Genomic DNA, 51,295 nt, shown 5'->3' on the forward strand with positions numbered 1-51,295 from the left:
AGCCGGTTTCCTCTTTCCACTGGTCTACCGCGTCGCGCAGGCGCTGAACGATGGCGATGCCTTTCTCACGCAGGGCTTCGCTGTCGTACATGTGCGTGTCGCCAAACAGGGCGTTGATGGTCTCGTGAATGCCGATGTAGCCCAGCGAAATCGACGCGCGGCCGTTTTTGAAGATCTCGGATACGTCATCGTCCGCCTTCAGGCGCACGCCGCAGGCCCCTTCCATATAGAGGATCGGCGCGACGCGGGCTTTGACTCCTTCCAGACGGGCGATACGGGTCATCAGCGCTTTCCGCGCCAGCTGCAGACGTTCATCCAGCAGTGTCCAGAATTCAGCTTCATTACCTTTTGCCTCCAGCGCGATGCGCGGCAGGTTGAGGCTGATCACGCCCAGGTTGTTACGCCCGTCGTGGATCTGCTCGCCGTTTTCATCCTCGTAGACGCCGAGGAAGCTGCGGCAGCCCATTGGCGTTTTAAACGAACCGGTCACTTTGACGACCTGATCGTAGTTCAGGATGTCCGGGTACATGCGCTTGCTCGCGCACTCCAGCGCCAGCTGTTTGATGTCGTAGTTCGGGTCACCAAACTTGTGGTTCAGGCCGTCGCGAATCGCGAACACCAGTTTCGGGAACACGGCGGTTTTACGGTTTTTGCCGAGGCCGGAAATACGGTTGCGCAGGATCGACTGCTGGATCAGGCGTGATTCCCAGCTGGTGCCCAGGCCAAAGCCGAAGGTTACAAACGGCGTCTGGCCGTTGGCGGTGTGCAGCGTGTTCACCTCATATTCCAGCGACTGGAAGGCGTCGTAGCACTCTTTCTCGGTACGGGAATGCGCATAGCCGTCCGCGTCCGGAATCTGCCACTCTTCGGCGGTTTTACGGTGCTTGTTGAAGCTCGCCGTCACGAACGGGGCCAGCACTTCGTCAATGCGGTTAATGGTGGTGCCGCCGTAAATATGGCTGGCGACCTGGGCGATAATCTGCGCCGTGACCGCGGTAGCCGTGGAGATCGACTTAGGCGGTTCAATCTCCGCGTTACCCATTTTAAAGCCGTGGGTCAGCATACCTTTCAGATCGATCAACATGCAGTTGAACATCGGGAAGAACGGCGAATAGTCGAGATCGTGATAGTGGATCTCGCCGCGCTCGTGCGCAGACACCACGTCGCGCGGCAGCAGATGCTGACGGGCATAGTGTTTGGCGACGATACCGGCCAGCAGGTCGCGCTGGGTCGGTATCACTTTACTGTCTTTGTTGGCGTTTTCGTTGAGCAGGGCAGAGTTGGTCTGCTCCACCAGGCCACGGATCTCCTGGTTCAGGCGACCGCGCTTCTCGCGCTGCACGTCACGATCGTGGCGGTACTCAATGTAGGCGCGCGCCAGTTGCTTGTAAGGCCCCGCCATGAGCTGGTTCTCAACCGCGGTCTGGATCTCGTTGATATCGACCTGGCTGCGTTCATTCATCTGGCTGCTAACGACTTCTGCGACGGTGGCGCAGTAATCTGCGTCATCGACTCCCGCTGCTTTAGCTGCACGCAGAATGGCTTCCTGGATGCGCTCTGATTTAAACGGCACTTTACAGCCATCACGTTTCATCACATGCGGTGTCATGATCACTCCATTTTTAAAAACAGGTTATCCACAGAGGTGGAGAAGTATTCACCGGACGCATTTCCCGCCAGGCCAAAGACTTCCCGCGTTCCCAGCTCGTGTTATCCACAATTCCGGCCAGCGTAAGCGCCGTCTTGTTGTTGGAATAGTAGACGATAAATACAAGATGTTGGGTCGGCGTGCATTTTAAGTGCTACATATAGTGATTTGCATCAAACATGTTTGCGATTTATTTGATGCAGAACAAAGTAAAAAGACGAGAGTACAAACGACGGGCGCTTCAGCGATTGTAAAGGCGGGCGAGAAAAATCTGATTGATTATTCAACAAAAACAAGCGCTCAGCACGGTGTGTGCTAAGCGCTGTTCATTTAACTCCCCCCGCAGACCCAGCTCAGTCCCGCCTGCAAAAAGGCTGCGGTTGCGATACTGCCCAGCACCACCGGGATGAGAAAGGAGCGTTCAGGAGCATCGTCCTGTTTTTGTGGTTCTTCAGCACTCAGCGCGGACATCGCCTCTTCCCGGGTGCGCGCCGCCAGCAGTCGCTCACGCACCCGATCTTCCGTCAATAAACAGGTCAGCGTCGTCAGCAGCTGCATATGGGTACTCCCTGCTTCCGCGGGCGGAATGGCGAGCAGGAAAACCATTCTCACCTCTTCGTCACCATCCAGCCCGGGCCAGCGTATCGGGTCGTCAAAGAGCGCCAGACAAAATGCCGCCTGCTGCACCGCCTCGGTTTTACCGTGCGGGACGGCGAGCGCCTCACCCAGCGCGGTAGGACCTTCACTTTCGCGTTGTAACACGCTCTGGATGAACGTTTCTTCATCACTGATGATTTTTTGCCTGGCGAGCGGTTCGGCGAGCCAGCGTATTAGCGCTTCAGGCGAACGGTGCGGCGGGTTGATAAAAACCAGATCGGGATGCGTCAATGCAAGCAGGTTCATATTAAGCCTCCATTAAAAAATCGCAGGTCGCGAAAGGGGGAATAGCCGTTACCGGCTGCACCGGCTCTTCCAGATAGTTGATCTGACGAAACCCCTCCAGGCTTGCCGGGACGGGAACGGGCTCCGTGCCGGCGTTAAACACGCGAACGACCGTACCCTGCGACTGCTGCGCATGGGGCAAGGCAGAGAGGATGAGCGGCTCCGGCAGGTTCAATAATGAGAATTCTGCCGGAAGCCTGCGGTCGGGCAGACGCAACGAAAAGCGCTCAAGACGGTGATCGAGCGTGTGCAGCGTTTGCCGTTGATAGGTGAAGGGCTGTCCCGCTGTCTGATTTTCCAGCTGGCGAAGCGTGAGATGATCGGCGCTATCGGCCAGCGCGACGGTGAAGGAGAAGCGCAACGGTTTCAGCAACTGGGCATCGGGGGTCTCGACCACCGTATTATTGATGCCGGATGCCCGGCCCGGTCGCCAGTCGAGATCGCTGCGTCCCAGCACGCCCGTTGATTTAAACAGCGTCAGGGCAACCGTAGCCGGTGCGTCGCCGATTATCTGAAACTCCTTCATGCCGCGGCTATTCACCACCAGCGCTTTGCCCGCTTGTGCGACAGCGATGATTCCCTCGCTGGTTTCGATATCCACGGGCATTTCGCGATAGTGTTCCTGCCACTCTTCAGCGTGACACCCCGTTTCGCGCTCGATTATCGCGAAGGGCTGCGAGGCGATTGCGTGGCGGGTGTGAATATCGCTGTTAATCAGCAAACGTAGCCGGTGATCGCAGTGGCTGTTTTCCAGCGAGCTGTCCACATACAGGTTCGGATCGTGATCGCGTAATTCACACGCCAGACGAAGGGATAACGGCGTTCGGGCATTTTCTTGACGGTCTGCGAGATCCGGCGGAAGAAGCAGGGTGGCTTCCACGATCAGCTTTTCGACAAGCGGCGTTTTCAGGCAGTCGACGAGCGTGAACTGGTCGCACCGCGTCGGCGTGTCGCCCGCAAGCGGTGAGAAATCGTAGCTGTCGCCCGCATCCGCGCAGTCTTCGAGAGTAAAGAAAGAGGGAATGCATCTGCCGCTGCGTTTGTCGTGCAGGGTGAGCTTTCCGGCATCCAGCGTTAATCGATAATGCGCATTCTCTATCTCGCTGCCCTTTGTCTGTTCCTGCTGCTGGAAAGGCGCCGGGTCATCCTTAACGTTAACGCTGAGATAGCCGACCGGCGGCAGAACCGGTGTCTTCACAGCAACGTGCCAGCGATAATAGGGAGGAAGGGGCGTTTCACATTCTCCTTCAGCGCTAAGGGAGATCGCCGTTCCGCCGGGCAGAATGTCTCTTTTCAGGACGTCGAAAGGGATGGGCTGCCCCTGATACGTCAGGGCGATATTATCAGCATGGCTATACAGGGTGGTTATCACTACGCGCTGCGTTGGGGTGCCCAGCGGGTTGAAAATCAGCAGGCCATTTTCCTGAGCGCAGGCGGCGGCCAGGGTTTTTACCACCAGGTTCCACAGGCTGTGGCACAGCTGTTCGGTTTGCTCCAGCCGATGCAGTATGTCGCGGTTGGTGGTATCGCTATTACAGCCGCCGATAGAGTCGTGGGCATGGCTTCGCAACAGCTTCTTCCAGAGCGTATCGACCACAGAGAGGTTGACCGTAATCCCCTGATGGCGAGCCATAGCGATTGTCGGCTCCAGCTGCCGCAGGATGAACTGCTCCACCTCATCATTTTTCTTTTTTATGTCGTAGCGCACGGAGCCGATCGTTTTATGGATGCGGGTGTAGCGCGGCGATTTCAGCTCCCCTTCCCAGCCTTCAAACTGTTCACGCTGCGCGCGCAGAATGTCGATGTAGCGCTCCAGCGAACTGATAACGTATCGATCCCCATCGGGAGAGTGTGCGCTGGCGACCTGCAGAATTTTCGGCAGCGCCGGGTCGATGCAGACCTGATCGCCGCCGCAGGGCAGGAGCAGGTCGTTTATACCGGCCCGTGAACGCAGGAGATTGACCATCGGGAAGATTTTACCCTGCAGATGGCTCGCGTCTGAACGCATGTTTTTAGCTGCGCCATAACCGAATGCCATCGCGCAGGCGATAACGGTCGCCCCAGACGGCGCGCGCCAGAGGAACTGGCTGCTTTTCGCTTGTCTGTCGTGATCGATACCGCGCCAGAAGACGATATTGTCGATATTGCAGCCCTGCAAAATGGTGGGCATCTGAGCATTGTGGCCAAAGGTGTCCGGAAGGTACCCGACCTGCATAGCATGCCCCAGCGCGCGGGCGGCGAAAATGCCGTACTTGAGATTGCGAATAATGGATTCGCCATGCACGTTGTAGGTGTCCGTCTGGGTATACCATGGCCCCACAAAGATTCTTTTCTCTTTGACGAGGGTTTCCAGCCTGGCGCGATAATCGGGATTGATGGCGAGAAAGTCCTCCACTACCGCCATCTGTCCGTCAAGGTGATAGCAGCTGTAAGCGGGGTCCAGCTCCAGCGTGTCGATGACATCCGCAAAGTTATAGGATGCCAGCACCATGCTGTCCTGACGGGTGAAATACCACTCCTGATCCCAGTGCGTATGGGCAATGACGTGGATCTGATTCATGACGTTCCCCTTACCTGGCGTTCTTTGGGCTGACATAGAGCACGCCCAGGGCGCAAATCAGTGCGCCAATAAAGACGCTCGCCAGGTAGCCCACCACATTGGTTGCCAGCGGCCAGCCCCAGATGGCAGGCAGAGGCAGCGTCTGCTTCACGCCAAGTGCAATGGCGATTAGCGCGCCGGCAACGGCACCGGTCATGAACACCGGGATCAGACGTGGGTTTTTCAGGATGAACGGGATCGCGCCTTCGGAGATCCCAATCACGCCCAGCAGCAACGAGGTACTCCCGACGGTTTTCTCTTCCCGGCTGAAGACATCCGGTAGTCCAAAGCGGCCGTTGAGAAACGCCGCAAAGCCGACGCCAATAGAGGGGATCACGATGGAGAGTTCGCGGGCGGTGAGATCAAACGTTTCGCTCATGCCATTCAGGCCGAGCGCGACCGAGCCTGCCGCCTTGTTGACCGGACCGCCCAGGTCGAACGCGGTGCCCGCGGCGATCATCGCGGAATAGAATCCGCGCCCGGTGTCACCTGCCGAGGTAAAAAAGACCACCATCAGCTGGTTAAGCGAGCCAAAAATCGGGTTGATCAGGTATTCCATGACCATCACCAGCGTAATGCCGGTGATCAGCGGGACGATCAGCATGGTCTTAATGGTGGTGAGCTGCTGGCGGACGTGAATGGAATCATTCAGCCAGCGCACCAGATAGCCTACAAAGAAGCCGATGCCAATCGCGCCAAAGAAGCCGGACGGCATAAAGCCTTCGATATCGAAGAAGCGCTTGTAGACCTCGTCTGACATGATGCCGCCGATAAGCCCGGGGATCAGCGCCGGTTTACCCGCAACGGAAAATGCCAGATACATGGCGAAAACAGGATACATGAACTTAATGGTCATAAAGCCCACTTTATCCAGCACGCTGAACGGCGAGTGGTCGATGTTAATAAACTGGCCGGTGATTTTGGCCGTTGCCATCATCAGCCCGCCCATGACCACCACTGGCAGCATATAGCTGATGGCCGCCATGATATGGCCGATAAAAGTCTGGTAAGCCGAACGCGGAAGATCGTCTTCGTCTTCGACGGTAGTGGAGGTGACGTTTTTTTCCATGGCCAGCGCCTGACGCAGATAGCGATCGGTATGCTTAATCAGCTCTTGCGTGCGGGTCTGAAGGTGGGGAACGTTTTCAAAGCGCTCGGCATCCTGAATGGGAACGTCGGTTGCCAGTATAATGGCTGTGGCGGAGGCGATATCCTGTTTCGTTAAGCGGTTTTTAACGCCGTCGCTGCCCTGCGTTTCGACCTTTACCTCGATATTGTGCGCTTTAGCCCATGTAGTAATTTTATTCGCCGCCATAAAGGTGTGCGCAATGCCTGTCGGGCAGGCCGTCACCGCGACAACTTTTTGTTTCGTCATTGTCATAATTCCCTGGATGTGAAAACAGGGAAAGTATAAAGAGAACCTAAACCGGTTTTTAATGTTTGCTAATACTAATTACGTATCGTGATACGCGTAAATGCAATGTGTGAAGCGTCTTCCAGAGACTATTTTCCCGTTGTGTTAGTATCATGCCGGGATTAAATAGGGCGTAATTTATGAATTCATTCCAGGGAAGTGAACGTTTGATATTTGAATACATTCAGCATCACGCATGTAATATTTCTAATATATCGGCAAAAGAGATTGCCCGTGATACCTTTACGACGACAACTTCCGTTAATCGTGTGTGTAAAAAAATGGGCTATAAAAGTTATACCGAGCTTCGGTATCGTTTTTTGCGCGATCATTTTACACCCGCACCCGTAGAGCCTGACGTAGGGCCGCAGGCGGACGATATTGTGGCGGAGGTGTCCAGGTTGCTTACCCATTCCAGCCATATCTATCTGTACGCACGGGGAGCCTCGCTCACCAGCCTCAATTACCTGTCGCGCTTTTTATCGCTGGCGAGCCTGCCGCACCTTATTTTGAATGATATGCACCAGCTGACACGGGTATCGAAGGGGACGCTGGTGCTGATCAGTAAATCCGGGGAGACGCAGTCGCTGATTGAAATGGCGCGTAACGCGTTGCGCAAAGGGTTAAAGATTATTGCGATTACTCGCGAGGGATCGACACTGGCGGCGATCTCATCGCTATGCTGGCCGTTACCGATCGACATTAACGCGGTATCGCTGTATCAGCGGGAAGGGCAGCTTGAACTATTAAGCGCCGTGGACCGTATCGGCTGCAGGCTGCTGCAGCACGATACGGTGTAGTCAGACCGTCAGAGTTGCTTCACTATCCCCAGACGTACGGCATAATCATTTTCATGACTGCCATCGGCAGTGATGTAGGTTTTATCCAGTGAAACCAGCTCGACGTAAGGCGTCCAGCCATCGTCGAGCTTGTAGTTGAACGCAACGGTATGCTCCCAGTAGGTGTCATCCCCGGTTCCCTGATCGACATCATCCTGCCAGCGGAAGCGCGGGTTGTAGGACATACCGAATTTGCCAATGTTATACGCGAACCAAATGTCGAACTGGTGTGACTGGCGGCGGGTGTAGCCGCTGCCGTCTACTTCTTTGTCGCTGTGTGCGTCATTGACGGTGTTATAACGGTAACGGGCGGAGAGGTTCAGACCGTTATCGAACGCTTTCCAGCCCTGAATGAAGGGGCGGTAATGGGTATTGCTGGCGGTGAAAACCGTCACCATGCCAGGCGCAACGGCGAAGCCATTACCCAGATCGAAGCGCCAGCGCGTTTCAATCTCCTGTGCTGCTTCCGTTAACCCTTTGTCATCGGGATTATATCGGTCGGTATCACCAAAAAAGGTATCGTTGTGGTTTTGTGCGGCTTCAACGGAGAAGTAAAAACCGTTATTTGCCTGATGCATGACCTTAATACGTGAATCATTTACGTCTGAGCGCGTATTATGACCAAATCGAAGGTCGACGGATGTATTTCCGCACCATCCCTGCGTGCTTAATAATAATGCGCTAATACACGTTGCTTTAATAATTGTCTTTTTCATCATATCCTGCCGAGGTTATTTAATTGGCAGGGCTATTTTTATTTTTGGCACAGCGTGATGTAAAAGTTATCGTCGTACATTTAGCGTATCGCTAAACATAAAAAAGGAGATACAGCATGCTGTATCTCCTGGTATTTATTCCTGCACCCACCAGATGGCTTCAAACGGGCGCAATAGCCGCGCATTGGGGCGGGAGGGAACGTCATCATAGTTGCCGAGAGCGACCCGCCACGCGCCCTGTACCGGGTCCGGCTGCCACTGCTGGCGTTCCCGGCTCAGGTTCGCCACCACCATCAGCGTCTGCCCCTGCCACTGGCGGCGATAGCACCACAGGGAAGGGTGTTCCGGCAGGAGATCCTCATAATCTCCCCACGTCAGCACCGGGAGGGTTTTGCGCAGGCGAATCAGCGACTGATAGGTGTAGAACACCGAATCCGCATCGTCCAGCGCCGCGCGGGCGTTCACGGTTTCGTAGTTATCGCAGACCCCAATCCACGGCTCGCCCTCGGTAAAGCCCGCATTGTGCGACGCGTCCCACTGCATTGGGGTTCGCCCGTTGTCGCGGGACTTGCTCGCCAGAATCGCCAGTAATTCATCCGGCTCGCGGCCGCTGGCGCGCAATTCGGCGAACATGTTCAGACTTTCCACGTCGCGGTAATCGGTGATGCGGCTGAAGTGCGGGTTGGTCATGCCAAGCTCTTCACCCTGATAGATATACGGCGTGCCCTGCATCCCGTGCAGCACCATGCCGAGCATTTTCGCGGCGTGAATCCGGTATTCTCCTTCGTCACCGAAGCGCGACACGATGCGCGGCTGGTCGTGGTTACACCAGAACAGCGCATTCCAGGCTTTGTTGTGCATCCCCTGCTGCCAGTGGCGGAAGAGGGTTTTCAGCGCCACGAAGTCCGGCTTCGCCTTCGTCCACTTTTCGCCGCCGGGGTAATCCACCTTCAGATGATGGAAGTTAAAGGTCATCGACAGCTCGCGGCCATCGAGAGACGCATACTGCTGGCAGTTCTCCAGCGAGGTCGAGGACATCTCGCCTACCGTCATCAGGTTGCGCGGGGTAAAGACGTCGCGGCTCATCTCCTGGAGATATTCATGAATGCGCGGCCCGTCGGTATAGAAGCGGCGACCGTCGCCGATGTTGTCGTCAGGGAAATCCTGATCTTTTGAAATCAGGTTAATGACGTCCAGACGCAGGCCGTCGACGCCGCGATCGGCCCAGAACTCGCACACCTTTTTCAGCTCGGCGCGCACGGCCGGATTCTCCCAGTTGAGATCCGCCTGCTCCGGGGCGAACAGGTGCAGGTAATACTGCTCGCTCTCGGCGTGCCAGCGCCAGGCGTTGCCGCCAAACTTGGAGCGCCAGTTGTTGGGAAGCTGCTCCGGCGTGCCGTCTCGCCAGATGTAGAACTGGCGGTACGGGCTCGCTTTGTTCAGCGACTCGCGGAACCAGGCGTGCTGCGTGGAGGTGTGGTTAAACACCATGTCCAGCACGATGCGAATGCCGCGCGCGTGCGCCTCAGCGACCAGCTCGTCGAAATCATCCAGCGTGCCGTAGGCCGGATCGATGGCGGTGTAGTTCGCCACGTCGTAGCCGTTGTCCACCTGCGGAGAGATATAAAACGGCGTCAGCCAGATGGCGTCAATGCCGAGGGTTTTCAGATAGTCCAGACGCTGCGTCACGCCGCGTAAATCGCCGGTGCCGCTGCCGGTGGTGTCCTGGAAACTCTTTGGGTAAATCTGGTAGATGACGCCGTTCTGCCACCAGTGAGGAAGGGTATTCATAATGCGTTCCTGCAAATGCGAAGGGGCGCAACTGCGCCCCGAAAGATGAAGTTAAACAATCTGCAGCGAGCCCTGACGGAACTTACGCTGGTAAACCACGGTGGTCAGCGCCATTGGGACGATGATGGCGATGGCCATTGCCAGGGCAAACACCTGCCAGTAAGCGGGCTGGATGGAGAGGATGCCCGGCAGGCCGCCGACGCCAATCCCGTTCGCCATCACGCCGTTCAGTCCACACACCAGGCCTGCCAGACCGGAACCGATCATCGCGCAGAGCATCGGGAAGCGGTATTTCAGGTTGATACCGTACATTGCCGGTTCGGTGACGCCGAGGTAGGCGGAGATGGCCGCCGGAACGGAGATCTCGCGTTCGTTGTGCTTGCGGCTGACGATAATGATGCCGGTCACCGCGGACGCCTGGGCAATGTTCGACAGGGCGATAATCGGCCAGACCGGCGTGCCGCCGAGGCTCTGGATCATCTGCATATCAATCGCCAGCGTGGTCTGGTGCACGCCGGTGATCACCAGCGGGGCGTACAGGAAGCCAAACAGCGCGGCGCCAATCGGGGCGAAGCTGCCGGTCATCAGGTGACGCACCGCGAAGGCCACGCCGTCGCCAATCATGCGGCCAAACGGACCGATAAAGGCATGCGCCAGGAAGACCGCCAGAATCAGCGAGCACACCGGCACCACCACCAGATAAAGGTAATCCGGCACGATGCGTTTCAGTCGGGTTTCAATAAAGCCCAGCGCCAGGCCCGCCAGCAGGGCCGGAATGACCTGCGCCTGATAGCCCACTTTGGCGATGGTAAACAGGCCAAAGTTCCACACCTCCGGCACCTGTTGACCAAGTAAGTAAGCGTTCATTAACTGCGGAGAGACCAGCGTGACGCCGAGTACAATACCGAGGATCGGCGTACCGCCCATCTTGCGCACCGCGGACCAGCAAATCCCGACCGGCAGATAGAAGAAGATCGCTTCGCCAATCAGCCACAGGAAGTCGTACACGGTTTTCAGCGCCGGATACATCTGCGCCAGGGTTTTGCCGTCGCTCATCGGCACGTCGCCGATGACGTTACGGAAGCCTAAGATCAAGCCTCCGCTGATCAGCGCTGGCAGCAGCGGGAAGAAGATCTCCGCAAAATGGGAAATCAGCTGCTCGTGCCACTTCATATTCTGGCGCGCAGCCTTCTTGGCCTGCTCTTTATCCGCCGCGCTGTGTCCGGTGGTCGCCAGCAGAGCCTTATAGTAATCGCCCACTTCGGTACCAATCACCACCTGGAACTGACCGGCGTTGGTGAAGCAGCCTTTTACCATGGAAAGCTCTTCAATCGCCTTCGGGTTCGCTTTGGCCGGATCGTTCAGCACGAAGCGCAGGCGGGTAATGCAATGGCTGACGGTTGCGATGTTTTCGCGGCCGCCGACCAGGACGATCAGCTGATCGATATCTGCTTGTTTGACTTTACTCATCATGAAACCTCATGACAGATGGTGAGGGGGTGTAATGACCTGAGCGCAAGCCTACTCCTTCAGCGTGACGGCGAAAATGGGAACGTTCCCGAAATCGGGCGAAGATCACAATAAACCGATTGGTGGGGGTTATGAAAGGTGGGCAGGAATAACGATCTGACGCGGCTCTGCGCGCCCGTTGATCTGCTCGATCAGCTGCGCGGCGGCCTGTCTGCCGGACTCAGCGTAGCCCGGATCGACGGTGATGATCTCCGGGTGCAAAAACTTCATCAGCGGCGTGCTGCCGACGCTCGCCACCTGCAGACTGTCGATACGCTGCTCCTGCAGATATTTACTCGCGCCCAGCGCCAGCGTATCCGTGGCGCACACCAGCGCGGTGGTCTGCGGCGTCAGGACGCTGGCGACCTGCTCGTAGCCCTGCTTCATGCCCAGCCCCGGCAGGGAGGCCACGGCGGAGAGGTTGTGCTTTTTGCAAAACGCCAGATAGGCCTCATGGCGTCGCTTGCCGGTGGTAACGTCCGCGTGCGGTACGCCGAGGAAGCTGATGTGGCGATGGCCTTCGTCAAACAGGCGCTGCATCAGGGTGATAATCGCGCCCTCGTCGTCATAGCAGACGGAGGCAAAACCGTGGGCATCGCGCGCCAGCAGCACCAGCGACGGTTGCCAGGGTTTTAGCATCTCGTCTTTGATGCCGGTAAAACCGAACAGCACCACGCCGTCAATGTTGCGCCGCTGGAGCATCCCCAGATGCTCTTCTACCAGCTGGGGCGAGAACTGGCTCTCCATCATGATTGGGTCATATCCCTGTTCGTAGAAGGCAGGCAGCATGGTCTGCACGGCGAGGTTTTCAGACAGAGAGTCCAGACGCGAGACAATGATGGCGACCACTTTGTCACTCTGCCCGCGCATGGCGCGCGCGGATCGGGAAGGGGAAAAACCGTGCTGATTCATGACCGCCTCAACGCGCTCGCGGGTGCGTTCGCTGACGCCGCTTTCGTTGTTCAGCACGCGTGAGACGGTCGATTTCCCCACGCCGCTTAAACGCGCGATGTCTTTAATCGTAAGGCGGTTCTGCATGCTGTATTCCCTGTAACAACGACAATGTAATGAATTGAGCCTAATGCTATAGCGCGATTTCGCTATGGGCTAAATCTGGTTTACGTTCGGTTTATTTGCAGGGGGGTATAATACCGCCCGAATCATCAAAAAGGGTACGCTTAAATCCTTATACTGCGCGGCGACACCCTACTTTTTACTTACCGGAGGCTTCATGGATCCCGATCCCACACCTCTCCTGAACGGGAGAATGCGTTCTTTCCGGTAAGCCAGCCTGCTGCTGACTCACCGGTGATGTGAGGCAGCAGCGTTCCAAACGTTCCTGCTTGAAAAATTGAGTGCCTCTCAGGTACGGCTTTGCCACGCCTGAAGGAAATGCTGCGTCCGCCTTTGCGGATGCGGAGGAATGACGATGTTTAAAAATATCACCCGGCAGCTGCAGGCCCTGCTGAGCCGCCACCTGCCACACCGTCTTGTTCAGCGCGACCCGCTGCCAAACGCCAAAAACATGGCGGGGGCGGCGATCCCCGCGTCCCTGACCGAACGCTGCCTGAACGTGGCGGCGATGGATGAAAACGAAGTCTGGCGCGCCTTTGGCGGACACCCGGAAGGGCTGAACGCGGCAGAAGTGGAAAAAATCCGCGCCGTGCATGGCGATAACCTCATTCCGGCGCAAAAGCCGTCTCCGTGGTGGGTGCATCTGTGGCTCTGCTACCGCAACCCGTTCAACCTGCTGCTGACCGTGCTTGGCCTCATCTCCTACGCGACGGAAGATCTGTTTGCCGCAGGGGTGATTGCCCTGATGGTGGGCATCTCCACGCTGCTGAACTTTATTCAGGAGGCCCGCTCCACCAAAGCGGCGGACGCCCTGAAGGCGATGGTCAGCAACACCGCGACCGTCTCGCGCGTGATCAACGATCTCGGCGAAAACGCCTGGGTGGAATTGCCTATCGACCAGCTGGTGCCGGGCGATCTGGTGAAGCTGGCCGCGGGGGACATGATCCCGGCGGATTTACGCATCATTCAGGCGCGCGATCTGTTTGTGGCGCAGGCTTCCCTGACCGGCGAATCCCTGCCCGTTGAAAAGGTGGCGCGCAGCCGCGACCCGCAGCAGATGAACCCGCTCGAGTGCGACACCCTGTGCTTTATGGGCACCACGGTGGTCAGCGGCACCGCGCAGGCGATTGTCACCGCCACCGGGGGCAACACCTGGTTTGGTCAGCTTGCCGGGCGCGTCAGCGAGCAGGAGAGCGAGCCGAATGCCTTCCAGAAAGGGATTGGCCGCGTCAGCATGCTGCTGATCCGCTTTATGATGGTGATGACGCCAATCGTGCTGCTGATCAACGGCTACACCAAAGGCGACTGGTGGGAAGCGGCGCTGTTTGCGCTCTCCGTGGCGGTCGGCTTAACGCCGGAAATGCTGCCGATGATTGTGACCTCTACGCTGGCGCGCGGGGCGGTGAAGCTCTCTAAACAGAAGGTGATCGTCAAACACCTCGACGCCATTCAAAACTTTGGCGCGATGGACATTCTCTGCACCGATAAAACCGGCACCCTGACGCAGGACAAAATCGTGCTGGAGAACCACACCGATATCTCCGGCAAAACCAGCGAGCGCGTGCTGCACAGCGCGTGGCTGAATAGCCATTACCAGACCGGGCTGAAAAACCTGCTCGACGTCGCCGTGCTGGAAGGCGTGGACGAGGAGGCCGCCCGCACGCTCTCCGGCCGCTGGCAGAAGGTGGATGAGATCCCGTTCGACTTCGAGCGCCGCCGTATGTCGGTGGTGGTGAGCGAGCAGCCGAACGTGCATCAGCTGATCTGCAAAGGGGCGCTGCAGGAGATCCTCAACGTGTCGACGCAGGTACGCTATAACGGCGACATCGTGCCGCTGGACGACACCATGCTGCGCCGCATCAAGCGCGTCACCGACAACCTCAACCGTCAGGGGCTGCGCGTGGTGGCGGTGGCGAGCAAGTTCCTGCCCGCGCGTGAGGGGGACTATCAGCGTATCGACGAATCCGATCTGATCCTCGAGGGCTACATCGCCTTCCTCGATCCGCCGAAAGAGACCACCGCACCGGCGCTCAAAGCGCTGAAGGCGAGCGGTATTACCGTGAAAATCCTCACCGGCGACAGCGAGCTGGTGGCGGCGAAAGTGTGCCACGAGGTGGGGCTGGACGCGGGCGACGTGGTGGTCGGGAGCGATATTGAACGTCTCTCTGATGACGAACTGGCGAAGCTTGCCCAGCGCACCACGCTGTTTGCCCGCCTGACGCCGATGCACAAAGAGCGCATCGTCACCCTGCTTAAGAGCGAAGGACACGTGGTGGGCTTTATGGGCGACGGCATCAACGATGCGCCCGCCCTGCGTGCGGCGGATATCGGTATCTCCGTAGACGGGGCGGTGGATATTGCCCGTGAAGCGGCGGATATCATTCTGCTGGAAAAAAGCCTGATGGTGCTGGAGGAGGGCGTCATCGAAGGGCGCCGTACCTTTGCCAATATGCTCAAGTACATCAAGATGACCGCCAGCTCCAACTTCGGTAACGTCTTCAGCGTGCTGGTGGCGAGCGCGTTTCTGCCGTTCCTGCCGATGCTGCCGCTGCACCTGCTGATCCAGAACCTGATGTACGACGTGTCTCAGGTGGCGATCCCGTTTGATAACGTCGACGACGAGCAGATCCAGAAGCCGCAGCACTGGAACCCGGCAGATCTTGGGCGCTTTATGCTGTTCTTTGGCCCGATCAGCTCCATCTTCGACATCCTGACCTTCTGCCTGATGTGGTTTGTGTTCCACGCCAACACCCCGGAACACCAGACGCTGTTCCAGTCCGGCTGGTTCGTGGTGGGGCTGCTGTCGCAGACGCTGATTGTGCACATGATCCGCACCCGCCGCATTCCGTTCATCCAGAGCCGCGCCGCGTGGCCGCTGATTGTGATGACGGGGATTGTGATGGCGCTCGGCATCGCGCTGCCGTTCTCACCGCTGGCGAGCTACCTGCAGCTGCAGGCGCTGCCGCTGAGCTACTTCCCGTGGCTGGTGGCGATCCTCGCCGGTTATATGGTGCTGACCCAGATGGTGAAAGGGTTCTATGCGCGTCGGTATGGGTGGCAGTAAGTTATGTTTGCCGGGTGGCGGCTTCGCCTTACCCGGCCTACTCCCGAAACGTAGGCCCGGTAAGCGCAGCGCCACCGGGCAATAGCTTTCCTCCCAAATTCAACAACCTGTGATCTCCGTCGGCGCATTCGCTTGACGACAAAATGAGCGCATGTTAACAGAATGTTTTGCCTTTATTTGGCCCGTCAGATAAGGAACATTCATGTTACGGTACAGTCTCTTAACCGCCGGGCTGATGCTCGGCGCCTCTGCCTTTGCCGCCCCGGCAGGGGATCTCCCCTTAATGCCCTGGCCTGCGAAGGTCGAACGCCCGACGACCCAGGGCGCACTGGTGCTTAGCAACAACGTTTCTGTAAGCGTCAGCGGGGACGATCTCGGTGACGCCGTCAACCGACTGCGCCAGCGCATCGCCCTGCAAACCGGCTGGACGCTGCAGCCTCAGGCTGAAAAGCCAGACAAACCAACTATCCGCATCGCCATCGCTAAAAAGGTGAAGCCGCAGCCGCTGCCGGACAGCGATGAAAGCTATAAGCTCACGGTGGACGCCAACGGCGTGAACATCTCCGCCAACACCCGCTTCGGTGCCTTGCGCGCCATGGAAACCCTGCTCCAACTGGTGCAGAACGGGGCGGAAAACACCTCGATCCCGTGGGTGACCATTGAAGATTCACCGCGCTTCCCGTGGCGCGGGCTGCTGCTCGATTCGGCACGCCACTTTCTCCCGCTGCCGGATATCAAACGCCAGATCGACGGCATGGCCGCGGCGAAGCTCAACGTGCTGCACTGGCATTTGACCGACGACCAGGGCTGGCGCTTCAGCTCGAAGCGTTATCCAAAATTAACCCAGCTTGCCAGCGACGGGCTGTTCTACACGCCTGAGCAGATGCGCGAGGTGGTGCGTTACGCCGCCGAGCGCGGCATTCGCGTGGTGCCGGAGATCGACATGCCGGGCCACGCCTCGGCGATTGCCGTGGCCTACCCGGAGCTGATGAGCGCCCCGGGGCCGTACGCCATGGAACGCCACTGGGGCGTGCTGAAGCCGGTGCTGGATCCCACAAAAGACGCAACTTACGCCTTTGCCGACGCGATGGTCAGCGAACTGGCGGCGATCTTCCCCGATCCGTATCTGCACATCGGCGGCGACGAAGTGGACGACAGCCAGTGGAAAGCGAACCCGGCTATCCAGCAGTTTATGCGCGACAACAGGCTGGCGGACAGCCACGCGCTGCAGGCGTACTTCAACCGCAGGCTGGAAACGATCCTCGAGAAGCATCACCGCCAGATGGTCGGCTGGGATGAGATCTACCATCCCGATCTGCCGAAAAGCATTCTGATCCAGTCCTGGCAGGGCCAGGACGCGCTGGGGCAGGTGGCGCAGAACGGCTACAAGGGCATTCTGTCGACCGGCTTTTATCTCGACCAGCCCCAGTCCACCGCCTATCACTACCGCAACGAGATCGTCCCGCAGGGGTTAAACGGCGTGGACGTGATAGCGGACACCGACAGCGCCCAGAGCTGGGCCTTCTCCATGCCGCGCCTGAAGGGCAAGCCGGTGGAGGGGAGCTTCACGCTGGTGAAAGGGGATGCCGGCTGGCGCGGGTTTATTGATTTTGCCGGGAAATCCCGCCGCGCGGTGCAGGATATTGAATGGCGGGATGACAATCAGGTGACCTTCACCGTCGATACCTGGATGGGCGAAACGCGCCCGGTTGTCACCGTTGATAACGACAAACTCTCCGGTTATTTCCTCGTCGGGAATACGCGCTACCCGATTAGCGGCACGCGTCTGGACGACGTGCCGAAAGGCGTTCCGCCCGTCGTGCCGGACGTGGCGAACCAGTCCAACCTGCTCGGCGGCGAAGCGGCGCTGTGGGCGGAAAACGTGGTGGCGCCGGTGCTGGATATTCGTCTGTGGCCGCGTACGTTTGCGGTGGCGGAGCGGCTCTGGTCCGCGCAGGACGTCAACGACGTCGACAACATGTACACCCGCCTGCAGGCGATGGACAGCTGGTCGACGGTGTCGGTCGGGCTGCAGCAGCATACCCAGCAGCAGGTGCAGTTCACGCGCCTCGCCGGTAATGCCGACACCCTGCCGCTGCAGGTCCTCGCGCAGGCGATTGAACCGGCTCAGTATTACACCCGCCAGCACCTGAAGTTCCAGGCCGGAAACTACCATCAGTTCGAGCCCCTCAACCGCTTTGCGGATGCGCTGAACGCCGAAAGCACCACCGTGCGCCATATGCACAAGTGGGCGGACCGTCTGGTGAGCGATGCGGAAGACACGGAAAGCGCCGACGCCCTGCGCCACGTCTTTAACCGCTGGCAGAGCAACACCAGCGACGCGCTGGCCTTAAGCGAAAACAGCTATCAGCTGAAGGCGATGAAGCCGGTGATCCAGGAGGTGGATAAGCTGGCGTCGATTGGCCTGCGGCTCACCGACCTGGTGGCGCGTCAGGGCACGCTGGATGACAAAGAGATCGCCTCGATTCAGAGCGAGCTGGATAACGCGGCGAAGGTGCAGGACGAAGTGGTGATTGCGGCGGTGTACCCGCTGGAGACGCTGCTGCGCGCCACGCGGAATCAGTAGCAAGCAACAAAAAAGGCAGCCTGGGCTGCCTTTTTTCATCGCCAAAGCGAATTAGCGACGAACGGCAATCGCTTCGATTTCAATTTTCACGTCTTTTGGCAGACGCGCCACTTCCACGCAGGAGCGCGCCGGGAAGGTGGCGTTATGCTCGGTGAAGAACGCTTCGTAGGTGACGTTAACGGTCGCGAAATCGTTCAGATCCTTCACGAACACGGTGGTTTTCACGATATCACCCACTTTCAGACCGGCAGATTCCACGATAGCCTGCACGTTTTCCAGCGACTGACGCGCCTGCGCCGCGACATCTTCCGGCACCGCGCCGGTTTTTGGGTTTACGGGGATCTGACCTGAAGTGATGATCATGCTGCCCAGATCAACGCCCTGAACGTAAGGGCCGATAGCGGCTGGTGCATTTTCCGTCGCGAGTACTTTGCTCATGTTTTCTCCAGAATTACAGCGTTAAGAATGTTCCCGGCCATTATAACAGCCGGGATTTCATTACCAACCTCAATTAGTTGGCCAGCACCACATAATGAGAAAACTCTTTTTCGCAGTATTTGCATTTGAGCGCGATGTCATTCGCGCGCTTTTTCACTGCGAAACTGGAGGAAACCGGCTCAGCATGACTGATGCAGTTGCTGTTCGGGCAGACCAGCACGCTTTCGATACGTTCTGGCAGGCTCGGGCGGGATTTGCCGACCACTTCGTACTCGTCGATGCGGTTGACGGTGGCGTCCGGCGCGTACAGCGACAGCTGGTTAACCTGCTCGTCGGTCAGGAAGGTGTTCTCGATTTTGATCAGGTCTTTGCGGCCCATCTCGCCCGACGGCAGGTTCAGGCCGATGGTGATGCGCTGGTCAGTTTCGGTCAGTTTGAACAGCGTCAGCAGCTTAAAGCCCACCTGCGCAGGGATATGGTCAATCACGGTGCCACGCTTGATGGCTTCAACCTGGAGTTTGTTATCGTGTGTCATGGTCGTCTCCCCTTACAGAGCTAATTCGCGATTCAGAACCAGTGCCAGTAACGCCTGGCGAGCGAAGATGCCGTTCCCGGCCTGCTGGAAGTACCAGGCGTGCGGCGTTTTATCCACGTCTGTGGTGATCTCATCGATGCGCGGCAGCGGATGCAGCACCTTCATGTTGTCGCGCGCGCCTTCCAGGTCGCTGGCGCGCAGCACGAACTGCGCCTTCACGTTGGCGTATTCGGACGGGTCCAGACGCTCTTTCTGCACGCGGGTCATGTACAGAATATCCACGTGGCTCATCACCTCTTCGATGCTGGCATGCAGGCTCCACGCAATGCCTTTCTCGTCCAGCATGTCGAGAATGTACTGCGGCATCGCCAGCGCCTCCGGGGCGATGAAGTAGAAGCGGTTGCCGTTAAATTTCGCCAGCGCCTGGGTCAGGGAGTGGACGGTGCGGCCATACTTCAGGTCGCCAACCATGGCGATGTTCAGGTTCTCGAGCTTGCCCTGGGTCTCCTGAATGGTGAACAGATCCAGCAGCGTCTGCGTTGGGTGCTGGTTGGCACCGTCACCGGCGTTCAGCACCGGAATGCCGCCGGAAAACTCGGTTGCCAGGCGCGCCGCGCCCTCCTGCGGGTGACGCATCACAATCGCGTCGACGTAGGTGCTGATCACTGAAATGGTATCCGCCAGGGTCTCGCCTTTTTTACCCAGCGACGTGTTGCTGCTGTCAGAGAAGCCCACCACGCTCGCGCCCAGGCGGTGCATGGAGGTCTCAAAGGAGAGGCGGGTGCGGGTCGAGGCTTCAAAGAAGCAGCTCGCAATCACCTTGTGCTTCAGCAGCTCCGGTTGCGGATTGGCCTTCAGTTTTGCCGCGGTTTCCAGAACCAGTTCCAGCTCTTCGCGGCTGAGGTCGTTTATGGAAATGATGTGTTTTTGATAAAGCGGATTCATGTTTATCTCCTGACGCCGGGCAAAAAAAAGCCCCTCAAATGAGGGGCTCTGGGAATAGGTTTAGCAACGGGAAGAAAAACGGCAGGCCAGCGTCTGATTTCAGACGCGGTAAGACGTTATGTCGTACACGCTTGACCATGCTTCCTCCCGGCAAATTGTCGGGCATTATACGCAGCTCGCTTTTCGGATCAAGCGATTTAATGCACGCTTTACTCAATGCAAACGGTTCTTTGTGAATATTAATGCGTTCTGAGTAAATAATTAATTTGTTTATGCACCAGCGCGGTGCGCTTCACCACCCGGGGGGCGACCCAGACAATACTGCTGCCGGCCACCACGCCTAAAATTTCCGGAAGCTGGTGATAATCCAGAATACGCGCCACCGCGCGGCCATATCCGGCGACGGTATGGACAAGGATAAACTCGCTATTATGCTCAACGCTGACCACCATTTCCGAAACGGTACGCGCGGCGTCGGGGGCAGGGCGCAGCTGAGGATTCAACGAATAAATCTTTAGCCCTTTGGCATTTCGAATTTTTATGACTCCGAGCAACTTCAGCAATCGCGAAACGGTCGACTGGCTGATGCTGTCAAACCCTCTCTCCTGCAGGTCGCGGCGAATCTCTTCCTGCGAAAGGTAACTCTTTTCGGCGATCAAACGCTGGCACACCGTGAGCTGCAGCTGTTCTTTGGGAGAGTACTCTTCGTAATCCATCATGTTTCCCATATCAGTTCCCGAAATAACCGGTGACACCGCACCGATCCGTAGGCCGGATAAGCGCAGCGCCATCCGGCAAATTACAACAACGCCCCCAGACTTAACGCCACCATAATCACCACCGTCAGGATCGCCAGCAGCGGCGCCACCCATTTCAGGTAGCGCACGTAAGGTACCCGGGCGATAGCCAGCCCGCCCATGACCACCGCAGAGGTCGGCGTGACGAGGTTAACGATGCCGGAGGCCGACTGGTAAGCCGTAACCACCAGGTCGCGGTTGACGTTAGCGAAATCAGCAAGCGGCGCCATGATCGGCATCGTCAGAACGGCCAGGCCGGATGAAGAAGGCACAAGAAACGACAGCACGACTTCCAGCCAGTACATCACGTTGATAAACGCTACCGTGGACAACCCGCTGACCAGCCCTTCCGCGCTGTGCAAAATGGTGTGGGTAATCATGCCCTTATCCATGATGACTACGATACCGCGCGCGATGCCGATAATCAGCGCGACGCCCAGCAAATCTCGCGCGCCGTTGATAAACGTCGACGTCAGCTCCTCTTCGCTCATGCGGGCAATCAGGCCGACGATGATCGCGCTGGCGAGAAACACCGCTGAAATCTCCGCCATCCACCAGCCCAGCACCGCCACGCCGTAAATCATCACCGCGAAGGCCAGAGCGAAAATCACCAGGATGATTTTGCGCACCGGGGTGAATTCCAGGGACTGTTCGCCCTTGTTGCCGAGGAAATGGGCGAGGTTCTCCTCCTGCTTGTCTGCAACGATGGACTGCGAGGGATCCTTACGCACCTTGCGGGCGTAGCGCATCACCCACGCCACGCAGATGATCCAGCCGATGACCAGCAGCGCCACGCGCAGGGCGATGCCGTTGGTGAAGGGGATCCCGGCGGCGTTGGCGGCGATCACCGTGGCAAACGGGTTAATGGTGGAGCCGAGGGTGCCGATCCCCGCCCCGAGCAGCACGGTAGAGGCAGCGACAACCGGATCGAACCGCGCGGCCAGCATCACCGGCACCAGTAAGGTATAGAAGGGCAGCGACTCTTCGGCCATACCGTAAATCGTGCCGCCTGCGGCAAACAGCGCCATCAGGATCGGGATCATCCACTCCTCGCGTCCGCGCAGTCGGGTGGTCACACGCTCGATCCCGGCGTCAATCGCCCCGGTTTTGGTGACGATCCCGAGGAATCCCCCGATGATCAGAATAAACAGCGCCACGTCGATCGCCCCGGCCTGGCCGGATTCCGGATCGTACAGCCCGGCAATCGGCGCCATCAGCACCGAAACCAGCCCCTGCGGATGCGCCGCGACGTGCGCGTAGGTGCCTGCAACGGGGACGTCTTTGCCGAGCGCCTCGTTCATTGCCATATGGTACTGCCCGGCCGGGACAATCCACGTCAGCACGGCCACGACGGCAATCAGAAAAAAGAGAATGGTGTAAGCGGAGGGAAACTTGAACTTGCCCATGATGTTCTCCTGAAACCCGGCGCACCCCGCGGCGCGCCGGGCGGTGATTAGTCGCCGAGTGTCGCCACCATGACCGCTTTAATGGTGTGCATGCGGTTCTCTGCTTCGTCGAAGACGATGGAGTTCGGTGATTCGAAGACCTCTTCCGTTACTTCCAGCCCCTTCAGCCCGTACGCCATCTCGATCTCGCGGCCCACCTTAGTGTGCTCGTTGTGGAATGCCGGTAGGCAGTGCATGAATTTGACGTTCGGGTTGCCGGTGGCCTTCATCACCTGCGCGTTAATCTGATACGGCTTCATCAGGCTGACGCGCTCGGCCCAGGCTTCCTTCGGCTCGCCCATGGAGACCCACACGTCGGTGTAGAGGAAATCGGTCCCCTGCACGCCTTCTTCCACGTCGTCGGTGAGGGTGATGCGCGCGCCCGTCTCTTTCGCAATGGCGCGGCACTGCTCAACCAGTCCCGCTTCCGGCCAGAAGGATTTCGGCGCCACGAGGCGGATATCCATCCCCATCTTGGCCGCGCCGACCATCAGGGAGTTGCCCATGTTGTTGCGCGCGTCGCCGAGATAGGCAAAGCTCAGCTCCGGCAGGGTTTTGCCCGGGGAGTGCTCCAGCATGGTCATCAGATCGGCGAGAATTTGGGTCGGGTGGAACTCGTCGGTCAGGCCGTTCCATACCGGCACGCCCGCGTACTCGCCCAGCTCTTCGACGATGGCCTGGCCGTAGCCGCGGTATTCGATGCCGTCGTACATGCGGCCCAGCACGCGGGCGGTGTCTTTCATCGACTCTTTATGGCCAATCTGCGATCCGCTTGGGCCGAGATAGGTGACCTGCGCGCCCTGGTCGAACGCGCCCACTTCGAAGGCGCAGCGGGTGCGGGTGGAGGTTTTTTCAAAGATCAGGGCGATGTTTTTCCCGACCAGGGTTTGCTTCTCGCGCCCGGCTTTTTTGGCGGCCTTGAGCTCGATGGCGAGGTCGATCAGGTACTGGATCTCCGCCGGGGTGTAGTCCAGCAGTTTGAGGAAGTTGCGGTTTTTCAGGTTGATGGTCATGGCTAAATCCTTTTTAAAATGAGTGTTCAGTTACGAATCAACGTGCCTTTCTCGCCCGCGAGGATCTCCGCGCCGTCGGCCAGCGCGCCGATCCCGGCTATCCCATTGCAGGCTTCAACGAACTCGCGGCAGGCGGCCACCTTCGGCCCCATCGAGCCGGCGTCGAACTGCATGCCCCTGAGCAGTTCCGGCGTCACCTGCGCCAGCGGACGCTGGGTTGGTTTGCCCCAGTCGAGGTACACCGCGTCGGCATCGGTGAGGATCAGCAGGGCATCGGCCTCAATCTGCCTCGCCAGCAGGGCGGCGGAGAGGTCTTTGTCGATCACCGCCTCAATGCCGCGATAGCCGTTGGCGTGTTCCACCACTGGTACGCCGCCGCCGCCGTTGCAGATCACCAGATGGTCGCGCTGGATCAGCGCCGTGATGGCGTCGCTCTCGACGATGCGCTTCGGCTGCGGAGACGGCACCACGCGGCGGACGTAGCTGCCGTCGGCCTTAAACACCCAGCCTTTCTCCGCGGCCAGCGTTTTTGCCTGGGCTTCGCTGTACACCGGGCCGATGTATTTGGTCGGGTTGCTGAAGGCCGGGTCGGCGGCGTCCACTTCTACCTGGGTGAGCAGAACGCTCACCTCCCGCTGCGGCAGGCTGTTTTTCAGCGCCTGCTGGAGCATGTAGCCGATCATTCCCTGGCTTTCGGCGCCGAGAACGTCCAGCGGGTAGGGCGTGACTTTGTCGTAGGCGCTGTTCTGCAGCGCCAGCAGCCCGACCTGCGGGCCGTTGCCGTGCACCAGCACCACGCGCCACTGCGCCGTTAAGCCGGCGATGGTGCGAGCGGCCTGCTCGATGTTCTGGCGCTGGATCTCCGCTTCCAGCGGCTCGCCGCGCTTGAGCAGCGCGTTGCCGCCCAGGGCCACAACCAGAGTGGGTTTTCGTTCCATGATGGCTCCTTTAAATTCCGTCGCGTTCCAGCGGGCAGCTCATGCAGCGCGCGCCGCCGCGGCCGCGTCCGAGTTCGTCGCCCGGGATGGGCAGTACGGTGATACCCGCTTTGTCGTACTTCTCGTTGGTCCAGACGTTGCGCTCGTAGCCGATCACCACGCCGGGGCGGATGGTCAGCACGTTGTTGGCGTCGTTCCACTGCTCGCGTTCGGCCTCAAAGGCGTCGCCGCCGGTGGTGATCAGGCGTACCTGGTTAATGCCGAGCGCTTTCTCGATGGCGTGCAGCAGGTCGGTTTCCTGCGTGCGCAGCAGGCCGCCGCGTCCGTCCGGGGTGAGCGTCCAGCACTGGGCGTCTTTGCGCACCACTTCCGGGTAGACGGAGAAGGTATCCACGTCGATGTGGGTCATGACGGTGTCGAGGTGCATGCAGGAGCGGTGTTTTGGCAGCTCAACGGCAATCACGCGCTCGGCCTGACGGTGTTTGAACAGGCTGTTGGCGAGGAACTCCACGCCCTGCGGGGTGGTGCGTTCAGACATGCCGATCAATACCGCACCGCGGCCAATGACTAATACGTCGCCGCCTTCTAAAGTGGCGTGGTCGTAATTAATATTCTCGTCGCCGAAATACTTAATAAAATCGCCGTCGGCGAACGCCGGGTGCCAGCGATATATTGCCCGCAGGTTATTGGTTTCACGCTGACGCGCCGGTTTGGCCATTGGGTTAATAGAGACGCCGTTATAGATCCAGCAGGAGGTATCGCGGGTAAATAAATGGTTCGGCAGTGGCTTCATAATAAAATCATTCGCCGTGTGGGTATCCACCACCATATTTTTAATGGCTGCCGGAATTTCACCGTAGGTTAATCCGCCGCTTAATCTGCGCGCCAGTTCCCGGTGCGGCATATCCGCCAGCCAGCCGCGTACGTCGCCAGCAAAGGTTGGGCCGAGGCGGTAATCAGAGATTTGCGTCTCCAGCAGCCAGGCTTTCGCCTCAGCGATATCAAGGGTTTGTGTCAGCAGGTCGGTCAGCAGCAGGACTTCCACCCCCTGCTCACGCAGCGTGTTGGCGAAGATGTCATGCTCCTCACCCGCCCGCTCAACCGAGAGCACGTCATCGAAAAGCAGCTCCTGACAGTTTGATGGCGTTAAGCGTTTCAGACTTAAATTTGGGCGGTGCAGCATAACGCTACGCAATTGACCAATTTCAGAACCGACGTAATGCTTTTCCATAATTATTCCTTTAACTGTTTTTCAGAATAAAAAGGGCATGCGCCATGTCATGTATTTAATTGCATGGCGGCTAAGCTCAATTGATTTCGTGGTTCATACTAGGCAGTTAAATAATCCGTATTGTGATGTTGCTCACGCGAAAATGGATATTAAGCGGTTTGTTTTCATTTGCATGATTCGCATCAGATAATGATTAATTGGCTATTCTGGCGAGGTGAATAGCTAAGCACTATCCGTTGTCATTATTTGCAGTTGTTAGTGTTTTGTAGAATTTCATGCTTTGAAATATTTTGTTAAGCCATTGATTTTAATTGTTTTTAAAGGCGGAAGGGAATGGCTATGCAATATTGCTAATTAACTATTTTTGGCTTAAGGAAAATCAATAAATATTTATTGAATTTAATAGCAAATTATCAAAGTGATAAAATGTGAAGCGGTAGCGAGTTTTGTTGTTAAGGCCTGACGATCAATGAGTTAGCGCAAGGGCGGGATAACGAAGAGCTGAAGATATGCATAATGACTGCATAAATGCCTGCGAGGGCTTAACAGCAAATTAACACCATTCCCGATAAACATGCGTTCGCGCAAAACCCGTCTAAAAAGCGCTGGTATGGCAGCCAGGATTCTCGTATAAAAGATAAAAATGAAACGTTGTTTTATATCGAGGGTTTTCTGATGATTATCGGCAACATCCACCATCTGCACTCCTGGCTGCCTGACGAACTGCGACAGGCCATTGAGCACGTTAAATCTCACGTCACCGACGCGACGCCGCTCGGCAAGCACGACATCAACGGCAACAGCCTGTTTTATCTGGTCTCCGAAGATACAACCCAGCCGTTCGCCGAGCGTCGCGCCGAGTACCACGCGCGCTATCTGGATATTCAGATCGTGATGAAGGGTCAGGAAGGGATGACCTTCAGCACCCTGCCGCCCGGCACGCCGGACACCGACTGGCTGGCGGATAAAGACATCGCCTTCCTGCCGGAAGGCGGGCAGGAGAAAACCGTGGTGCTGAGCGAAGGGGATTTTGTGGTGTTCTGGCCGGGTGAGGTGCATAAGCCGCTGTGCGCGGTGGGGGCACCTGCTAAGGTCAGGAAAGTGGTGGTGAAGATGCTTGTAGAGTAACCCTTACCCCTCACCCTAACCCTCTCCCCACAGGGGAGAGGGGACTGCTCCGAGCCGTCTTTTCCCCCTCGCCCCATTGGGGAGAGGGCCGGGGTGAGGGGGACAATATGTGATCCAGCTTAAATTTCCCGCACTCCCTCTCCATCTCTCATTTACCTGCGCTTTTCCTGCGTCATAGTATGATCGTTAATTTATCGAACGATGTTCTATAATGTAGAACAAAATGATTCAGCAAGGAGATCTCATGCCGCAGTCCGCGTTGTTTACGGGAATCATTCCCCCTGTCTCCACCATTTTTACCGCCGACGGCCAGCTCGATAAGCCGGGCACCGCCGCGCTGATCGACGATCTCATCAAAGCAGGCGTTGACGGCCTGTTCTTCCTGGGCAGCGGCGGCGAGTTTTCCCAGCTCGGCGCCGAAGAGCGTAAAACCATTGCCCAATTTGCGATCGATCATGTCGATCGTCGCGTGCCGGTCCTGATCGGCACCGGCGGCACCAACGCCCGTGAAACCATTGCGCTCAGCCAGCACGCGCAGCAGGCGGGGGCGGACGGCATCGTGGTGATCAACCCTTACTACTGGAAAGTGTCGGAAGCGAACCTGATCCGCTATTTCGAGCAGGTGGCGGACAGCGTCACGCTGCCGGTGATGCTCTATAACTTCCCGGCGCTGACCGGGCAGGATCTGACCCCGCCGCTGGTCAAAACCCTGGCCGACTCGCGCAGCAACATCGTCGGCATCAAAGACACCATCGATTCCGTGGCCCACCTGCGCAGCATGATCCACACCGTCAAAGCCGCCCATCCGCACTTCACGGTGCTGTGCGGCTACGACGATCATCTCTTTAATACCCTGCTGCTCGGCGGCGACGGGGCGATCTCGGCCAGCGGCAACTTTGCCCCACAGGTGTCGGTGAATCTTCTGAAAGCCTGGCGGGATAAAGACGTGGCGAAAGCGGCTGAGTATCATCAGACCCTGCTGCAAATTCCGCAGATGTATCAGCTGGATACGCCGTTTGTGAACGTCATTAAAGAGGCGATTGTGCTCTGTGGCCGCCCGATTTCCACGCACGTGCTGCCGCCTGCCTCTGCGCTGGACGAGCCGCGCAAGGCGCAGCTGAAAACCCTGCTGCAACAGCTCAAGCTCTGCTGAGCCGGACGATAACGATGACCATCGAGAAGATTTTCACCCCGCAGGACGATGCGTTTTATGCGGTGATCACCCACGCGGCGGGGCCGCAGGGCGCGCTGCCGCTGACCCCGCAGATGCTGATGGAATCCCCCAGCGGCAACCTGTTCGGCATGACGCAGAACGCCGGGATGGGCTGGGATGCCAACAAGCTGACCGGCAAAGAGGTGCTAATTATCGGCACTCAGGGCGGCATTCGCGCCGGGGACGGACGCCCGGTTGCGCTGGGCTACCACACCGGCCACTGGGAGATCGGCATGCAGATGCAGGCGGCGGCGAAGGAGATCACCCGCAACGGCGGGATTCCGTTTGCGGCCTTCGTCAGCGATCCGTGCGACGGGCGCTCTCAGGGCACGCACGGCATGTTCGACTCCCTGCCGTACCGTAACGACGCGGCGATCGTGTTTCGCCGCCTGATCCGTTCCCTCCCGACGCGCCGGGCGGTGATCGGCGTCGCGACCTGCGATAAAGGGCTGCCCGCCACCATGATTGCCCTGGCCTCGATGCACGACCTGCCGACCATTCTGGTGCCGGGCGGGGCGACGCTGCCGCCGACCGTGGGGGAAGACGCGGGCAAGGTGCAGACCATCGGCGCGCGCTTTGCCAACCACGAACTCTCATTGCAAGAGGCCGCCGAGCTTGGCTGTCGCGCCTGCGCCTCGCCGGGCGGCGGGTGTCAGTTCCTCGGCACGGCGGGCACCTCGCAGGTGGTGGCCGAAGCGCTGGGCCTGGCGCTGCCGCACTCCGCGCTGGCCCCGTCCGGGCAGGCGGTGTGGCTGGAGATCGCCCGCCAGTCGGCGCGGGCGGTGAGCGAGCTGGATAACCGCGGCATCACCACGCGCGATATCCTCACCGACAAAGCCATCGAAAACGCCATGGTGATCCACGCGGCGTTCGGCGGCTCCACCAATTTACTGCTGCACATCCCGGCCATCGCCCACGCGGCGGGCTGCACGATCCCAGACGTAGAGCACTGGACGCGCGTCAACCGCAGGGTGCCGCGCCTGGTCAGCGTGCTGCCCAACGGCCCGGACTATCACCCGACCGTGCGCGCCTTCCTCGCGGGCGGCGTGCCGGAGGTGATGCTCCACCTGCGCGATCTCGGTCTGCTGCACCTGGACGCCATGACCGTCACCGGCCAGACGGTGGGCGAGAACCTCGACTGGTGGCAGGCCTCCGAGCGCCGTGAGCGCTTCCGCCAGTGCCTGCGCGAGCAGGATGGCGTGGATCCGGATGACGTGATCCTGCCGCCGGAGAAGGCAAAAGCGAAAGGGCTGACCTCAACGGTTTGCTTCCCGACGGGCAACATCGCGCCGGAAGGCTCGGTGATCAAGGCCACGGCGATCGACCCGTCGGTCGTCGGTGAAGATGGCGTTTACCGCCACACCGGCCGGGCGCGGGTGTTTGTCTCGGAAGCGCAGGCGATCAAGGCCATCAAGCGGGAAGAGATCAAGCAGGGCGATATCATGGTGGTGATCGGCGGCGGGCCGTCCGGCACCGGCATGGAAGAGACCTACCAGCTCACCTCCGCGCTCAAACATATCTCGTGGGGCAAGACGGTGTCGCTCATCACCGATGCGCGCTTCTCCGGCGTGTCGACGGGCGCCTGCTTCGGCCACGTGTCGCCGGAGGCGCTGGCGGGCGGGCCGATTGGCAAGCTGCGCGATAACGACATCATCGAGATAGCCGTCGACCGGCTGACGTTAACGGGCAGCGTGAACTTTATCGGCACCGCGGACAACCCGCTGACGCCGGAGGAGGGGGCACGCGAGCTGGCAATGCGGCAGACGCACCCGGACCTGCACGCCCACGACTTTTTGCCGGACGATACCCGCCTGTGGGCAGCATTACAGTCGGTCAGCGGCGGCACCTGGAAAGGCTGTATTTATGACACCGATAAAATTATCGAGGTAATTAACGCCGGTAAAAAAGCGCTCGGCATTTAATTATTTCATTAGATAAAACCGTCTGCGGGAAATATTCCGCGGGCGGTTTTTGCGTGTCTTTATTTTATCAATTTAAACAATAAGTTGTGATATATCGTTGGCGTCACAAAAGCAAAATAACGTAATTCAGAAATAAGATATGACCATTGCTGGTTAATTGAACAGCTCATTACACTCCATTAACACGATGTTGTAATTCAGCACACTACATAAGGGTGTAATTCTGATGACGCAATTAACCATGAAAGACAAAATTGGCTACGGGCTGGGTGACACCGCCTGCGGCTTCGTCTGGCAGGCTACCATGTTCCTGCTGGCCTATTTTTACACCGACGTCTTCGGCCTGTCGGCGGGCATTATGGGGACGCTGTTTTTAATCTCCCGCGTGCTCGACGCCGTGACCGACCCGCTGATGGGGCTGCTGGTCGACCGCACCCGCACGCGGCACGGCCAGTTCCGCCCGTTCCTGCTGTGGGGCGCCATCCCGTTTGGCATCGTCTGCGTGCTGACCTTCTACACGCCGGACTTCTCCGCGCAGGGCAAAATCATCTACGCCTGCGTGACCTACATTCTCCTGACCCTGGTCTACACCTTCGTTAACGTGCCGTACTGTGCCATGCCGGGCGTCATTACCGCCGACCCGAAAGAGCGTCACGCCCTGCAGTCGTGGCGTTTCTTCCTGGCGGCGGCGGGCTCGCTTGCCATTAGCGGCATCGCGCTGCCGCTGGTGAGCATCATCGGCAAAGGGGACGAGCAGGTGGGCTATTTCGGCGCCATGTGCGTGCTGGGGCTGACCGGCGTGGTGCTGCTCTACGTCTGCTTCTTTACCACCAAAGAGCGCTACACCTTTGAGGTGCAGCCGGGCTCGTCGGTGGCGAAAGATCTCAAGCTGCTGCTCGGCAACGGCCAGTGGCGGATCATGTGCGCGTTCAAGATGATGGCGACCTGTTCCAACGTGGTGCGCGGCGGGGCGACGCTCTACTTCGTCAAATACGTGATGGATCACCCGGAGATGGCGACCCAGTTTTTACTCTACGGCAGCCTCGCCACCATGTTTGGCTCGCTCTGCTCCTCCCGTCTGCTGGGCCGCTTCGATCGCGTCACCGCCTTCAAGTGGATCATCGTCGCCTACTCGCTGATCAGCCTGCTGATTTTCGTCACCCCGGCGGAGCATATCGCCCTGATTTTCGCCCTCAACATCCTGTTCCTGTTCGTCTTTAACACCACCACGCCGCTGCAGTGGCTGATGGCCTCTGACGTGGTGGACTACGAGGAGAGCCGCAGCGGGCGCCGCCTCGACGGCCTGGTGTTCTCCACCTACCTGTTCAGCCTGAAGATTGGCCTGGCGATTGGCGGGGCGGTGGTGGGCTGGATCCTGGCGTACGTGAACTACTCCGCCAGCAGCAGCGTGCAGCCGGTGGAGGTGCTGACCACCATCAAAATTCTGTTCTGCGTGGTGCCGGTGGTGCTCTACGCAGGCATGTTCATCATGCTGTCGTTCTACAAGCTCACCGACGCTCGAGTGGAGGCCATCAGCCAGCAGCTGATCAAGCACCGCGCGGCGCAGGGCGAGGCCGTTCCCGACGCCGCGACAGCCGCATCCCATTAACCGGAGGCAATATGGAAATCACCAACCCAATACTCACCGGCTTCAACCCGGACCCGTCTTTGTGCCGCCAGGGCGAGGACTACTACATCGCCACCTCGACCTTCGAGTGGTTCCCGGGCGTGCGCATCTACCACTCCCGCGACCTGAAAAACTGGTCGCTGGTCAGCACGCCGCTGGACCGCGTGTCGATGCTGGACATGAAGGGCAACCCGGACTCCGGCGGCATCTGGGCGCCGTGCCTGAGCTACGCCGACGGCAGGTTCTGGCTGCTCTACACCGACGTGAAGATTGTCGACTCGCCGTGGAAAAACGGCCGCAACTTCCTGGTTACCGCGCCGTCCATCGAGGGACCGTGGAGCGAGCCGATCCCGATGGGCAACGGCGGGTTTGACCCGTCCCTGTTCCACGACGACGATGGCCGCAAATATTACCTGTATCGCCCGTGGGGGCCGCGCCACCACAGCAACCCGCACAACACCATCGTGTTGCAGGCGTTTGACCCGCAGACCGGCACGCTCTCGCCGGAGCGCAAAACCCTGTTTACCGGCACGCCGCTCTGCTACACCGAAGGCGCGCACCTGTATCGCCACGCGGGATGGTACTACCTGATGGTCGCCGAAGGGGGCACCAGCTACGAGCATGCCGTCGTGGTGCTGCGTTCCAAAAACATCGACGGACCGTACGAGCTGCACCCGGAGGTGACGATGATGACCAGCTGGCACCTGCCGGAGAACCCGCTGCAGAAGAGCGGCCACGGCTCGCTGCTGCAGACCCACACCGGGGAGTGGTACATGGCCTACCTCACCAGCCGCCCGCTGCGTCTGCCCGGCGTGCCGCTGCTGGCCTTCGGCGGGCGCGGCTACTGCCCGCTGGGGCGCGAGACCGGCATCGCCCGCATTGAGTGGCGCGACGGCTGGCCGTACGTGGAAGGCGGCAAGCACGCGCAGCTGACCGTGAAAGGCCCACAGGTGGCGGAACAGCCTGCAGCCGTTCATAACGGCTGGCGGGACGATTTCGACGCCAGTTCGCTCGACCCGGAACTGCAGACCCTGCGCATTCCGTTCGACGACACCCTCGGCTCGCTCACCGCGCGCCCCGGCTATTTACGGCTCTACGGCAACGACTCGCTCAACTCGACCTTCACCCAGTCGACCGTGGCGCGCCGCTGGCAGCACTTCGCTTTCCGGGCCGAGACGCGGATGCAGTTCTCGCCGGTCCACTTCCAGCAGAGCGCGGGGCTGACCTGCTACTACAACAGCAAAAACTGGAGCTACTGCTTTGTGGACTACGAGGAGGGGCAGGGGAGAACGATTAAGGTGATCCAGCTCGACCACAACGTGCCGTCATGGCCGCTGCACGAGCAGCCCATTCCGGTGCCGGAACAGGCGGAGAGCGTCTGGCTGCGCGTGGACGTGGATACGCTGGTCTACCGCTACAGCTACTCGTTCGACGGCGAAACGTGGCACACCGTGCCGGTGACGTATGAGGCGTGGAAGCTGTCGGACGACTACATTGGCGGGCGCGGCTTCTTTACTGGCGCGTTTGTGGGGCTGCACTGCGAGGACATCAGCGGCGACGGCTGCCACGCGGACTTCGACTACTTCACCTACGAGCCGGCCTAACGGCTCAGGCCGGGTAGCCCAGCGCGCGTGAAAGCTGAAGCCCGGCCTGCTGAAGCTGCTCGCGGAAGTTAGCCAGCTCAGCGTCGTCCACGCGCGAGGCCAGGGTCGACAGGCTCAGGGCGGCAATCACGCGGGACTCGTGGTTCCACACCGGCACCGCCACGCAGCGCACGCCCTGCTCGTTCTCTTCGCTATCCAGGGCATAGCCCTGCTCGCGGGTCTGCGCCAGGGCGCTTATTAGGGCTTCGCGAGAGGAGAGAGTGGCGGGAGTAAAGGTGGTGTACTGATAGCCCTCCAGCAGGGCGTTCAGCTCGGTCTCGCCCAGCCAGGCAATCAACACCTTGCCGATGGCGGTGGCGTGAACCGGCAGGCGGCGGCCAATGCGCGAATAGGCGATGGCGGCCAGCTTGCCTTCAATCTTCTCGATATAAACCCCTTCACGCCCGTCCAGGATCCCCAGATGGGTGGTCTGCCCGGTACGCTGGGACAGCTCCGTCAGCCAGCCTTTCGCCTTCTGCCGAATATCCATCGAGCCCACGACAAAATGGCCGCGCTCGACCAGCTTCATGCCGAGGCGATATTTGCCGTTCTCCGGGTTCTGATCGATATAGCCATGAAGCTGCAGGGTTTTCAGCAGCGAGTGGAGAGTACTTTTGCTCAGCCCCATCAGTTTGCTGATGTCGGTGATCTTAAGCTCGGTGGCCTGCTCGTTGAACAGGTCGAGGATCTGCAACGCACGTTCAACAGACTGAATAATCGGCATAATGCTGGTATGTCCACGCTGGAATTAAGGCGAAAACGTACCTTTTTCGGGGTGAAAAATCAATGAAATGGAGCTGGCCTGATCCGCCCGGCGGCGCTACGCTTGCACGGGCCTACGGGTTGTGTAGGCCGGGTAAGCGCAGCGCCACCCGGCAAGAAGAGCGCACCGAATCAATAAAGTGGGAGAAAGGATCACTCCCCAAGCGTCGCCACCATCACCGCCTTAATCGTATGCATCCGGTTTTCCGCCTGGTCGAACACGATGCTCGCCGCCGACTCAAACACCTCGTCCGTCACTTCCATCCCGCCGTGCAGGTCGAACTCTTTCGCCATCTGCTTGCCGAGCGTGGTCTGGTCGTCATGGAACGCCGGCAGACAGTGCAGGAACTTCACGTCCGGGTTGCCGGTCAGCGCCATCATCTGCGCGTTCACCTGATACCCGCGCAGCAGCGCAATCCGCTCCGCCCACTTCTCTTTGGCTTCGCCCATCGACACCCACACGTCTGTATAGATAAAGTCCGCGCCCTTCACGCCCGCCGCCACGTCTTCCGTCAGGGTGATTTTACCGCCGTGCTTCTCCGCCAGCGCGCTGCACTCCGCCACCAGGCTCTCTTCCGGCCAGCAGGCCTTCGGGGCCACCAGGCGCAGATCCAGCCCGGTCAGCGCCGCCGCTTCCAGCATCGAGTTGCCCATGTTGTTGCGCGCGTCGCCCGCGTAAACCAGCGTCATCTCGTTAAACGCCTTGCCCGGCAGGTGCTCCTGCATGGTCAGCAGGTCCGCCAGCAGCTGCGTCGGGTGGAACTCGTTGGTCAGCCCGTTCCACACCGGCACGCCCGCATACTGCGCCAGCGTTTCGACCACTTCCTGGCCGTGGCCGCGATACTGAATGCCGTCGTACATCCGCCCGAGCACGCGCGCGGTGTCCTTAATTGACTCTTTATGCCCAATCTGGCTGCCGCTCGGCCCTAAATAGGTAACGCGCGCGCCCTGGTCAAATGCGGCAACTTCGAAAGAGCAACGTGTACGGGTCGAGTCTTTTTCGAAGATGAGCGCGATGTTTTTACCGGTAAGCTTTTGTACTTCCTTGCCCTTTTTCTTATCGGCTTTGAGCTGTGCGGCAAGGGTCAGCAGAGAAGTGAACTGTGCAGGGGTAAAGTCGAGCAATTTCAGAAAGTGTTTCTTGTACAAATCAGACATTTTATCCTCACATGGCGAACGCCACTTATTGAATTAAAATTCACTTTATATGTGTAATTATTCATTTGCAACCCCGTTTCACAAATCTTTCCAACAAAGGTGGAGGCAAACCCGTCCGTGTGTGAAAATAGAAGTATCTGCCGCACTTTAAAGAGGATTGAGCCATGGCAAACCCGGAATTACTGGAAGAGCAACGCGAAGAGACGCGTCTGATTATTGAAGAGCTGCTGGAAGACGGTAGCGATCCGGACGCGCTGTACACCATCGAGCACCATTTCTCTGCGGATGATTTCGACGCGCTGGAAAAAATGGCCGTGGAAGCCTTTAAGCTGGGTTACGAAGTGACCGAGCCGGAAGAGCTGGAAGTGGAAGAGGGCGACACCGTCATCTGCTGCGACATCCTGAGCGAAGGCGCGCTGAAGGCGGAGCTAATCGACGCGCAGGTAGAACAGCTGATGAACCTGGCCGAGAAGTTTGATGTGGAATACGACGGCTGGGGAACCTACTTCGAAGATCCGAACGGTGAAGACGGCGAAGAAGGCGACGACGAAGATTACGTCGACGAAGACGACGACGGCGTGCGTCACTAAGTGATTCAGGCGGTGGCCCGCGCCACCGCTTTTTCAAGGCAGAACCATGGATTACCCGCAGATACTCGCCCCCATACTTAACTTCCTCCAGTGCCCGACCCCGCAAGCATGGATTGATAAAGCCCGCGACCCGGCGAACCTGCCGCTGCTGCTCACCGACCACATGGTGTGCGAGCTCAAGGCCGCCCAGACCGCGCTGCTGCTGGTGCGTAAATACGTCGCCGACGAAAGCGGTGCCGACGCGCTGCTCGACTGGCTCAAACCCTACGAACAGTTCACCTTCCGCGACGGCCCGGAGCCGGACTTCATCGCCCTGCATAAGCAGATCGGCAAAAGCGTGATGCCCAAAACCGACGACCCGTGGGGCCAGGCGCTCATCGACAGCATGGTGCTGCTGATTAAAGAGGAGCTGCACCACTTCTGGCAGGTGCGCGAGGCGATGCTGGCCCGCGACATTCCGTACGTCAAAATCACCGCCAGCCGCTACGCCAAAGGGATGCTGAAGGAAGTGCGCACCCACGAACCGCTGACGCTGATCGACAAGCTCATCTGCGGCGCCTACATCGAAGCCCGCTCCTGTGAACGCTTCGCCGCGCTGGCTCCGTTCCTCGACGACGACCTGCAGAAGTTCTATCTCTCGCTGCTGCGCTCGGAAGCGCGCCACTATCAGGACTACCTGACGCTGGCCCAGCAGGTGAGCGACGACGATATCTCACCGCGCATACAGCTTTTTGGCGAAATTGAAGCCACACTTACCTCGACACCGGACAACGAGTTTCGCTTCCACAGCGGCGTGCCGGTGTAAACCGGCATAGCGAAAGGATAAGGATGCGAGATGAATAAAACGTGGACCCGTATTGTGATTGTCGTCATTGCGGCTGCCGCCGTGGCGTTCTGGGTGTACTTCGACAAACAGCGTATGCAGCGCACCCCTGAACAGCAGCTTGATACCACCCTCAACACGATGCCCGCCTGGCAGGTGATAAAAGAGCAGGAACCCGCGTTCCAGAAACGCATCCGCGAGCAGATCCTCACCATGCAGAAAGCGGGCGAGTCTGAACAGCACATCATCGACGTCATCCAGCCGCAGATTTTGACCCTGCAGATGTCGCGCCTGCAGCACGCCCCGGACGCCAACGTGGTGGATTATATGAAGGCCAACATGGAGCAGACCGCCGCCATCCAGAAGGTGAGCGACGACGCCTGTTTCCGCTTCCTCTACCCGGCGGTGAAAGGGGGCGTTAACCCGATGCGGGTGCTGGATAAAGAGATGATGGCGCGGCGCATGCAGGCCGACGCCGACATGATGCGCGCGGCCTACGGCAAAAACCGCCACACCGTGACACCGGCAGAACGCGAGGCGGCTGTCGAGGATGTGCGGCCGATTATGAAGGCACTTGCCGACAAGTACGGCGAGGACATCCAGCTGCTGCAGATGCCGGAGAAAGCGGCGGGCAAAGAGAAGCTCTCCTGCGATATGGTGCAGGAGATGTGGGCCAAAGTGCTGGCGCTGCCGGAGAAGAAGGCGGCGAGGGTGATTCGGCTGGCGGTGTCTGAGCTGGAGTGACAAAGGGCGCTGGTTTTTTGGGCACTTAGCGCGGGTTTCGCGCGTCGTCGCTTGCATGGCGGCGCGCGACAGGTATAATCCACAACGTTTCCGCATCCCCTTCAGTGCCGAAGTGGCGAAATCGGTAGACGCAGTTGATTCAAAATCAACCGTAGAAATACGTGCCGGTTCGAGTCCGGCCTTCGGCACCAAGTCACTAAATCCCTTACAATACAGTTATTTAGACGATTAAATCTGTCTCTTTTGCCTGTAAGAAATGCTCTGTTATGTCCCTTGAAAAAGCCGCTGTGGTTGATAGTGGTAATTGGGATGTTAACTCATAGCGGCGTGTCGTTCCAAGCGTCAAACACGTACTGACTCAACTTGAAAGCTATGACGTAGCCACCGTCTCTAAACAATCCCAAAAACTTTTAGTGCAGCGCATTTTAGCCCGATGCCCCCGTTCTGTCGCCGTCGCGAGACGCCGCAGGGGATAAACAGGTTTATGGTGGTCACGGTACTTGCAGACCATATGCAAGCTCTGCCAGCGGTTCGGCCTCGCTCCCCTTGGGTACATGGTCATCCTGATAAGCCTCACTAACTGACACAACCCTGATGAAGTCGCCAGAGGCTCCGCTTGTTGTCTTACCACCAACGGGGCTAATGGTTTGCAATGGCTAAATGTATGGAATCATGTATGTGATAGCTTTGGTACACTGCATGAAAACGGGTACTGCTGGATGGAACACGATGCGCGCACAGGAAGGGCTTAAAGCCATTTACGAAGCCAGATGCTCAAGGTACGAGAAGCACCTGCACGTTGGTATGGATACCACCTCAATCATACTGAAAGGGCATCTTTTCGTTGAGGAATTACTTTTTGATATTCTGAAATTGCATTGCCGGGATAGCGGCCCGATTGAGAATATTAAGCTCGGCTTTAGCCATAAGCTAAACCTAGTGCATGCTATGTTTGGATCTCATTTACCGGGCATGGAATTCCCCAAAAATGTTTGGGCTGCTTTGGATAAATTGAACAAGTTGCGGAATTCACTGGCACATAACATTGACTCTCCAAGAGCTGCCGAAGTCTTCAAGTCCTTTGTTTCATCGTACAGCCAATTGGTTGGCAAAGAGGTGAAGGTTAGCATCACTGATGAAATTCCGGGGATAGACCGCAAGCTCGGACTGGAGTTGATTGGTATCATTATGTATTTGCTCGGATTCTTAGGGTGCTTGCATGGTATAGCCTATCTCAACCCACCACTCATGTACGGCAGTGAAATCCCAGTTACGATACCCAACAAGATTGAGCACGAGTGACAGTAAGCTGACAAAGCAAGACATTGCTTGCCGCTTGGGTTGGACATAAAATATCCATTAAATTAATAGTGGGTATTATGCATGGAATACGTGGCCTTTGGTGATGAGAGTGGTACGACAGGGAGTGACCGCTGTTACGGCATTGGTTTGCTGTGTGTGCGTAAAGACACGCTGCACATCTTCAATGAGCGAGTCCAGAAGCTGAAAGACAAGTACGGCATTGTCGGTGAGTTGAAGTGGTCGAAGATTAAGAACAGTGCGGGGCAGGCAAACATCTGCATTGAGCTGCTGGCAATGGTGCTCAAGAACTCATGCTGCTTTCACTCGATTATCGTTGTGAAGAATATGTACAACAACTGGCAGACGGACAGGGAGCTGGCTTTCTACCAAACGTACACAATGCTCGTTAAGAACGTTGCTAAGCAGATTAAGAGTGACGTTGAAGTCATCATTGACCAGAAAATTGATAAGTACAAAAAGAATGATGAGGTGACGGGCATTGTTGCTAACCATATGCTGGCTAGAGCAGGGATGAAGAAGCTGGTTAAGTCTGTGACGATGCACGACTCTAAGCACCATCTGGGATTGCAGGTTGTGGACATCCTGACTGGGGCAGTGAACTCCGGGTACTTGAAGTACCTGAATCCAAGGTTAGAACTGTCAGTGGCTAAAGAGCTTGCCTTTGAGCGGATGGCTGCCCTGCTTGGTTGGGATGTGTTTCATTACGATACGTTCCCGAATAAGGATTTCAATATTTGGCACTTCCCGCAAGAGATGCGAGCTATGCCGGGTTCCAAGAGTATTCGTCCAGATTACAGCGTTCCGCTGGTTAAGCGGGAAGAGCTGGCCTAACCTACCCTTATCGCAAGCTAGATCTGAGTGGAAAATTTGATGAGTTACGATGACCTAGACCCCGCAACAAGACGCGTCTTGCAGCAAGCGGAGTACATGAGAAGCAATGAGGCCAAACTAGCGCAGATTGCCCTGATAAAGCATCACAAAGCTTATATGGACTGGAGAACAGACAGAGGGGATTTTGGCGACCCTTGCCCGAGTACGAAAGAGGCCAGACTTGAACTTTTGTGGACGCGTCAGAATATGCTGGGGCATAAGACGCTGAATGTGTTGGGGTTCTCTTTCGAACAATTGTATGAAGACCTAGACAGTGCGCTATCAGATGCGATAGCGGCAAGAGATGGGGTTGCGAGGGAATGGGCGGCTGTGTCTGATGTGGCTGAACTGAATGCTTTATGGGAGTGGTTCCGAGAGAGATTGCCTGATGACTATGTATCGCCGTATTAGAAATAGAGTGTGGCCTTACCTCAAAAGATGTTAGCAATCCGCATCCCAAGCGGCTCTCCGGGGCTTGTGCGCATGAAGTAATGCGGTTGTACTGGGTATGTGCGCACAACCCTCTACAAGCCGCATTCTACCGTTAGCCTATAGCTGAATCCCCGGCTTGAAAAATTGCACGCTTACGGTTGCCCCTCCCTCAACTGTATAGCTCGCCCGCGCCCCCGTGCGCATGTGCGTGCCCGCGCGTCAGGGGTCGCTGAGAAAACCCTAAGATTTTGCTCATCCGAGACAACCGTTGCAGGCGCGTGTTGCCGAGGGCACACAAGCCAGTGCTTGATGGCGTCATCAATCGTTCGTTTGTTGGTACCAACTTTAGTATGAATGGATTCCAGAAATCAGTATTTTTCCGGTAACTATTAATACTTGCTTGCCAGAAAACTACCGGTGACGCTTCACCCGTAAACTTCACCACTGATTGCGATGGCTTTAGGCTAGGTTTTCTCCGCATTACAGGCTATTTCCATTTTGTCCATAGGTTAGGATCTGACTGGTGACAAAAGCTCAATTTTGTAACCAGCTGTTCCGAAACGATTTTCATCAAATCAACCACATGCTAAACCGATCAGCTTGGCTGAATACGACTGCTCAGGTTTCACTATATTCCGGTGATGAAGTTCACGCTCCAAGACGGCTTCAATTTTATGCGAATCTACTCCGTGAGCGCTGTTCTTCCCTTTAGCTTTAAACACGGTATCTATTTGCTTTTCTAAATGAGGTATTCGGTTACCATCTCCATCGACAGCAAGTTTCATGATAGAGTGAATGTTATGTCCTTTTTCGTTGGCAGCCCTTACTTCCCACACAGAAACGGTTTCACCAGAATTCAGCTCACTGGAATAGAAACTAAGGTATTCAGGATCAAGATTGCGGTATTTATCGAGCAGTTCTGCAAACAATGGGTGATCCAAACCAACCAGATGCAATTTTTCTGAATTGGTTGCTTCTTCCCGATCCGTGGTAAATAGCATTTGTTCGAAACCATCTTTTACCAATGCAAATTGCTTTTGTCCGCGAATCTCAATGGATTCGCCTTCGTATGGTAACGCCTTCTGCATAAACCTGATCAGGTCATCTATGGATTTCCCGGTATCTGAAAGTGGTGCATAGTCATCCAAACTGAAACCATCCAGATCCTGGAATAGTTCGAATACCGCATCCTTGGCATGGCGGGCATTATCCATGGCCGCCTCAAGCTCCAGCCGGGTACGCTTCAGCTCAGGGTCTTGCAGTGCCTGCGAGTAAAGTTGCTGATAGTTAACCTGCTCCGATAATTGGCCGAGGATCTGTGATCGAAGATCTTCTTCCACCTGACCCTTCTCATCCACTTTGCCAAGCGCCTTGGCAATCTCCTTCAGCTTTTCATCAAGCAGCAGGAAAATGCGGCCTTCAATAGTGTCACCCAGAACGAGGTTATACACCTGTGCCGTATCATGCTGCCCATAGCGGTGAATACGGCCAATGCGCTGTTCCATATCCATTGGATTCCACGGCAGGTCAAAGTTAAACAGCACCCGTGCATGTTGCAGGTTGATACCTTCCCGACCGGCTGCTGTACAGATCATCACACGAGGGCCATTTGCTTGCTTGAAGCGCTTTTCCGCCGCGAGCTTACTTCCGTGATCGCCACCTTTCAGCACAACAACGCCTTGGCCTGGGTATGCCTTTTCAATCTGCTCACCCAACATTTCCACCGTACCCAGATAGGTGGCAAATATCACAATGCGTTCCTCTGGGTTTTGCTGCCACAGCACACCCAAAGCTCCAATGAGCTTATCTACTTTAGTTTCTCGGGCTGAAGGGAACAGCCCCAGTAGTTCTTTAATGCGGAACCGCTCTTCTGGTAGCGCGTAAGCCACAGCATCCATGGCCGCATCTTCAGCGGCGGCAGTTTCCAGCTCATCGGAAAAAGTATCGGATACAGCTGCCAACTGCTCTTCATTAATCTTTTTGAGCAGACGACGCTTGATGTCATTCAGTATGCGGTCGATCTCAAGGTCAGATAGACGATCATTACCAAGATCAAATTCGACGCGAATTTGTGCTTTTGCCTCGTTAAACGCAATGTCTCTGGCATCGATATCGAGATTCTCATCGTGCATTAAGCCTTCGTGAACAGTCAGGGCCAAAAGTCGTCGCCTCAAGGTGCGATGCACGGCAGCAAAGCTGGATGCTGCAATCTTTTGGAAGATCGTCATTACAAAGCCCAACGCAGTTCCTTTCCCGCCCTGCTTCTTGGCCAGAGCAAAACCGTCGCGCAAGTATTCATTCAAGGCGTTATAGAAATCGCGCTCTTGCTCTGACATCGAAAAAGCTTCGGTATGAACCCAGCGCCTAGCGAACAGCGTGGAACCATCAGCTTTGCAGGCATCGGCTTTGGTGCGGCGAAAAATAATCGGATTCAAGCGGTGACGTTCTTCCACCATCTCGGTTTCACTGGAAAACAACGTGGGGTCAAGTAAATCAATCAGCTTCCAGAAACGGAAATGATCGCCCTGGTGTGGTGTGGCTGACAGCAGAATCATATCTCTACTGTGGTCGCGCAAGGCTTCCGCCAGTTTGTAGTTCTGGGTTTTGCGCGTTTTGCCACCTTGCTTATATGCAGTACAGTGATGTGCTTCATCAAAAACGATTAAGTCCCAACGGGGTGCCTCGAGTATTTTCTTGATTCTCGCCGGGCGCTTTAAGGTGTCGATACTGGCAATAAGCAGATTATGCTTCGCAAACGCATTACTGCGGCGATCGCTGACATCGCCTTCGTGCCCGAAGACTTCAAAGTTTAAATTGAAAACTTCATTCAGCTCGCGATGCCAGTTGTTAACCAGACCCGCCGGAACAACCATCAACGCCCGGTTCAGCTCACCACGGCTGGCCAACTCCCTCAGAACCAATGCGGTTTCAATAGTTTTTCCTAACCCGACTTCATCGGCAATCAGAAAACGACGCGGGCTCGCACAGGCAACCCTATGAGTCAGCACCACCTGATGGGGTAGCAAATCAATCTTGGCCGAAGTCAGTGAGCTGGCTGAATCCTGAAGCGGCAATTCATGCGCCTTCCAGGAAAGCCACGCTTTCGTGTCGCTATCCGCATGTTTGCCAATACTGGCCACCACGCGCTCATTATGACTGAGTGCTGCCACCAAGGTGCTGAAAGGCACCTGCCGCTCACCTTGGGGAAAAAAGACACGGGCGTAACCGCCCGCAACTGAGATAACAACACCCAGGCCAAATTCATAATGACTGACACGTTCACCGGGTTGAAAATTCATGGCTACCCCTATTAACTGATCCGCTCTAGGTATAAACCCAGCCATTCGTTAGTTTTTCCACCAGAGGAGGATTCAATACGGCGCACATCTTTCTGTGCACCGTTCCAGATGCATTGCCCTAACGGAAACAACTGAGCATCGTATTTACCAGCCAGGCACCAGTGGTAGGTACTGGTGGTCAGATCTTCCTTCCAGCGGCCCTGATCTGGCATCCAGAAAATCAATGCCGCATCAGCATGGTTCTGGAAGTCGTAGATCATTTCGTAAATCTCTGACTCTAGCCATTCCAGTGCATCTCCTGGCGATAAAGCGTCTACTGCTACGTCTAACCCTGCGACGTATAAGCCATCATCATTTAGCAGTGGCATATCATCCGGCCAGCCCGCTTCGTAGTAGCTGATGAATTGACGAAGGCTGATAACTTGGCTAGCAGCATTTAGTTCAGCCAAAGTTTTGCCACACCAGAGCACTGAGATACCGCGTCGTTTCCATTTATCGTTGGTCAGAACATCGCTCATAGTTCATCTTCCATACCAAACAATGATATTTGTGCCTGCATAATCTGCTGATGATCTGCTTCCCATCTATTAAACAATTGCCTTGCCAAAGTACAGGCATTGCGCATAGAAGAGTCGGCTCCGTTGTGAACAAGCCAATCCAATAGGTTTCCTAATGCGGGGTGAGGCTTAAAGTCTTCATTCAGAATTTTCTTGGTGTTGATGCCGCTTTCCGGGTAACAGGCACCAACAAGCAACATTGCCTGATCGAAATCACGGCTCACACTGCGATTGCTGGCCATTCGTTCTTGCGCGAATTCTAGTGGCGAGCGCCAATGAAATGCCTTTGGACGAGTGGTTTCAGTGGCCCAGCCCAAAGCGACAAAAGTAGAAGGCGCTATACCACTACCGCGTAGGAATTTCTGCATCTGATCGCGTTCTACTGAGGGTTGGCGTGCAAAAATACGCAGAAATTGGCGGGTGTTTGGCTCACACACTACCGGGGTACCGCCCGATTCTGATTCTGATTGGTCATCTAGGATTTGGTTAATCCCTACCAACGCTTCGTTAACCGTGAATTCACGGCCTTCCTCAACATACACCTGGCCATAGTGGCGTGAGAAATATTCCAAAGCTTTACCGCGCTTGATGACCTGAATATCTGCTACTGGCAAACCTTTTGACTGGTGATGTTCTAACAAGCCTTGTAGCTGACGCACATCGGCGAGAATCTTGCGACGCAGGCGCGCCCAGCTGATTTTGCTGGGGGCTTCAGTACGCTTGCGGCATACATGGATGATGTCGTATTCAATAGTCTTGGAGCCAAACTCACCTTTCCCCTTGGTTTCATCGCTGCGAATAGGATAGGTTGCTTCCAGGTAATAGCCAGCGTCGAACAAGCTTTCTAACACATCAACCCATGGCTCATCTTCGCTGTGATGGAAGGTAAAAGCCAAAATGCCCCCCGGTTTCAACAGACGATTCGCCTCCCGCCAACATTCGGTCAGCAGACGCTTATAGAACGCATCTGGATCATCGGGATGGCGCGCTCTGTTAGAAACAGCTTCCAGCGTTTTTGGCGTGTATTCCCCTGCGTAAACCTCAGGGTATTTATCTTTCAACAACAGACGTAGCCACACATAGAAGAAATCAGCTAACTCAGCGTAGTGCAGTAGACCACCAAATGGTGGATCAGTAATTACGAGATCATACGATTGATCAACATACTGTTTTAATTCCGTCGATGAACCACAGGTTACTAAGGTACCCGGTAACACAGGGTCATTTGGCATGGTTTTGGAGCTTTTCCCGCTGACCAATTTGCCGATGTCGTCGGACATATTGCTCAGCATCTCGTTAGATACGGTTTCCCATGGCTGTTTGCACCATTCTAGACCTTTCAGAGTGTTTGCTCTGCATGATGCCCAATTCCCTCTCCCTAAATTAGAAAACACTGAATTCTCAATTACAGTGGATTTAGGGTGATAGTTATTATTGCTAAACATCGGCTCCATTTTGTCTGCATTGTTATTCCAAAAGCAAAACATATTCTGATTGCGCAGATACTGCTGAAATGCACCCAAAACTATTTCTTTACTGGTGTCACTGAATCCATAAGATGTATCGATAGCCTTGAGAATCTGTGCATGAATAAGAAGCTGAAGCGGGTTAAACATGGTGTTCCAGTGTGTAAAACCATGATTGGGAACGCCGCCTTGCAAGTGGTGTGTCATAAATCCATAAGGCAATTCAGACTCGGGCCAATAACCTCGCAAATCCGAGTTTTTCCTTTTTTGCCACTCAGATACTGCCAAATTTTGTCGCTTGGCAGCATTGCTGTCTGATGGAGCAAAGTAGCGGCCATTATAAGGTGCACCTGTTGCATCACGACCAGGTGAATAACACTGCAATACGTAAGCAGCCATTGGGCCTGTTTGTCCAGAAGCTTTGATGCTGTCGAGTACATCTTGCTGACGACCACAAGTGCTTTCCTGACAAGTGAAATTAGATTTCTTAGGAATGGTGCCTTGCTGAGTGTTTATTACCAAACCTGAATCCGGACAAATAATTTCTTCAGGCAATTTACCCCGCACTTCAAGCAGTTTCAGTGTTTTTGTTCTATGTAGATTCCAACGCTGCGTTGCTTCAACTTCGCTTAAGGAGGTGCCGCCAAATATTCCTGTATCGTCAGCATTTGAAGAACCTTTCAGCCAATCAGGATGAACAAGGAGAGACAAATCAATCTTTTTATTTTTACTTATCTTCTTAAGTAAATGCGGGGATTCGCCTTTTTGCGCCGCAGCTTCATCGCGATACGGATGCTGGCAATGAGGGCATTGGTAGTTGCCAACACTGTCCATGATGGCGTAAGGAGCTTCTGAATCGGTTACGACCAGCGGAACATTAGGAGCCATGCGGGCTTCATGGCGCTCAATATCAAAGCTTGATCCACAGTGTTGGCATTCGACATCTTGCCAAGTTTTAACCGATAGAGATTTGACCGCTACCACTGGGGATGTCATCAATGGAGTACGGTGACCGCATCCGGGGGCAGCACAAGGGCCGTGCTTAGCCCAGAAGGTATAAATGACCTCCGGGCCTTCGTATGCGTAATCTTTGCGCTCTTCAGGTGTCAGAGCCAGTGGATCAAAATCATTGCCCATGACTTTGCCTGTAGAACGCTGTGTCCATTTGCCTTTTTCGCCATCAGGGCCTTCACAGGCGTAAAACGGCATGATCTGGGGTTTTACTTCATGTTCGACGTGATCAAATAGCTTGTTCACCTCATCCAGATCGACATCAGCTAATTCGTTCTTTACAACCAGCCAGGCAACCGGGTTGAGATCGTTGCCGGTCATCTGCATGCCGAGCCGAGCACCTTCCACCAATGTAGTACCGCCTCCCATGAAAATATCAGCCACTTTCAATTTTCTGAACGCTTGGTTGTTCTGGTGATTGGCGTAATAGTTGTCCCAAACTAATTTAGCAGATTCTGATGGTTCATCGGGCGCTTTGGTAGCAGCCGCAATCAACATAGAGCGGAATACACTGGAACGGCGACGTGCCCACCACTTACTCATCTGATAGATTGGTTTGCCCGCATTACCTTCAATCTGCGCAATTTGGTTAATTGGCAGAATCGGAAAATCAATTTCAAGACAGGTTAAAGGGCGATTGGGGTCAGAAAAATCGACCGATTCCAGTTGTGCTTTTTTACCGGCACTAACGGCTTCTGCCACCAATTCTTCTGTCAGTTGTGCTTTCGTTTTGTTAGATGCCATAAAATTACTTATCCAAAGGCCAGCAAAGAATGCTGACCATTAATTATTCGGTTTCGACAGTTCGATAAAGGGTACAGCCACTTCTAGCAGGCTCAGCCCACCATGGGCAAGGCTTGGGTAGCCGCCTTGTGAACGCCATTTTTTGCGGCCCAGCACAATGTTCCAGTTGCCATGTTGCGTCGTCAGTACCTGAGATAATGGCGGAACCCAATGTTGTTCGGTTTTTGCGTCTTTTATTTCGTTATTACGGCCAGACTTAAATTGCCCTTTTAGATAGGCTTTTTGATCTTCCGGGTAAACATCAGGAAACAACGCAGGGTTTGAATACCCATGGTCAGCAGTAATAACCAGACGACGGCCTGTGGCAAGTTTGTCGATGAAAGCCCAGAATTCATCGCCAATTAATACAGCTGCGGCTTCTTTAGCCAACACCCGGTAACCAGCCCCCTGTTCAGCCAGGTGGTGCATACGTTCATCAGGCCAGTGATGCCAGAAGATAATGTTGGGATCAACCTTGATCAGGGATGCACAATCTACCCATGGCAGGTCGGTGGATTCTGTGAAGGCCTCAGGGAACGCAGCACTATGCCCCTGGTTGTTTTGCAATTTAGTACGCTGTCCAAACCCCATTGCTCTGGCAAACGGCGTGGTATCACCTGGTAGCTCAGAGGCTGTGGCGCCGGCACTGTGAATGGTGTAGCCCCGCCGCTGCGCACCTTCGATTATCCATGGCGCTTCGCGGAGCGATAACGCATCGAGAATCAGGATGGCTTTCGGTGTTGTATGACGTTGCCAGAATGCTTTCAGTGCATCTGCTGTTTTTGGTGATGCACTCTCGAATGACGCCCACAAATCCCATGCACTGCCTGCCAACACATCATCCAATGGTTTGATAGCTCTGTCCCGTTCGGTTGTTTTTGCATCCGCCAGATCCTGTCTGATAGGTTCCGCAAACAGGGGCCAGAGAGCCGAAAAAATTTTCGGCCATACTTCCTGTGCGGGCAGTCGGTGTATATCAGCGATCAGTGACTTATCCATATGCTTTCGCTCGTCGATTATTGTTCTTTATCCAGATCAAGAGAGTAAGTAACACCATCCGGTAAGTTTTTCAGCAGATGCTCTAATTGCGCTCCAGTGAGCTGTGAGGTGAATAATTTAACGTCCTTCACCTTACTGCCTTTTTTAATTCCCCATTGCTCAAGCTTGCCGAGCAGGCTCAGTGTCGAGGTATTTTGCGCACTGTGGTGAGCAACGATCCCCCCACTTGAAACAGCGAAAAGCGATCCTGGTGTTGGTGTGGCTCCGGATGCAGTGCTGCTATTGCCTGAGCCTACGGGTAGCTCGTTAACCCCACCGGTAGTGAATTCTTCTGGCATGCCGGGAACAGGCTGGACAGGGATTGAACCGCCTGAGCCTACAGAGCCTCCGGGCAGGTGCAGTGTTGTATCTTCCAAATCTTTACCGCTGCCCAGTTTTCCACGTACTCGCAACCAAGCATCTTCTGTGGTTTCTGAGGGCTTTTTCTCGTACAGACTGCCTTTGGCATTAATAGCAATTTTGCCTTCTGCACAAGCTCGGCCAATGCGCTCTTTAACGGCTGTTTCACCCAGCCAAGGAATGCTTTCTGCACCTTTTGGGGCTGGCTCTTTCAGCTGGTCGATGAGGTCAGCCACGCTGCGGCTATTCGTTGCGGCATCAAGCAGCATAGTGTCGAATTCTTCGGGAATAAACAGCTCGCTGCGGATTTTCTCATCCAGTTTTTCGAGGATCTGTAACCCTTCTGCGCCGTGCTGTGAAATCTCAAAATCGCATTGAGATGGGTCTGCGAAATTCCACACTACCAAGACTGCAAAACGATCAAAGCGGGATTGCAACTGCTCACGCAGTTCCTTCTGGTACTTCAGATGCAATTGAGCGTACTCACGCTCTGAGTTTTTCCAATCGCTTGCGAGATAAACTGCACGTGCTAATACCAGCATAGACTTGTCGTAAAAAATATCGCCAGTACCCACACGTGGCAGTAGAAAGCGCACGGTGTTTCTTGCTTTGGCCACATGGATCTTCAGCCATTCACCCAGCTCTTTGTTGCCCAGCGATGCTTTGGGCATAACAATCACTGGAATACGGTTATCCCAATGCTGAGGATGGTCTTTTTCTTCAATGTCCGACCATGGCGCAGTGCGCCACTGTTTCTTCAATACAATAGTTCGATAGATACTCGACTGATTGCCCTCTCCAACTAGGGCATAACGAATCTCTTTGGCAAGATGTTCTACATCTTCATCCTTTTGAAAGAGCTTGTCGTTTTTAGCATGTGCTAACAGCTTGGCCTGTGGATTCACCTCATTCTTGAACACCAAACGGTTGGCTTGGCGGTGAATGTTGAAGCTGTTGTCCTCAATTACTGCAAGCTCGGCGGCAAACAAGTTGTCATCTATCGCTTTGCGCTCAGTAATATCCAGCTGCAATTCTGACGGTTCAGCACCGGCATGATTTTCCAATGACAAAGAACGAAGCCAGAGAGCTGAAAGAATAGACTCAAGATGCGGCACCTGAGCAGTAGGTACCCCGTTTTTAACAGCTTCAAGATTGCGCAGTGCATTCTCACGCAAATCCCTATGCAGCTGACTTGCTACCGAATCCAGTAGTGAGGTAACGCCTGATTTTTCACTGGTTAAGCTGAAATTCGCTGGTGTGAGTATGGCCGTGTCGTCACCTGACTCCTTAAAGACATCCACCAGAATACGCAAGAGATCACGTGTCTCTTGAGTTTCGGTTGCGATAAGCACCTGATCATCCAGCAATTGCAGAAGCCTTGGCGAGTATGGCCAAGCCTCAATGAATTGCAGTCTGTGTTTTTCATGCTCAGAGCCTGAGATATGACTTAGACGCAGAAATTCATCCACGTGGGTTTTAATCAGAGAGGCAATGTCGGACTCTGGGATGTTCATCCTGTTTTCGAAAATCCGATAGAGCAACAAGCGCTGTCTGTCTCTTTTGGCTTCTGGCCCTTTAAAATCGATCCGCACTGGGTTTACGCGGAACAGCTGCTGTGCCGCGTCGGAGTTACCTTCGCGCACAGATACCACAAGCGTCAGAAGCTCAGGGTGCTTTTCAGATATTTCAGATAGGATTTGGATGAAGTTAAATGCCCAGGTCTTGCGTTTGAACTGGTTGGAGTTAGTTAAGCCTTCAAACCACGTCTGGAATTCATCCAGAATAAGGATGAATGGTTTATTCTCTGCCATTTCCAGAATCAGATCATAACTCGGCACCTCGGTACCGTGCACTTCCCACTTGGCTTTGATGATGTTGCCGTGTGGATGCTGGTCGAACAGAACATCCCATATATGCTTATAGCGTTGCAAATGCAAGCTTTCGGTAATGACATGCATGCCATACTGTAACTTAAGGTCAGCAATGTCTGGATTTTTCAGTCGGGTAGACCAGTCATTTAACCAGTTTACTGTTGCATCCTTATCCTGATGCATATGTGACAGTGCGGCCATAAGGTGTGATTTACCTTGGCCCCGCGCACCGATAATTACAACAGGCTCAGCCCGGCCAGCTTGTACAGCTTCCACAGTCTTGAGCATGTCGATTGAGGGATAAGTGATTTTCAGAAATTCACTTGCAGACTTATCGAGCGCACCAGTGCCATTCCGGTTATGCATTTCGATCATCGTTCCTTTGATACGACGACCAGAAAATTCCTCACGTAACTTCAGTCCTAGCATGGTTAGATCTCATTTTTACTTGATATTTGGTTGTGATGCTGCGCTATCCAGGTATCTATCTCTTCTTTCTTAAAATGTTACGAGATGCCTGCTTTGAACGCAGGTATCTTTGCTGCTGTGGCCATGTGATAGACAGTACGCTCGTTGAGCTTGAGGTACGACGCGACATCCTTGAGGGTCATTATTTGCTCACTCATGTTTGTTGTCCGTAGTGAGTACAATGTTTTGTCGGTATAGTACAAGGAGGTCTTCGTTTGTTCAAAATTATCTCTAAATGTCAAGGCTGTGCTTGCTTAATACCTAGCTCCATCGCTCTAGCTCCCGGACAGGGACATCGTAAAAATCTTGAGTAATGCAATTTTGGATAATAGATGAGACAACAATAACTCAGTACGTCGGGATTGTTAATCCGAGCAACATAGTAACATGCAATACACTGACTCCTCATGCTTACCATCATTACGGCACAAAATTCAGCTATGGCAAAGCGAGTGCGCTGTTGCGTTCTTTTGAGTCCGAAGAAAATAACTAAACCAGGGCATGCCCCTGGTTTAGTTATATCGACGTTATTTCTGCTCGGCTTTCAGGTGCGCGTGACCTGCTCCCCGTTGATTAGTACACCCCGATGTTAGTAATGTCTTCATAAGCCACATGAGGACATCCCCATGAAGAAGCGTTTTTCCGACGAACAGATCATCAGTATTCTCCGCGAAGCCGAAGC

40 protein-coding genes, 1 tRNA gene and 1 pseudogene (1 of these 42 cut by a window edge) are annotated in these 51,295 nt (G+C 55.9%); 16 read left to right on the forward strand and 26 right to left on the reverse strand.

The features are described from left to right. The 4 genes from nrdD to ACHH0Z_RS19485 form a co-directional block, all read right to left on the reverse strand. Window positions 1-1,609, reverse strand: partial view of an anaerobic ribonucleoside-triphosphate reductase gene (nrdD, locus tag ACHH0Z_RS19470; RefSeq protein ID WP_023334309.1) — the 5' portion only. It extends 530 nt beyond the left edge of the window; only the first 1,609 of its 2,139 coding nucleotides appear in the window; the start codon lies at window positions 1,607-1,609; its stop codon lies off the left edge, out of view. A gap of 369 nt (window positions 1,610-1,978) precedes the next feature. Next, the gene (locus ACHH0Z_RS19475; RefSeq protein ID WP_032655196.1) at window positions 1,979-2,551 is read right to left on the reverse strand and encodes a fructose PTS transporter subunit IIA; all 573 of its coding nucleotides are present in this window, start codon (window positions 2,549-2,551) and stop codon (window positions 1,979-1,981) included. A 1-nt stretch (window position 2,552) separates the two neighbouring features. Next, window positions 2,553-5,150, reverse strand: coding sequence for a glycoside hydrolase family 38 C-terminal domain-containing protein (locus ACHH0Z_RS19480; protein ID WP_045408174.1), 2,598 nt, complete (start codon window positions 5,148-5,150; stop codon window positions 2,553-2,555). Window positions 5,151-5,160: 10 nt separating this feature from the next. Then, on the reverse strand, window positions 5,161-6,564 hold the full coding sequence (locus ACHH0Z_RS19485) for a PTS fructose transporter subunit IIC (RefSeq protein WP_072050659.1): 1,404 nt from the start codon (window positions 6,562-6,564) through the stop codon (window positions 5,161-5,163). Between the two features lie 179 nt (window positions 6,565-6,743). Here ACHH0Z_RS19485 and ACHH0Z_RS19490 point away from each other — a divergent pair, with 179 nt between their 5' ends. Beyond that, entirely contained in the window at window positions 6,744-7,403 is a 660-nt protein-coding gene (locus ACHH0Z_RS19490; protein ID WP_032675840.1) for a MurR/RpiR family transcriptional regulator, read from the forward strand. An 8-nt stretch (window positions 7,404-7,411) separates the two neighbouring features. Here the strand turns inward: ACHH0Z_RS19490 and ACHH0Z_RS19495 are convergent, their stop codons facing one another. The 4 genes from ACHH0Z_RS19495 to treR all read right to left on the reverse strand — a co-directional run bounded on the left by ACHH0Z_RS19495 (window position 7,412) and on the right by treR (window position 12,496). Further along, window positions 7,412-8,158 carry an oligogalacturonate-specific porin KdgM family protein gene (locus ACHH0Z_RS19495; protein WP_023293417.1) on the reverse strand — a complete coding sequence of 249 codons (747 nt, stop codon included), beginning with the start codon at window positions 8,156-8,158 and terminating at the stop codon, window positions 7,412-7,414. A 135-nt stretch (window positions 8,159-8,293) separates the two neighbouring features. After that, entirely contained in the window at window positions 8,294-9,949 is a 1,656-nt protein-coding gene (gene treC / locus ACHH0Z_RS19500; protein WP_045408177.1) for an alpha,alpha-phosphotrehalase, read from the reverse strand. 51 nt (window positions 9,950-10,000) lie between these two features. Beyond that, window positions 10,001-11,419: a PTS trehalose transporter subunit IIBC gene (treB, locus tag ACHH0Z_RS19505; protein ID WP_045408223.1), complete on the reverse strand. Its 1,419-nt coding sequence runs from the start codon at window positions 11,417-11,419 to the stop codon at window positions 10,001-10,003. A gap of 129 nt (window positions 11,420-11,548) precedes the next feature. Next, entirely contained in the window at window positions 11,549-12,496 is a 948-nt protein-coding gene (gene treR, locus ACHH0Z_RS19510) for a trehalose operon repressor TreR (protein ID WP_008501394.1), read from the reverse strand. Between the two features lie 391 nt (window positions 12,497-12,887). Here treR and mgtA point away from each other — a divergent pair, with 391 nt between their 5' ends. Both mgtA and ACHH0Z_RS19520 read left to right on the forward strand, forming a co-directional pair. Next, window positions 12,888-15,596: a magnesium-translocating P-type ATPase gene (mgtA, locus tag ACHH0Z_RS19515; RefSeq protein WP_045408180.1), complete on the forward strand. Its 2,709-nt coding sequence runs from the start codon at window positions 12,888-12,890 to the stop codon at window positions 15,594-15,596. A 202-nt stretch (window positions 15,597-15,798) separates the two neighbouring features. Beyond that, window positions 15,799-18,183 (forward strand): beta-N-acetylhexosaminidase, encoded by a 2,385-nt coding sequence (locus tag ACHH0Z_RS19520; RefSeq protein WP_045408183.1) that lies wholly within the window; start codon window positions 15,799-15,801, stop codon window positions 18,181-18,183. A gap of 51 nt (window positions 18,184-18,234) precedes the next feature. Here ACHH0Z_RS19520 and ridA read toward each other — a convergent pair whose 3' ends face one another. The 4 genes from ridA to ACHH0Z_RS19540 all read right to left on the reverse strand — a co-directional run bounded on the left by ridA (window position 18,235) and on the right by ACHH0Z_RS19540 (window position 20,240). Next, complete coding sequence (gene ridA / locus ACHH0Z_RS19525) at window positions 18,235-18,621, reverse strand: 2-iminobutanoate/2-iminopropanoate deaminase (RefSeq protein WP_045408186.1); 387 nt, start codon at window positions 18,619-18,621, stop codon at window positions 18,235-18,237. 73 nt (window positions 18,622-18,694) lie between these two features. Further along, window positions 18,695-19,156, reverse strand: coding sequence for an aspartate carbamoyltransferase regulatory subunit (gene pyrI, locus ACHH0Z_RS19530; RefSeq protein WP_008501390.1), 462 nt, complete (start codon window positions 19,154-19,156; stop codon window positions 18,695-18,697). Between the two features lie 12 nt (window positions 19,157-19,168). After that, window positions 19,169-20,101 carry an aspartate carbamoyltransferase gene (pyrB, locus tag ACHH0Z_RS19535; protein ID WP_008501389.1) on the reverse strand — a complete coding sequence of 311 codons (933 nt, stop codon included), beginning with the start codon at window positions 20,099-20,101 and terminating at the stop codon, window positions 19,169-19,171. A 34-nt stretch (window positions 20,102-20,135) separates the two neighbouring features. After that, a complete protein-coding gene (locus ACHH0Z_RS19540) occupies window positions 20,136-20,240 on the reverse strand; it encodes a pyrBI operon leader peptide (protein ID WP_022646880.1) in 105 nt (34 codons plus the stop codon). On the opposite strand from ACHH0Z_RS19540, the pseudogene ACHH0Z_RS19545 reads away from it, so the two are divergent. After that, window positions 20,220-20,337: pseudogene (locus tag ACHH0Z_RS19545) on the forward strand (hypothetical protein). The gene ACHH0Z_RS19540 and the pseudogene ACHH0Z_RS19545 sit on opposite strands and share 21 nt — an antisense overlap. 3 nt (window positions 20,338-20,340) lie before the next feature. On the opposite strand, the gene ACHH0Z_RS19550 reads toward ACHH0Z_RS19545, so the two are convergent. The 5 genes from ACHH0Z_RS19550 to arcA form a co-directional block, all read right to left on the reverse strand. Then, on the reverse strand, window positions 20,341-20,820 hold the full coding sequence (locus tag ACHH0Z_RS19550) for an arginine repressor (RefSeq protein WP_025912003.1): 480 nt from the start codon (window positions 20,818-20,820) through the stop codon (window positions 20,341-20,343). Between the two features lie 80 nt (window positions 20,821-20,900). After that, complete coding sequence (locus ACHH0Z_RS19555; protein ID WP_008501387.1) at window positions 20,901-22,304, reverse strand: YfcC family protein; 1,404 nt, start codon at window positions 22,302-22,304, stop codon at window positions 20,901-20,903. A 47-nt stretch (window positions 22,305-22,351) separates the two neighbouring features. Beyond that, window positions 22,352-23,356 carry an ornithine carbamoyltransferase gene (argF, locus tag ACHH0Z_RS19560; protein ID WP_008501386.1) on the reverse strand — a complete coding sequence of 335 codons (1,005 nt, stop codon included), beginning with the start codon at window positions 23,354-23,356 and terminating at the stop codon, window positions 22,352-22,354. A gap of 26 nt (window positions 23,357-23,382) precedes the next feature. After that, window positions 23,383-24,294, reverse strand: a complete 912-nt coding sequence (arcC, locus tag ACHH0Z_RS19565; RefSeq protein ID WP_032661347.1) for a carbamate kinase — start codon at window positions 24,292-24,294, stop codon at window positions 23,383-23,385. Between the two features lie 10 nt (window positions 24,295-24,304). Beyond that, window positions 24,305-25,525: an arginine deiminase gene (gene arcA, locus ACHH0Z_RS19570; protein WP_008501384.1), complete on the reverse strand. Its 1,221-nt coding sequence runs from the start codon at window positions 25,523-25,525 to the stop codon at window positions 24,305-24,307. A gap of 675 nt (window positions 25,526-26,200) precedes the next feature. Here arcA and ACHH0Z_RS19575 point away from each other — a divergent pair. From ACHH0Z_RS19575 to ACHH0Z_RS19595, 5 genes are all read left to right on the forward strand, one after another. Beyond that, complete coding sequence (locus tag ACHH0Z_RS19575) at window positions 26,201-26,653, forward strand: YhcH/YjgK/YiaL family protein (protein WP_045408225.1); 453 nt, start codon at window positions 26,201-26,203, stop codon at window positions 26,651-26,653. A gap of 244 nt (window positions 26,654-26,897) precedes the next feature. Continuing rightward, window positions 26,898-27,806, forward strand: coding sequence for a 2-keto-3-deoxygluconate aldolase (yagE, locus tag ACHH0Z_RS19580; RefSeq protein ID WP_045408189.1), 909 nt, complete (start codon window positions 26,898-26,900; stop codon window positions 27,804-27,806). Window positions 27,807-27,820: 14 nt separating this feature from the next. After that, window positions 27,821-29,788, forward strand: a complete 1,968-nt coding sequence (yagF, locus tag ACHH0Z_RS19585) for a xylonate dehydratase YagF (RefSeq protein ID WP_045408192.1) — start codon at window positions 27,821-27,823, stop codon at window positions 29,786-29,788. 226 nt (window positions 29,789-30,014) lie between these two features. Next, window positions 30,015-31,397: an MFS transporter gene (locus ACHH0Z_RS19590; protein WP_023293405.1), complete on the forward strand. Its 1,383-nt coding sequence runs from the start codon at window positions 30,015-30,017 to the stop codon at window positions 31,395-31,397. Window positions 31,398-31,408: 11 nt separating this feature from the next. Continuing rightward, entirely contained in the window at window positions 31,409-33,019 is a 1,611-nt protein-coding gene (locus ACHH0Z_RS19595) for a glycoside hydrolase family 43 protein (protein WP_045408194.1), read from the forward strand. A gap of 4 nt (window positions 33,020-33,023) precedes the next feature. Here the strand turns inward: ACHH0Z_RS19595 and xynR are convergent, their stop codons facing one another. The 3 genes from xynR to ACHH0Z_RS19610 form a co-directional block, all read right to left on the reverse strand. Beyond that, window positions 33,024-33,782, reverse strand: a complete 759-nt coding sequence (gene xynR, locus ACHH0Z_RS19600) for a DNA-binding transcriptional repressor XynR (protein WP_045408196.1) — start codon at window positions 33,780-33,782, stop codon at window positions 33,024-33,026. A 191-nt stretch (window positions 33,783-33,973) separates the two neighbouring features. Then, window positions 33,974-34,978, reverse strand: coding sequence for an ornithine carbamoyltransferase (gene argF / locus ACHH0Z_RS19605; protein WP_032675854.1), 1,005 nt, complete (start codon window positions 34,976-34,978; stop codon window positions 33,974-33,976). Beyond that, window positions 34,948-35,043, reverse strand: a complete 96-nt coding sequence (locus tag ACHH0Z_RS19610; RefSeq protein WP_213014347.1) for a hypothetical protein — start codon at window positions 35,041-35,043, stop codon at window positions 34,948-34,950. Before ACHH0Z_RS19610 ends, argF (ACHH0Z_RS19605) begins: the two co-directional genes overlap by 31 nt. Before the next feature lie 99 nt (window positions 35,044-35,142). Here ACHH0Z_RS19610 and rraB point away from each other — a divergent pair, with 99 nt between their 5' ends. From rraB to ACHH0Z_RS19645, 7 genes are all read left to right on the forward strand, one after another. Further along, a complete protein-coding gene (gene rraB / locus ACHH0Z_RS19615) occupies window positions 35,143-35,568 on the forward strand; it encodes a ribonuclease E inhibitor RraB (RefSeq protein WP_008501374.1) in 426 nt (141 codons plus the stop codon). Window positions 35,569-35,614: 46 nt separating this feature from the next. Next, the gene (gene miaE / locus ACHH0Z_RS19620; RefSeq protein ID WP_045408198.1) at window positions 35,615-36,373 is read left to right on the forward strand and encodes a tRNA isopentenyl-2-thiomethyl-A-37 hydroxylase MiaE; all 759 of its coding nucleotides are present in this window, start codon (window positions 35,615-35,617) and stop codon (window positions 36,371-36,373) included. Window positions 36,374-36,403: 30 nt separating this feature from the next. Beyond that, a complete protein-coding gene (locus tag ACHH0Z_RS19625; RefSeq protein ID WP_045408200.1) occupies window positions 36,404-37,135 on the forward strand; it encodes a topoisomerase II in 732 nt (243 codons plus the stop codon). 106 nt (window positions 37,136-37,241) lie between these two features. Further along, window positions 37,242-37,326 (forward strand) — tRNA-Leu (locus tag ACHH0Z_RS19630). A 508-nt stretch (window positions 37,327-37,834) separates the two neighbouring features. After that, on the forward strand, window positions 37,835-38,437 hold the full coding sequence (locus ACHH0Z_RS19635; protein ID WP_239519671.1) for a hypothetical protein: 603 nt from the start codon (window positions 37,835-37,837) through the stop codon (window positions 38,435-38,437). Window positions 38,438-38,518: 81 nt separating this feature from the next. Continuing rightward, entirely contained in the window at window positions 38,519-39,289 is a 771-nt protein-coding gene (locus ACHH0Z_RS19640; RefSeq protein WP_001547062.1) for a DUF3800 domain-containing protein, read from the forward strand. A 39-nt stretch (window positions 39,290-39,328) separates the two neighbouring features. Further along, window positions 39,329-39,739 (forward strand): hypothetical protein, encoded by a 411-nt coding sequence (locus tag ACHH0Z_RS19645; protein WP_045408201.1) that lies wholly within the window; start codon window positions 39,329-39,331, stop codon window positions 39,737-39,739. Window positions 39,740-40,335: 596 nt separating this feature from the next. On the opposite strand, the gene ACHH0Z_RS19650 is transcribed toward ACHH0Z_RS19645, so the two are convergent. The 6 genes from ACHH0Z_RS19650 to ACHH0Z_RS19675 all read right to left on the reverse strand — a co-directional run bounded on the left by ACHH0Z_RS19650 (window position 40,336) and on the right by ACHH0Z_RS19675 (window position 50,771). After that, on the reverse strand, window positions 40,336-43,059 hold the full coding sequence (locus ACHH0Z_RS19650; RefSeq protein ID WP_045408204.1) for a DEAD/DEAH box helicase: 2,724 nt from the start codon (window positions 43,057-43,059) through the stop codon (window positions 40,336-40,338). 11 nt (window positions 43,060-43,070) lie between these two features. Next, complete coding sequence (locus tag ACHH0Z_RS19655) at window positions 43,071-43,577, reverse strand: hypothetical protein (RefSeq protein ID WP_045408207.1); 507 nt, start codon at window positions 43,575-43,577, stop codon at window positions 43,071-43,073. Beyond that, a complete protein-coding gene (locus ACHH0Z_RS19660; protein WP_045408209.1) occupies window positions 43,574-46,837 on the reverse strand; it encodes a site-specific DNA-methyltransferase in 3,264 nt (1,087 codons plus the stop codon). Before ACHH0Z_RS19660 ends, ACHH0Z_RS19655 begins: the two co-directional genes overlap by 4 nt. Before the next feature lie 39 nt (window positions 46,838-46,876). Continuing rightward, window positions 46,877-47,875 carry a hypothetical protein gene (locus ACHH0Z_RS19665; protein WP_045408212.1) on the reverse strand — a complete coding sequence of 333 codons (999 nt, stop codon included), beginning with the start codon at window positions 47,873-47,875 and terminating at the stop codon, window positions 46,877-46,879. Window positions 47,876-47,892: 17 nt separating this feature from the next. Beyond that, window positions 47,893-50,574, reverse strand: coding sequence for a hypothetical protein (locus ACHH0Z_RS19670; RefSeq protein WP_045408218.1), 2,682 nt, complete (start codon window positions 50,572-50,574; stop codon window positions 47,893-47,895). Window positions 50,575-50,651: 77 nt separating this feature from the next. Continuing rightward, window positions 50,652-50,771, reverse strand: a complete 120-nt coding sequence (locus ACHH0Z_RS19675; RefSeq protein WP_072050661.1) for a helix-turn-helix domain-containing protein — start codon at window positions 50,769-50,771, stop codon at window positions 50,652-50,654. Window positions 50,772-51,295 lie beyond the last annotated feature (524 nt).

It is taken from the genome of Enterobacter cloacae complex sp. 2024EL-00227 (assembly GCF_043945315.1).
Taxonomy (GTDB): domain Bacteria; phylum Pseudomonadota; class Gammaproteobacteria; order Enterobacterales; family Enterobacteriaceae; genus Enterobacter; species Enterobacter roggenkampii.

Excerpts from the sequence above, each read along its gene's own strand:
- ACHH0Z_RS19485 (WP_072050659.1), bottom strand. The coding sequence starts at position 6,564 with ATGACGAAACAAAAAGTTGTCGCGGTGACGGCCTGCCCGACAGGCATT.
- treB (WP_045408223.1), bottom strand. The coding sequence starts at position 11,419 with ATGAGTAAAGTCAAACAAGCAGATATCGATCAGCTGATCGTCCTGGTC.
- ACHH0Z_RS19675 (WP_072050661.1), bottom strand. The coding sequence starts at position 50,771 with ATGAGTGAGCAAATAATGACCCTCAAGGATGTCGCGTCGTACCTCAAG.
- rraB (WP_008501374.1), top strand. The coding sequence starts at position 35,143 with ATGGCAAACCCGGAATTACTGGAAGAGCAACGCGAAGAGACGCGTCTG.
- ACHH0Z_RS19475 (WP_032655196.1), bottom strand. The coding sequence starts at position 2,551 with ATGAACCTGCTTGCATTGACGCATCCCGATCTGGTTTTTATCAACCCG.
- argF (WP_032675854.1), bottom strand. The coding sequence starts at position 34,978 with ATGTCTGATTTGTACAAGAAACACTTTCTGAAATTGCTCGACTTTACC.
- ACHH0Z_RS19575 (WP_045408225.1), top strand. The coding sequence starts at position 26,201 with ATGATTATCGGCAACATCCACCATCTGCACTCCTGGCTGCCTGACGAA.
- ridA (WP_045408186.1), bottom strand. The coding sequence starts at position 18,621 with ATGAGCAAAGTACTCGCGACGGAAAATGCACCAGCCGCTATCGGCCCT.
- ACHH0Z_RS19665 (WP_045408212.1), bottom strand. The coding sequence starts at position 47,875 with ATGGATAAGTCACTGATCGCTGATATACACCGACTGCCCGCACAGGAA.
- ACHH0Z_RS19660 (WP_045408209.1), bottom strand. The coding sequence starts at position 46,837 with ATGGCATCTAACAAAACGAAAGCACAACTGACAGAAGAATTGGTGGCA.
- treR (WP_008501394.1), bottom strand. The coding sequence starts at position 12,496 with ATGCAGAACCGCCTTACGATTAAAGACATCGCGCGTTTAAGCGGCGTG.
- ACHH0Z_RS19645 (WP_045408201.1), top strand. The coding sequence starts at position 39,329 with ATGAGTTACGATGACCTAGACCCCGCAACAAGACGCGTCTTGCAGCAA.
- treC (WP_045408177.1), bottom strand. The coding sequence starts at position 9,949 with ATGAATACCCTTCCTCACTGGTGGCAGAACGGCGTCATCTACCAGATT.
- ACHH0Z_RS19670 (WP_045408218.1), bottom strand. The coding sequence starts at position 50,574 with ATGCTAGGACTGAAGTTACGTGAGGAATTTTCTGGTCGTCGTATCAAA.
- ACHH0Z_RS19495 (WP_023293417.1), bottom strand. The coding sequence starts at position 8,158 with ATGAAAAAGACAATTATTAAAGCAACGTGTATTAGCGCATTATTATTA.
- arcA (WP_008501384.1), bottom strand. The coding sequence starts at position 25,525 with ATGGAAAAGCATTACGTCGGTTCTGAAATTGGTCAATTGCGTAGCGTT.
- xynR (WP_045408196.1), bottom strand. The coding sequence starts at position 33,782 with ATGCCGATTATTCAGTCTGTTGAACGTGCGTTGCAGATCCTCGACCTG.
- ACHH0Z_RS19640 (WP_001547062.1), top strand. The coding sequence starts at position 38,519 with ATGGAATACGTGGCCTTTGGTGATGAGAGTGGTACGACAGGGAGTGAC.
- ACHH0Z_RS19590 (WP_023293405.1), top strand. The coding sequence starts at position 30,015 with ATGACGCAATTAACCATGAAAGACAAAATTGGCTACGGGCTGGGTGAC.
- ACHH0Z_RS19480 (WP_045408174.1), bottom strand. The coding sequence starts at position 5,150 with ATGAATCAGATCCACGTCATTGCCCATACGCACTGGGATCAGGAGTGG.
- mgtA (WP_045408180.1), top strand. The coding sequence starts at position 12,888 with ATGTTTAAAAATATCACCCGGCAGCTGCAGGCCCTGCTGAGCCGCCAC.
- ACHH0Z_RS19490 (WP_032675840.1), top strand. The coding sequence starts at position 6,744 with ATGAATTCATTCCAGGGAAGTGAACGTTTGATATTTGAATACATTCAG.
- ACHH0Z_RS19540 (WP_022646880.1), bottom strand. The coding sequence starts at position 20,240 with ATGGTCAAGCGTGTACGACATAACGTCTTACCGCGTCTGAAATCAGAC.
- ACHH0Z_RS19595 (WP_045408194.1), top strand. The coding sequence starts at position 31,409 with ATGGAAATCACCAACCCAATACTCACCGGCTTCAACCCGGACCCGTCT.
- ACHH0Z_RS19610 (WP_213014347.1), bottom strand. The coding sequence starts at position 35,043 with ATGAATAATTACACATATAAAGTGAATTTTAATTCAATAAGTGGCGTT.
- ACHH0Z_RS19555 (WP_008501387.1), bottom strand. The coding sequence starts at position 22,304 with ATGGGCAAGTTCAAGTTTCCCTCCGCTTACACCATTCTCTTTTTTCTG.
- ACHH0Z_RS19655 (WP_045408207.1), bottom strand. The coding sequence starts at position 43,577 with ATGAGCGATGTTCTGACCAACGATAAATGGAAACGACGCGGTATCTCA.
- arcC (WP_032661347.1), bottom strand. The coding sequence starts at position 24,294 with ATGGAACGAAAACCCACTCTGGTTGTGGCCCTGGGCGGCAACGCGCTG.
- ACHH0Z_RS19635 (WP_239519671.1), top strand. The coding sequence starts at position 37,835 with ATGAAAACGGGTACTGCTGGATGGAACACGATGCGCGCACAGGAAGGG.
- ACHH0Z_RS19625 (WP_045408200.1), top strand. The coding sequence starts at position 36,404 with ATGAATAAAACGTGGACCCGTATTGTGATTGTCGTCATTGCGGCTGCC.
- pyrB (WP_008501389.1), bottom strand. The coding sequence starts at position 20,101 with ATGAATCCGCTTTATCAAAAACACATCATTTCCATAAACGACCTCAGC.
- ACHH0Z_RS19650 (WP_045408204.1), bottom strand. The coding sequence starts at position 43,059 with ATGAATTTTCAACCCGGTGAACGTGTCAGTCATTATGAATTTGGCCTG.
- ACHH0Z_RS19520 (WP_045408183.1), top strand. The coding sequence starts at position 15,799 with ATGTTACGGTACAGTCTCTTAACCGCCGGGCTGATGCTCGGCGCCTCT.
- ACHH0Z_RS19550 (WP_025912003.1), bottom strand. The coding sequence starts at position 20,820 with ATGATGGATTACGAAGAGTACTCTCCCAAAGAACAGCTGCAGCTCACG.
- yagF (WP_045408192.1), top strand. The coding sequence starts at position 27,821 with ATGACCATCGAGAAGATTTTCACCCCGCAGGACGATGCGTTTTATGCG.
- pyrI (WP_008501390.1), bottom strand. The coding sequence starts at position 19,156 with ATGACACACGATAACAAACTCCAGGTTGAAGCCATCAAGCGTGGCACC.
- yagE (WP_045408189.1), top strand. The coding sequence starts at position 26,898 with ATGCCGCAGTCCGCGTTGTTTACGGGAATCATTCCCCCTGTCTCCACC.
- miaE (WP_045408198.1), top strand. The coding sequence starts at position 35,615 with ATGGATTACCCGCAGATACTCGCCCCCATACTTAACTTCCTCCAGTGC.
- argF (WP_008501386.1), bottom strand. The coding sequence starts at position 23,356 with ATGACCATCAACCTGAAAAACCGCAACTTCCTCAAACTGCTGGACTAC.